Genomic DNA, 57671 nt, shown 5'->3' with positions numbered 1-57671 from the left:
GCCGCCGAAGGTGCCGCCCATGTCGAGTACGAAGTGCAGACTGACGTCGTCGCGGCCGATCCAGTCCTGCTGCGGTACCGGGTACGTGATCGTGAGGAGCCGTCCGCCCGGGCGGACGGCGCCTGCGACTCCGGCAAGATGGTCACTCGGCAGGGTCAGGTTGACGGCGACGTCTACGTCGGAGGGGTATTCGGATTCCCCGTATCCGATGGTGTCGTCAGCGCCGAGCGCTCGGAGGATGTCGGCGTCGGTGGCGGTCGCGGTGGCGATCACCCGCGCGTTCGCGGCGGCGAGCAGCGGAATCAGCGCGGTTCCGACGCCGCCGGTGGCGCCGACGACCAGGACGGTTTCGCCGGGTTGCACCTTGGCGGTGGCCATCAGTGCGCGTGCGGTCAGGCCGACGGTGGGCAGGGCGGCCGCCTGCTCGATGTCGAGGCCGGCCGGGCGATGCGCCAGGAACGGGGTGTCGGCCTCGAAGACCGCGTACTCGGCCAGCGAGCCGGTGCTCAGCGACGGCCGGGTCGCACCGGCCATCGCCCGCAGCGCCCGCGGCACGGCCTGACCGAAGATCTCGTCGCCCACCTGGTAGGCCGTCACGCCGGCGCCGACCTCGCTGACCGTGCCGGCGAAGTCGTTGCCGGGCACGTGCGGAAACCCCAGCGGTACGACGTCGCGGAAATCCCCGCTGGGCAGCCGGACGTCCGCCGGGTTGATCGAGGCGGCCGCGATCCGGACCTGGATCTGCCCCGGCCCGGGCTGGGGCACCGGCACATCGCCCACGGCGTATTGCTCGGGCGGCCCGTAGCCGGTCACGACAACTGCCTTCATGCGCTTCCCCCATAAACGGACCGACTGGTCATGTTATCGGTCGCGAAGCTAGCAATAAACGGACCGGGCGGTCAACTTGCTAGGGTGGCCGCGTGACCCCGACCCGCCCGTTGCGTGCCGACGCCGCCCGCAACCGACGGCTGCTACTGGCAGCCGCCGCCGATGAGTTCGCGGAGCGTGGCCTGGACGTCTCGGTCGCCGACATCGCCCGCCGGGCCGGTCTCGGCAAGGGCACCCTGTTCCGCCACTTCGCCACGAAGGACGACCTGCTCGCCGCGATCGTCCTCGATCGGATCGACGCGCTCAACGCCGTCGGCGAACAGTTGCTCGACGCGGCGGACCCGGGCGCCGCGCTGCTGGAGTTCCTCACCGTCGCCGCGGACCAACAACGGCAACGCGACCTGTCGTTCCTCCAGGAAGCCGGCGAACTGAACGCGGACGTCACCAGGGCCCGCGAGCGGATGTTCCGCTCCGTGCACAAGCTCGTCGATCGGGCTCGGGAACACGGCGCGGTGCGGGCCGACGTCACCGGCGCCGACGTCATCCTGCTGATGTGCGCGCCCAACTACGTCGCCAGCTACGCGCCGGACGCCTCGCCCGACCTGTGGCAGCGCTACCTTGCCATCATCTTCGACGGCCTACGCCCAGAAGGCGCCCACCCGCTGCCGCACCCGCCGCCGCCCGCTCTCTGACGCCGCCAAGCAGAGTCTGACCACTGATGCCCGCGGACATCTCTGGGGTTGTCCTCGACTGGCTGTGCGCGGCGTACCCCGGGGTTTCTCGAGGCGAGTGTCGGCCGTCTCGCCGATGACACCTCGATCGTCAGGCGATCCGGTGGGGACCCCGCCTGAGGCGTCCGGCCGTCCCGGGCGTGCTCTCCAGCCGGCTGTAACGTCCGTCCTCGTCACCTCTTGATCAGCCGTCCCTGCGGCCCGGCGCTACCGCCGTCCCGGCGGCCCGGCGCTACCGCCGTCCCGGCGGGCCGGCGTCACCGCCGACCCGGGCGGGGCGCATGGGTCGACGGGACGAACCGCATGGGAAACCGGTGCGCTCCGCATCTTGGGACCGTCCCGGAACCGGCCGAGACTGCAGTCATGAGAACGAACTTCCCGGCCGCCCCGGCGGGCCCGCCGGATGGAGCGCGAGCACGTGCCGGCCACGCCGACCGATGCCCCTCGCCGGCCTCTTCGCGATCCTCGTGCTCAGCTGCTGAATCCGCCGTCTCCGACCACTCAATTCCAAATCGACCTGGACAGCCGCCCAGCAAGATGCGAGCGCTGCTGAATCGCTGGCCCGCGGCGCTCGGGGTCGCGTTCGCGGTCTCGCGACTCGCCACCGACGACCCGCAGAGCCTCTCGGGCGTGCTACTGGTACTGATGTTGGCGACGACGGGCTACGTCGTGATAGCCGCATCCGTCCGACCTGGCTGGTCCTGGTCGATTGTCGGAGCGCTGGTGGTCCTGGTGCTGGCCACTCGACTCACCTCGACCGGGCCAGTCGTCGAGCTGGCGGTGATGGTCGTGATCATTGTCGCGGCGATCGTCACGGGCCTCATCCGCCGTACCTGGACGAGGTCCGACCTCTACCGATGGCAGCCCTATGCCGCTGTGGCATTCGTCGCGATCAGCCTCGGCGCACTCTGGCTCTCTCCGGAAGCCGGACGCGTGCTGATCGCGGCCGGACTCGTCGGGCATGCCCTGTGGGACCTCGCTCATTGGCGGCGCCACCAAGTCGTCTCGAGGTCGCTGTCCGAATGGTGTGGCGCACTCGACTTCACCCTCGGACTCGGTGTCCTCGTGCTGACTCTCTGGCCGGGTCTCGTTTAGCAGTGGGTCATCGCTACGGTTCGGAGGATATCGGCGAACCCTCACGGGTCCGGGCGGCCGGGCAGGTCTCACCGGGCGTAGCGCGACTGTTTGACCGCCAGGGCGAGCACGCGAGCAGGGTTCTGCCCGGGCGTCCACCTGACGACGCACCTGCGCCGGTACCGGCAACGGTTGGCCCGACGCGGGGTGCCGGTCACCGCCTTGTTCCTGACCGACGGCGGTGCGGACGCGCTGTGGCGGGACGTGTGCGCGGCCAGTGGGGTGACCCTGCTCGGCGCCGCGGACGAGCCCGCGTGGCCGGTTCTCCTCGGCGCCGACGGGTCGGCGAAGACCCGCTGGGTTGGTTGGTCGCGCCGGGTTGGCCTGGCTCGAGGTGTTCCCAGGGGTGCGCGAGCGTCGGTGGGCGGGCCCTAGACTTGCCGCTCGTGACGACACCCTTCGCTCCGGTCGAGGTGGCCTTCGGGTTGCTGCGGGAGGGCCGTATCGGCGACGCCGAGGACCTCATGACGCGCGAGTTGCAGGCCGCGACGGACGTATACGGTCCCGGCAGCCCGGAATGGGCCTCGGCCCAGTGTGACCTCGGCAGTGTGCTGCTCAACGCCGACCAACTCGACCGCGCGATCGAGTGCTTCCGCCGCGCCGCCTCCGCGCCGCCGCGCGATCACGAGTCCCGCAAGGACCAGTTGACCTACCGACTCAACCTCGGGTTGGCGTTGCGCATGGCCGGACGACTCGACGAGGCCGAGGCGGAGCTACGCCACGGCGTGCAGGAGCGGCTCGCCTTCTACGGACGGGAGCATGCCGGGTACGCGTTCGGCCTCGAACCGCTGGCGGACCTGCTGCGGCAGCGTGGCGACGTGGCAGGCGCCCGGCAGGTCGTCGAGGAGGCGGTGGCCAACCTGTGGCGCAACGGGCACGAGCGGGTGGCCTCCGCGTTGGCGCTGCGAGCGGCGATCGTGCACGCCGGTGGCACCCGCGAGCCGCTCTTCGTGGGCCTGCACCAACTGCCGGACGAGGTTGTCGAGCAGGTCGGGCAGGCCGTTGTCCGGATGCTGGACCACGACGACCCGGCGTCCAAGTCCCTGCTCACCGCCCTGGTCGCCGCCTTGGAGGAGCGGCTCGGCGTCGACCACCAGGCGACCCTCAACGCCCTGTCCGTGCTGGCGAACCTCGGGCGTGATCTCGGTGACCAGGCGGGGCGGGTCGACGCGATCGAGCGCGTGCTCGCGTCGTACGACCGGCAGGGCCGGCAGGACGAGGCGCTGATGGCAGCGCTCGGCTTGGCGATGGCTCAGGACGAAGCCGGCGACACCGAGGCGGCGCTGCGCACGTACGCGTCGGCGCACGCGAGGGCGGCGCGCATCGGTCGCCCGGAGCTGCTGAGTCAGGTGCTGCGCAACTGGGGTCTCGCGCTGAAGGAGGCCGGCCAGGTGGGCCCGGCGGAGCAACGGCTGAGCGAGGCGGTGACCCAGGCCCGCCGCGGCAGCGATCCTGACACCGTGGGGCGGGCCTGCATCGCCCTCGGCCTCTTCCTCCAGCACGAGGCACGGCTGTCGGAGGCCCGCACGGTCCTGGAGGAGGGCCTGGCAGTCATCGATCCCGTACACCGGGACGCGGTGATCGGCCGCAGCCACCTCGGCGCGGTCCTGGATGGCCGCACCTGCGGGTGCGGCGACATGGCGGGCACGATCGCCGACGCGTTCCGCGAGTTCGTCATCACCAGGATCCCCACGGATCTGCTCGAGCGCCTCGACGTGGCGATCGTCGACGGCGAGTTGAAGATCGGGGTCGGGCTGCGGCGAGAACCGGCCGAGTCCGAGCTCGAGCGGCTCAACGACGTCCTCCAGACCGCTCACGCGGAATTCCGCCGCCGGCTCAGCGAACCACGCTACGCCGGCTGACCGCTCGACTGCCGTTATTCCTGAGTCCTGTGACCCGGGGCCGCCGCGGTGCCCGGTGTCGGTCACCGGCTCGGTCCGCGGTCCCTCTCGGGAGGCGGTGAGCGGCTGTGAGTCCGTTGCATCGTGCCGGCTGAGCGGGACCGCCTTTCGCGGCCCCGCAAAACCGGTGGGCGGACCACGGCGGCCACTGCTACCTTGCCGGAGGCCGTGCCAGAGGGCGAGGAGGTGGTACCCGTGAACGTATCGACATGGGTGCTCCCCTCCGGGGTCACGGTCGGGCGATAGGTCGTCCGGGAGCGCCGTTCACGAGCACTCCCGAAAGGCACGACCGTGCGATTCACTTCCGAACAGCGCCTCGACGGCGGCGTCCTCGAGCGCGAATTCAGCCTCGGCGAGATCCCCGGCGTCCTGTGGACGCCCGAATCCGCATCCGCACCGGCGCCGCTGATCCTGGTCGGCCACCCCGGCGGACTGCGCAGGATGTACCCCCGGCTGGTGGCCCGGGCCCGGCACGCCGTGGCGGCGGGCTTCGCCGCGGCCACCATCGAACTCCCCGGCGGCGGCGACCGGCCCCGTTTCGCCGTCGCCGAGGAGGCCCGCGCCGACCTGCGCCGGGCACTGGAGGCCGGCGAACCGGTCCCCGACGAGGTCGTCGACCGGCTGGTCCGCCCGCTGGTCGACAAGGCGGTCCCGGAATGGCGGGCCGCCCTGGACGCCCTCCTCGCGCTGCCCGGGATCCGCGGCCCCGTCGGGTACTCGGGAGGCGTGATCGCCATCGGTCTCCGGCTGGCGGTGGTCGAGCCGCGCATCGCGGCCGCCCTGCTGTTCGCCGGCAGTTTCGTGCCCCGCGCCATGGTCGAGGAGGCCCGGCAGGTCACCATTCCGCTGCTGGTCCTGTTGCAGTGGGACGACGAGGGAAACGACCGGCAGCTGGCCCTGGACCTGTTCGACGCCTTCGGCTCCACCGAGAAGACGCTGCACGCCAACATGGGCGGGCACACCGGCGTCCCGCCCTTCGAGGGGGACGACGGGAACCGGTTCTTCGCCCGGCACCTGAGGTGAGTCCGGGCCGTCCGGCCGGCGGCAGCCGATAGGAGCTGTCGGCCAGGATGCCGCTCGTCGAGGATGCCGGCGGCTGTCGGCGAACGGTGCAGGTGAAGCTGGACAGCCGGGAGCGCGGCCGCCGGCAGCGGAAGCTCGTCGGCGTCCACGATGGGAGGTGCGCTCAGCCGCTTCCCGCGGAATGGCCCGCCGCATTCCCCTCCATCGTCGGATGTGCAAGGGTTGGCGGCGAGGCCGACAGCCGAACCGAGTGACCGAGTGGGGCGGATGGGATCCATTTATCGTGCGGCGAAGCTGACGGTGCCGGCGGACGTGGCGTGGGATTTCCTGGATCGCTACACACGCTCGGAGGTGCACGTCTTCTCAGCTTGTCAGAGCGAGCGCCAAGAGGGCGACTACCGCGTGGTCACGCTGGCCGACGGCAGCGAGATCTGGGAGCGCAACGTGACCGTCGATCCCGCGACCATGCGGGCCGTCTACACGATCCCCGGGTTCCCCGGGGCGGAGCACCACCAGGCCGAGATGCGGGTGCTGACGGACGGCGACGGCGTAGCCACTGTGGTCTGGACAACCGACCTTCTGCCGCACGAGTTGGTGGAAAGCCTCAGCGAGGCTTACGAGGCGATGTTCGGTGAACTGGTGGCGGCCATCAACGCGCACGGCGCACGGTCGGGCTAGGGCTCGAAGCTCCGTGCGCCATCCCGGTTGCCGGGGCTCGGCATCGGGCACAGGATGGTGTGATGGCCGACAAGCCTGCCAGCCTGCGGGTACTGACCCTGAACGTCCTTGCGCCGTTCTTCGCCGACTGGCCACGCCGTCGGGCGGTGCTCGTTGACGGGCTGCGCGAGCTGCGGCCGGACGTGGTGGCCCTGCAGGAGGTCGCCGGCGGCGGGGACGTGGACGAGGCCGCCGGCCTGCTCGGGCCGGACTATCACCTCGTACCGCACCCGGGGCGGTCGGCCGACGGGGTCGGCGCCGTGCTGGGCAGCCGGTGGCCGGTGCGTACAGTCGGTGTTGTCGACCTGCATGTCACCCCGCGCACCGCGGTGCTGCCATGGAGTGCCGCGGTCGTGGTGGAGGTCGCGGCGCCGCCGCCGCTGGGACCGGTGCTCATCGCCCATCACAAGCCCGCCTGGCAGTACGACGCCGAGTACGAGCGGGAACTGCAGGCGGTGCGGACGGCCCGGCACATCGAGGAACTCGTTGCCGAGCGGTCCGAACCGCTCGACCCGGACGGCCCGGGCACCGAACCGCACGTGGTGCTGCTGGGCGACTTCGACGCGACACCCGACGCCGCCAGCGTCCGCTTCTGGACCGGCCGGCAGTCGCTGGCTGGCGTCAGCGTCTGCTACCAGGACTGCTGGCAGGCGGTTCACCGCGCGGAGCCGGGGCACACCTTCTCGCCGGACAATCCGCTGGTGCGGGCCGGGCAGATGCCGCTGGACCGGGGGCGCCGAATCGACTACGTCCTGGTCCGGTGCGGCCCGCATGGGGCAACCCTCGACGTGCTGAACTGCCGGCGAGTGTTCGCTGAGCCGGTTGACGGGGTGTGGGCGAGTGACCATGTCGGGGTGCTCGTGGACCTCCGCCTTCCGCCGCACCCACCGGGCACCTGGGTGGACATCCCCTAGCGGTACGCGTCCAGTCAACCGATGAGCGGGCGACCAGGCGCGCGTCAGCCATGCCCGTCCGTCAGGGGAGGAGGCATCGTAGGCATCGTGAGTGATAGCTACATCCGTCTGATCCCTGACGACCAGCGGTGGCAGCCCACGGTCGAGGCCGCCGCCTCCGCCGCTGCTTATGTGGCGGAACTGTTCTACGGCCAGGGTGATGCGGTCGAGCGGGTGGAGGTCACGTTCTACGACCGGGTGACCCTGATCGACGCTGGCGAGTACACCACCCGGATCGCCTGCTCCCGATGCGAGGCGGACATCAGCTTGGACTGGCTGGGCGATGTGGTCAGGGAGAACGGCGGAGCGAGCTTCGACAGCCTGGACGTGCTGGTTCCGTGCTGCGGTGCCGCCGCCGAGTTGGACAGTTTGCACTACGAGGAGCCGATCCGGTTCGCGCGATTCGAGGTGAGTGCCATGAACCCGACTCGGGCGAGATCCGAACTCGACGGGACCGAGCTCGCCCGGGTGGCTCAGCTGCTCGGTCACCCGGTGGTGCAGGTGCTCGCCCACTACTGATCAGACTGCCGCGATGAGCTGCCGCCCGGATCGCCCGGGATCGGCTGCGCACTCCTGCCCCGGACACGTGCACGGCACGACAACCCGAGTGCGGGCGCGACCGGACTCGTGTTGACTTCGACGATGGATCGTCAACGGCTCAGCAGCATCGCGCACTCGCACCACCCGATCGCGGCCCCGATCTCCGGTGTCAACCTGAACCGACTCCTGCGCCGAGCGGGCCGCCAACCGGCGGCTCGTGTCCTCGACCTCGGCTGCGGAGAGGGAGCCTGGGCGCTGCAGGCCCTCGCTCACTACCCTGACGGGCACGCGGACGGCGTGGACGTCAGCCGGTACGCCCTCGAACGTGCCGCCGGCGCCGCCGCCGAACGCGGCCTCGCCGACCGGCTAACGCTGCACGAGCGCGACGCCCGCACGTACGTGCCCGACGGCGATTACGACCTGGTGCTGTGCGTCGGTTCGACACACGCGTTCGGTGGATTCGCCGGGACGCTGGAGCTGGCCGGTCGGCATGTGAACGCCGACGGCATCCTGCTGGTCGGTGAGGGGTTCTGGCAGGTCCCGCCGACTCCGGAGGCACTCGCGGCGCTCAGTGTGAAGCCGGCGGAATTCACCGACCTCGCCGGCCTGGTCGACGCTGCCGAGCAGGCCGGCTGGGCGCCGGTGTACGCCCATGTCAGCGACGCCGCCGAGTGGGACGACTACGAATGGTCGTGGGTCGGCTCGCTCACCGAGTGGGCGCTGGACAATCCCGGTCATCCGGACGCCGCCGAGGCACTCACCGTCGCCCGGGAGCACCGCGACCAGTGGTTGCGCGGGTACCGCGACGTTCTGGGCTTCGTGACGCTGGTGCTGCGCCGCAGCTGATCGTGGTGCGGGTTTACTCTCTTAGGCATTTCGGATCGGGGGGAAGCAGATTGGGAGCAGCAGGGGGCGGTGACCTGCGGGACATCCGCCACTTCTTGGCCGGGCTGACGTGAGCCAGACGCTGTCGTCGCGCGCCCTCGGGCGCGCTACGCTCGCCCGACAGTTCATGCTCCAGCGCGTGGCGATGCCCGCCGAAGAGGTGATCGTTCACCTGGTCGGCATGCAGGGCCAGGCGCCACAGGCTCCCTACGTGGGGCTGTGGAGCCGCATCGACGGCTTCGAGGCGCACGAACTGAGCCAGCTCCTGCTTGACCGGCGGGTGGTGCGCATCCCGGTGATGCGCAACACGATCCACCTTGTCACCGGCGACGACTGCCTGGCGATGCGCCCCTGGACGCAGCCCATCTTCGACCGTGATCTTCGCACCAACACCACCTTCGCGCCCGGCCTGCGCGACCTCGACCTCACCGCACTCGCGGACGCCGCCCGCGAGCTGGTCGAAGCCCAGCCGCGTACCGCCAAGGAGCTGGGGACGCTCCTCCAGCAACGGTGGCCGGACCGTCCAGCCAACTCCCTGGCGCACGGCGCCCGCAACCTGCTACCCCTGGTCCAGGTGCCCCCACGCGGGCTGTGGGGCAGGAGCGGGCAGCCGACCCTGACCACCGCCGACGCCTGGCTCGGCCGGCCGCTCACCGAGCCGGACCCGGCGATCCTGGTGCGCCGCTACCTCGCCGCGTTCGGGCCCGCCAGCGTCCAGGACGCGCAGACCTGGTCCGGCCTCACCCGCCTGCGGGAGGTCTTCGAGCGCCTGCCGCTGCGGCGGTTCCGGGACGAGGGCGGGCGCGAGCTCTTCGACCTGGAGGACGCGCCGCGGCCGGACCCTGACACGCCCGCGCCGGTGCGGTTCCTGGCCGAGTACGACAACCTGTTGCTGTCGCATGCCGACCGGACCCGGCTCGTGGGCGCCGAGTCGCTGCGCGCCATCGGCGCTTGGCGCGAACCGCCGCGGGGCGTGCTGGTCGACGGGTACGTCAAGGCCACCTGGAAGATCATCCGAGAACGCCAGGTGGCACGGCTGGTGGTCCAGCCGCTCGACCGGCTCGGCAAGCGGGACCGGGCCGAGTTGACCGCCGAGGGCGAGCGACTGCTCGCGTTCGCGGCCGCCGACGCGCACGGCAAGGAAGTGTCGTTCGCCGGGACCAGGGTGTGGGCCGCGGGTGCCTCGGCGGCATCGCGGATCCGGGCCTAGCTATCCGTTCACGTGGAACCCTCAGACCCGTGCGTCCGAGGGGCAGGCATCGGGTGAGTGTCTACCCGGTGTACAGAATGGCGTCGACCTCGATGTCGAAGCCGTCCAGCGCGACCGGCAGCGTCGTGCGGACCGGCAGGTTCCGCTCGCCGAAGAACTCTACGTAAATCTTGTTCATCTCGGCGAAGTGGGCGAAGTCGCGTAGGTAGACCCCGACGCGGACGGCCTGGGTCAGGTCGGCGCCGGCAGCCTCGGCGACGCGAGCGAGGTTGGTGAAGGCCGCCCGCGCCTGCTCCGCGAACGCGCCGCGCACCCACGTCCCGTCGGGCAGTACCGGGGTCGCGCCAGCCAGATACACATGGTCGCCCGCGACGACCGCCTGGGAGTACGGGCCCCCGGGCGGAGCGGCCTGGTCGGTGGTGATGACGCGCTTGGGCATGGTCAACCTCTCTCGTCCGTACCCGGAGACTCCTCCGGTCGCCGGGGAAACTGTTCGGACAGCCCGTCTGGTCCGACCAGAGGCGTGCTGAACAGCGCACGCAGCACGTCGGCCCGGTCGTCCAGGGCATGTCGCTGCGCGGTGGTGAGCGGAATCCACGGGCGCGGCGGCTCGGGCAGCCGCGGCGGCAGCAGGCGTCCGCCCAGGTACGTGGCCTCGTTGACCAGCCGCTGCTTGCCGACGCGGCGTTGCCCGTGGGCGTCGACCAGCTCGAACGGTCCCTCCGCCACCGAGAAGACGGCCAGGTCAGCGGGGGCACCCGGGCTGAGCGTGCCGGCGCCGCCGGGTAGGTTGAGCGCTCGCGCCGGGCGGATGGTCGCCGCTGCCACCACCTCCTCGAGGGGGAGGCCGACCGCCAGGAGCTTCGCCATCGTCGTCGGCAGGTCGAACACCGGCCCGTACAGACACCGGGCGTGCAGGTCCGACGATACGGTGTGCGGTGTCAGCCCCGACTCCAGTTGCGCTTCGAGCACGTCGAAGGCGAAGCCGCCGGAGCCGTGACCGAGATCGAACAACACCCCCCTGGCGTACGCGTCGCGCATCGCCGGGCTGACCAACTCCGGCCCCGCGGCGATGGCGCTGGCGCAGTGCGTGACGATGTCACCGGGGCGGAGAAGCGCGACGACGTCCGCGACAGCCGGCGGGGACGTACCAACGTGGACCATCACCGGGACGTCGCACGCCTCGGCGGCCATGATGCCCCGGCGCAGCGGCTCGACCCCGTTCCCGCCCACGGTCTCCCGGTCGATGCGAACCTTGATACCGGCCACCAGGTCCCGGTTGTCCCGCACCGCGGCGACGGCCAGGTCCACGTCGCAGTTGTGCAGGTCCCGGCACTCGCCCGTACGGCCGGTGAGCCCGAGCGCGGAGATGTTCAGCAGTACGGGCACCCGGACCTGCAGACGGCGCAGCGCGACCCGGAACGCGTCGAGCGAGTAGGCCCCCGCCGAGCCGGCGTCGACCCAGGTCGTGACGCCGGAGCACCACGCGACCGGATCCGGGTCGATGCCCCAGTAGGTGGCCTGGGTGGCCACGTGCGTGTGCAGGTCGATCAGGCCCGGGGTGACCACCTTGCCCCGTACGTCGACGACCTGCCGGGCACCATCGGCCGGCAGCGCCGGCTCGACGGCCGCGATTCGGCCGGCGCGGACCGCCACGTCGTACCGGCCGACGTGCCCGCCGCCGGCGTCGATGACGTGCCCGCCGGTGAGCAGCAGGTCGGCCAGTACCGGACGGCTCACTGGCGCCCACTGCTGATTGCCAGCCGGTACAGGCGGGTCGGGCGACCCTTGCGGTTGACCTGCGCGCTGCCCTCCGGAATGACCAGGCCGTGCTCGCCGAGCTTGCGGATCAGCCGGCGTCCGCTCGGGTCGGTGATCCCCAGTGCGGTGGCCAGGTCGCTGGGGGAGACGGACCTGCCGTTGAGGCTGCGCTCGATGGCGGTCAGCCGCGACAGGGTGGCGGGGCTGAGCCCCACGCTGCGGGCCAACTCCTCGACGTCGGCGCCGTGCTCGCGATAGGTGAAGGACAGGGGCGTGCCGCTCGGCCCCATCGGGCCGATGACGACGCCGCTGTCCTCGATGAGGTAGGCACCGGGCGCCACATCCTGCTCGGCGCGGGCGGCGGCCCGTTCGGCGAGGGTGACGCAGGTCCGCGCGGAGGCGCCGATGCCGAAGCCGGCGACGACGCGGACGCCGAGGGTCTCCTGTGCCTGCGCCAGCACGGGCAGGCTGGACCAGCTGTGCGTCACCGTCTCGAACAGGGCGCGATGGGCGAAGACCACCACGCCGCGGCGATCCCGGTCCTCGATCCAGCAGTCCGCGAACCCCGGGGTGTTGAGCAGCATGTTCATCAGGCCGACGCGAGCCCGGTCCAGGTTGGGGGAGAGGCGGTTGACGAGGAAGACCCCGGCGGCGAAGCGGAGCTTGTCTGCCTGCTTCGACCGGATCCGTAGGGCCAGTTCGTGCAGCTCGGCGCGGATGGTGGCGGGCCCCGGCAGGCCGCTCATCACCGGTACCCTGCCCGCGAACGCGCCCATGACGCCGGTGCGCACGCTGATGACGTACGTGCCGCCGGAGGTGCGCAGCGCGTCGCGGTGGAACTCGACGATCTCCTCGATGCGCTGCTCGGGGTCGAACGGCAGGCAGGAGATCTGGCTGCGGTCCAGCTCGAGCGCGTGGGTCACCTCGTCGACGGTTTCCAGGTCGAAGGTGTCGATACTCACCGGGGTGGCGGGCCAGCCCTCGGCGAGCGCACGGCACCAGGCGAGGGCCAGGTCGAGGCCGGCGGACCGGAGGACGGAGACCGGCAGGTCGGCGGGAAGAACGTCGCGGCACCGGGCGTATGGCACCGGCCCGAGCAGCAACCCGTCGACGTTGCGGCGGTCCAGCAGGGCACGTACCCGATCGCGGATCTCGCCCTCGTGCCCGTAGGTCACCCACTCCAACGTCACCCCGGCCAGGGTGCGGGCCGCAGCCTCGAACCGGCTGCGATGGCTCGCGTGGATCACGAGTCCGATCGCCATCGCCACGGGCCTCGCTCCTCAATACGATCAGGTTCGGAAGTAGCTCGCTGAAGGTCGTTCCAAGAGTGCGGCCTGGCGCCGCGATGGTCAAGCGCCACCGCGTCGCAGATGATCACCTCTCGGCCCGCCGATGATCACTCGCCGCCCGGACCCGGAAAGGCATCAGATGAACGTTGAGCCACAGATCGACTGGCGTACCAAGGGCTTCTGGTGGCCGGGACCGGCGGTGGACGCCGCGGACTTCGTCGCGGCCGGGCACCACCTGTTCGGTGGGGCGTTCACCTGGCCCACTCTCGTCGTGCGGCGCACCGCGATCGAGCACAACATCCGGACCCTCGCCGACTTCTGCGTACGGCACGGCCTCGCGTTCGCGCCGCACGTGAAGACCACCATGGCGCCCTCGCTCATCGCGGCCCAGGTGGCGGCCGGGGCCTGGGGTGTCACGGTGGCCACCGCCAATCAGGCCCTCGCCGCCCACGCGATGGGTCAGCGGCGTGTCGTCCTGGCCAGCCAGGTACTCGACCCGGCCCCGCTGCGGTGGGCGGCAGGAGAGGCGCAACGCGGCTTCGAACTCCTCTTCCAGGTCGACTCGACCACCGGCGTGGCGCTCGCCGCCGATGCGTTGCGCACAGCTCCCGGTGACCGGCCGCTACGGGTGCTGGTCGAGCTGGGATACCCGGGTGGACGTACCGGATGCCGCACCCTCGGCGACCTGGCCGACGTAGCCGCGGCGGTCGACGCCGCGCCCCGGCTGGACCTGGCCGGGATCGCCGCCTACGAGGGCGGACTGCCCGAACCCGCCGAGGTCGCCGCGTTCCTCGACCGGGTCCGGGTGGCCACCCGGGATCTCGGGCGCCGCGGCCCGTTGCCGGCGGAAGTGGTCGTCGCCGCGGGCGGCAGTGCCTACTTCGACATCGTCGCCGAGCGGCTCGCCGGCCAATGGTTGCCCGGGCATCACCTGACGACGGTCCTGCGCAGCGGCGCGTACGTCTCGCATGACGACGGCTTCTACCGGCTGCGCACACCATTCCGCCGCGTGCCGGACGAGGGCTTCCTCGATGCGGCGGTCGAGGTGTGGGCCCAGGTGCTGTCCACGCCGGAGGCTGGCCTGGCCATCGTCGGCATGGGCAAGCGGGACGTCCCGTGCGACGAAGGACCACCGGAACCGGCCTGGGTTCGGCGGCTGGACGGCACGCTGGTGCCCGCGCGCGGCCTTCAGGTGAGCAGACTCAACGACCATCACGGATTCGTGGCGACCGACGATGTGACGCCGCTGCGTCCCGGCGACCTCGTCGGCTTCGGCATCTCCCATCCGTGCACCGCCTTCGACAGGTGGCGGACGATCCCGGTCGTCGACGAGGACCGGACCGTCGTCGATGTGCTGCAGACCTACTTCTGAATCCACGAGGTCTTGACGACCGGCTGACGGCGGGCCCACGCTATGACCCTGCTGCTACGAACCATTTACGAACCTGGCCCGTTTAAGGAGCCACAGATGAACGTTCGATGGGCAAAGGCAGTTGCGGTGGTGGTGGCCGGTCTTCTGGCCGTCGGGTGCGCGCCCTCCACCGCTCCCTCGTCGACCGGCGGTGGCGACAAGACCACCGGAACCCTGCGGGTGTGGCTGTTCGACGAACCCAATCGCACACCGAAGGAGAGAGTGGTCAAGGAGGCGATCACCGAGTTCACCGCCGCGCGCCGGGACGTGACCGTCGATGTTCAGTACCTTGCGGTGCAGACTCGCAGCGAGCGGTTCAGGGGCGCGTTCAACGACCCGGCGAGCGCGCCGGACGTGGTGGAGTTCGGCAACACCGACCTGCCCGAGTACGTGGCGGCCGGCGGGCTGGCCGAGCTCGGCGCCGATGTCGACAGCTGGGCCGAGGGCAAGGATCTGGACCCGGATCTGCGGGCCAGTGCGACGATCGACGGGAAGCTCTACGGCGTGCCCTGGTACGTGGGGGTGCGCGCCCTCTACTACCGGACCGACCTCTTCGCCGAACTCGACCTGGCCCCGCCGGGCTCCCAGGAACAACTGGTCGCCGCAGCTCGCAAGATCCGGGCTGCGAAGCCGGACCTGTTCGGCCTCGCGGTCGGTGGCAAGTACACCTTCGGCGCCCTGCCGTTCATCTGGGACGCCGGGGGTGACGTGGCGACCAGGTCCGGCGACCACTACACCGCCGCCATCAACTCCCCCCAGTCGCGAGCGGGGATCAGGGCGTACACCGACCTGATCAAGCCGGACAACTGCCCGCCGCAGCAGTGCGCGGACCTCACCGGCGGTAAGACAGTCGAACTCTTCGCCAGCGGCAAGGCAGGCATGGCCATCCTCGGCAACTTCAACCGCGCCGCCGTGGAGGCCGGCGCGGCCAACGGCAGGTACGCGGTGCTGCCGCTGCCCGGGACGAAGCCGGGTTCGATCGCCCCCGCCTTCGCCGGCGGCAACAACCTCGGCATCATGAGGAACACCCAGCGCCGCACGCTCGCCGCCGACTTCCTGGAACTGCTCGCGAGCAAGAAGTACCAGCACGAGATGTACGACGCGATGGGCAACCTGCCGACGCTCACCTCGGCGCGTACCGAGCTGGCCGCCACGGAGCCGTTCCTCAAGCCTTTCCTCGACACCATCGCGGCCGGCACCCGCTTCGTACCGCTGCACCCGGCCTGGGGCAGGATCGACGCGCAGGCGGTGATCCCCACGATGCTGGAGAAGATCGTCACCGGCCAGGCGACCATCGAGCAGGCGACCGACGAAGCGGCGACCGCGATCAACGCCGCCCTGGCGCGATGAGTACGGCACCGACGGCGCTGGCGGAGCCGCGGTCGCGGGCCCGCCCCGCCACCGCGGACCGCCGTACCCGCCTCAGATGGGGCCGGCGCACCCCGCTGTGGCTGCTCCTCCCGGCAGCCGCGGTGATGCTGCCGCTGTTCGCCTACCCGATCTACCAGCTCGGCCTGCTGTCCGTCCTGGACTTCCGGCAGGCGCAGGTCAGTGGCGGTGAGCCGACCCGGTTCGTCGGCGCCGACAACTACCTCACGTTGCTGCGGGATGGGAAGTTCTGGTCCGTCCTGCTGGCCACTGTCGGGTTCGCCGCCGCCTGCGTGGCAGCGACATTGGCTGTCGGCGCCGCCCTGGCCATCCTGCTGACCCGGGTCAGCCGCTGGCCCGGGCGCGTCCTGTCATTCGCCGCGATGGCGGCCTGGGCCGCGCCGGCGATCACCGGCTCCACCGTCTGGATGTTCCTGTTCGACGCCAACCTGGGCCTGGTCAACCAGGTGCTCGGGCTGGACGGATACAACTGGACCTACCACCGGTACAGCACCTTCGCCCTGGTCGGCGCGGCAGTGGTGTGGCACTCGTTCCCGTTCGTCATGGTCACGCTGTACGCCGGAATCCGCGCCATCCCGGGTCAGGTGCTCGAGGCGGCGGCGCTGGACGGCGCGAGCCACTGGCGCTCCTTCCGGCAGATCGTGGTGCCGATGATCCGCCCGCTGCTGGTCATCGTGACCATCCAGTCGATCATCTGGGACTTCAAGGTCTTCACCCAGATCTACGTGATGACCAGCGGCGGCGGCATCGCGGGGCAGAACCTCACCCTCAACGTGTACGCGTACCAGCAGGCGTTCGCCGCCTCCGAGTACGGTCTGGGCTCGGCGATCGGCGTGGTCATGATGCTCATCCTGCTCCTGGTCACGCTGCTCTACCTGCGGGCGCTGCGGCGCGGGGGAGAGCCGCTGTGACGACCACGTCATGGTGGCGGCGAGCCGCCGACCTGACCGCGACCGTCGTCGCCCTGGTCACCGTCTTCCCGATCTACTGGATGCTGCTCTCCGCGCTGAAGCCGGCAGGGGAGATCCAGTCGCTGTCGCAGAAGCCGTGGACGCTTGCTCCGACGCTGGACAACTTTCGGCGGGTGCTGGGTGCGGAGGGCTTCGCGCGGTACCTCGCCAACAGTCTCCTGGTCGCGCTGGTCGTGGTGGTGCTGTCCGGGCTGGTGGCGTTCCTCGCCGCGGTGGCGCTCAGCCGGTTCCACTTCCGCTTCCGCAGCACGATCCTGGTCATGGTCCTGGTGGCGCAGATGGTGCCGATCGAGGCGTTGACGATCCCGCTGTTCTTCCTGGTCCGGGATGTTGGCACCGTCGTACCGCAGGTGGGACTCAACACGCTCGGCTCGCTCGTGCTGGTGCACCTGGCGTTCACGCTGCCGTTCGCGGTCTGGATGCTGCGTGGCTTCGTCGCCGCCATTCCCGAGGAGTTGGAGGAGGCCGCCATGCTCGACGGTGCCAGTCGCAGCACCGTGCTCTGGCGGATCCTCTTTCCGCTCGTCGCGCCCGGGCTCGCCGCCACCAGCGTCTTCTCCTTCATCGTTGCCTGGAACGACTTCCTCTTCGCGCGGACGTTCATCATCAGCGCGACCGACAACCAGACCCTGCCGATGGCGTTGCTGGTGTTCTTCAAGCCGGACGAGAACGACTGGGGCGGCATCATGGCCGCGTCGGTGCTCATGACGGTCCCGGTCCTCGTCTTCTTCACGCTGGTACAGAAGCGGCTGGTGTCCGGCCTGGGCGGGGCGGTGAAAGAGTGATCGTTCCCCGGCCCTCCGGTGTCGCACGACGGCCCGGCACGTTCCGGATCGACCCGGGCACCGGCCTGGCCGCACCACCCGAACTCGACCAGGTCGTGGCCGGACTGCGTGCCGCGCTCGGCCCGCCGACCGGTTGCTGGCTGCCGCCGCAGACGGACGCCGCCGTTCGGCTGCGGCTCGACCCGGCGCTTCCGGGGGAGGGATACCGGCTGAGCGTGGCACCGGACCGGCTGGATCTCGCCGGAGGTTCGCCCGCTGGCGTCTTCTACGGCACGCAGACGATCCGGCAGCTCCTCCCACCGGCGGCGCTGCGGCGCGCCCGGGTTGGCGACGGGCCGTGGGAACTGCCCTGCGTCGAGATGACGGACGCGCCCCGGTTCCCCTGGCGGGGCTGCCTGCTCGACGTCGCTCGGCACTTCCTGCCCAAGGCCGACGTGCTGCGCTTCGTGGATCTGCTCGCGCTGCACAAGTTCAACGTGCTGCACCTGCACCTGACCGACGACCAGGGCTGGCGGCTGGCCTCCGACAGGTATCCGCGCCTGACCGAGGTCGGGGCCTGGCGCGCGGAGAGCATGCGTGGCTCCCGCCAGCACGGCGCGTACGACGCTCGCCCGCACGGAGGCTTCTACACCCGGGACGACCTCCGGGAGATCGTCGCGTACGCGGCCGACCGCCACGTCAGTGTGGTACCCGAGGTCGACCTGCCGGGGCACACGCAGGCCGCGATCGCGGCGTACCCGTGGCTGGGCAACGGTGCCGGGGAACTACCCGTCTGGACCGGATGGGGCCGCTCGACCCACGTCCTCAACGTGTCCGACGCGGCCCTGCGGTTCTGCCGCGACATCCTCGACGAGGTGTGCGAGCTGTTCCCCAGCCCGATCGTCAGCATCGGGGGCGACGAGTGTCCGAAGGACGAGTGGCGGGCCAGCGCCCAGGCGCAGGCGCGGATGCGGCAGCTGGGACTGCCCGACGAAGACGCGTTGCAGAGCTGGTTTGTCGGGCAGCTCGCGGCACACCTGGCCGGTCGGGGCCGTCGGGTCTACGGCTGGGACGAGATCATGGAGGGTGGCGCCCCGGCCGGCGCGACGATCGCCGCCTGGCGAGGACCGCGGATGACCAGGCTTGCCGCGCGTGCCGGGCTGGACGTCGTCTCCTGCCCGGACATGTGGGCCTACCTGGACTATCGACAGTCCGAGCAGGAGGACGAGCCGATACCGGTCGGCACCGTCCTGTCGACGATGGACGTCTACGGGTTCGAGCCGATACCGGACGGGCTGACCGCGACCGAGGCGGCTCGGGTGATCGGCGCGCAATGCAATGTGTGGACCGAGCACATGGACTCGGCCCGGGTGGTGGACTACATGGCCTTCCCGAGGTTGTGCGCGTTCGCGGAGGTGGCCTGGGGCTTCCGTGACCGGGATCCCGCCGACTTCCGTGACCGGCTCGGTGCGCATCTCGCGCGGCTGGAAGCGCTGGGTGTCGAGTACCGCCCGCCGTCGGGGCCGCGGCCCTGGCAGACCCGCCCGGACGCCAAGGGATGGCCACGGACCGCCGCCGAGCGGCGGGCCCAGCTCGCCGCGCTGACCGCCAACCTGCAACCCGATCGATGAACCGGCGTCCGGCGCCAGCGGCTGGATCGAGCACCGACGCTCGGCCGAACAGTGACCGGATCCGGCACCGCGACGTTGCCACGGCCGTCGAGGAGCCCCCGATTAACTGTTGACAAACTTTACTATTAATTGCTTCCCTGGAGACATCGACGATCGTCAGATTGTCTGCGGCGGAACGTCGCGTTCGGCCGCCGGTTCCCAGAAGGAGCGGAGATGGGTCTGAAGAGAAAGATGGCGGTCCTGATGTCCGCCGTGGTGATCGCACCGCTGGTGGCGGCGATCATGCCGGCGGCTCCGGCCAGCGCCCACGGCTGGATCACGAATCCGCCCAGCAGGCAGGATCAGTGCGCCACCGGGGTCGTGCGCAACTGCGGTGGAATCCAGTACGAGCCGCAGAGCGTCGAGGCCCCCAAGGGCGCCCGCACCTGCAGCGGTGGCAGCGGCTTCACCATCCTCGACAACGACAACGCCGGCTGGCGCGTGACCAACATCGGCAGCACCGCGTCGTTCACCTGGCGAAACACCGCACCGCACCGCACGCTCAACTGGCAGTACTACGTAGACGGTCAACTGCACCAGACGATCAGCGGCAACGCGTCACAGCCGCCGTCGACGGTGACGCACACGCTGACCAACCTCCCCTCCGGGCGGCACAAGATCCTCAGCGTCTGGAACATCTACGACACCGCCAACGCGTTCTACGCCTGCGTCGACGTGAACGTCGGTGGCACGGGGGGCGATCCCACCACGCCGCCGCCCACCGACCCGACGACGCCGCCTCCCGGTGGTGACTGCGCGGCGGCCTGGAGCGCGTCGGCCGTCTACACCGGCGGCGCCAGCGTGTCGCACCAGCGCCGCAACTGGACCGCTCGCTGGTGGACCCAGGGCGAAGAGCCCGGCACGACCGGCCAGTGGGGCGTCTGGCAGGACAAGGGCGCCTGCTGAGCGAGTGCTGTCAGATGACGGCCGGGCCGGTCGGGTGCCGGCCCGGCCGTCCCCGTGCGCGACGACCTTGGGAAGGGGATGTGTCATGAGGTCGGCACCTTGGCTGGCGGCGGTATCGGCCGCGATCGCATTCGGCCTCGGGGGTTGCTCCTCGGCACCCGGCACGGATGCCGGAAGGGCCACCGTGCCGCCTGCTCCGCAGGGAGCACCGACAGGGCACCAGCACGGTGGCCACCACCACGGCGAGGGCCCCGGCGATCCCGGTCAGCCGGGCGGCCGGCTGGTCGTCTACGCGGACGAGCAGTTGCGGGAGACGTTCACCGTGTTGGCCGAGAAGTTCGAGGCCGCATATCCGGGCACGGACGTCCTGTTCGAGTTCGGCGCGAGCGACAACCACGCCCGGCGGGTCGTGGCCGGCGCCGAAGTGGACGTCTTCGCGTCCGGTGGGACGGCCGGCATGGCATCGGTCGTGGATCGCGGTGCTGCCCGTGGAGCGCCTACGGTGATCGCCCGCAATCCGCTCGTCATCGTCACCGCCGCGACGGCCGAAGGGGTGGACGACCTCACGGACCTTCGCCGCCCGGGGGCCCGAGTGGTGCTCTGCGCCCGTCACACCCGCTGCGGCGACACCGCCCGGAAGATCGCCGACGTACGCCCCACCATGGTGCGGCCCGACGGGACGGCCGCGGTGGCTGCGGTGCGGGCGGGGACTGCCGACGCGGCGCTGGTGTTCCGCACCGATATCGCCGGGGCCGGCACGGAGCTACGGACCATCGACTTTCCCCAGGGGGTCGAGCACGCCGACCTGTATGCGATCGTGCCGGTCGGCGCCGGCCGGAACCCGGTGGCCGCGGACGCCTTCGTCGCCTTCACCAGCTCGGCTCTGGCCAAGCGGGTGCTGTCAGACTCGGGGTTCACGCCGGCGTGATCGACGGCTCGGTATCGGGCGGCGGCGGGTGCCGCCTGGTCAGCGCCCGGGGGTGGCGTGCGCGTCGGGGGCGGCCGTGGGCCGCGGCCGGCGGTGGTGCGTGCGACCCGCCATGACCGCGTCCAGCGACCACCGGTCGGCACCCAGCACCGCGATCAGGAAGAAGGACCAGCAGAACATCGCGGCCAGCTCGCCGCCGTTGTTCAACGGCATCAGCGCCTCGGGTTGATGCACCGAGAAGTACGCGTATGCCATGGAGCCGGAGCAGATCAGCGCGGCGACGCGGGTGAACAGTCCGCCGAGGACGAGCAGGCCGCCGACCAGTTGGATCAGGGCTGCCCACCAGCCGGGCCACGCCGCGAACGGCAGGGCTTCGCCGGTGCCGCGAGCGCCGCCGAAGACGCCGAACAGCGAGGCTGCGCCGTGCGCCGCGAACAGCAGCGCCACCACCATGCGGTACGCCATCAGCGCGGCGACTCGCCAGCGGGTTGCGGACATCTCGGACCTCCTTGGCGGTTAGCTGGCTGTGGCGGTCGACGCGGCGCGGCGGGCCGCCGGTGGCCAGGGCGGCCAGCGCCGCCCTGCCTGATGTGGCCGTGACCGGCGTCCGACTCCCCGGACAGCTCACCCGTCGCGGGGGGTGACCCGGGGGTCGCCGTGGGAAGCAGACACCGCCGGGAACAGAGGACGCGGCCGATATATAGACATGCATCAATTACTTAAGAAACCTAACTGTAGGGCATCGAGCTGTGGCAGGGCAAGGGTCTGTGGCCGACGACCGCCTCGGCGAGCCTGGACCGGTCGGGCCGCCGCCCTCGTCGAAGGGGGCCGACACCACCAACGGAGCCGTCAGCCTCAAGCACCGACGGCAACCGCGTCCAGCAGGTCGTCCGCGACGCGTACGGGCTGACGAGGAAGTGAGAGCGACGCCCGTGCCGCGCCGGTGACCCGACCGACGCACCGGGGCAGTCCCCGGGCTACGCCAGTCGACGGCGACGCCCGGGGACTGTCCCCGCAACTCTCCCGCGCAGTCCTCAACCCCTCGCCGCCCGGCACACGCCGGCCAGCTCCGCTACGCCGAGCCACTCTGTCTGGACTGCCGTGCCGGCGGGATCGGGGCGTCGATCAGTGTGCGCCGGATCATGGGGGCGGACCTGGGGAGTTCTGGTAGAACTGTCGGGTGGTCGGAGTCGACGAACTGCCCGCTCTGATCGTCGCGACGTCGCTCGCCGACTCCATCGTGGACATCGCCGGGGACTCCGCGCGGTCGGTGATCCTGCACGGCTCCCTGTCGGCCGGCGGGTTCCACCCCGGCCGCAGCGACATCGATCTGCTCGCCGTCATCGACGGTCGTCTCGCCGATGCCCAGGCGGCAGCCCTCGAGCGTCTGGTTCGGCAGGCGGACGTGGGCAGCGCGGCGGGCATCGATCTGCACGTCGTGACCTCGGAGGTGGCCGCCGCGCCGACCCGGGCGCCCGCCATGGAGCTGCACCTCGGCCGATACGGCCCACCGCCCGAGGAGTTCGAGGTCGAACGTCGCCAGGCGGCGTCGGCGGACCTGCCGGCTGAACTGTCGATGGCGCGTGCGCACGGGCGTGCGCTCCGGGGTGCCGCCGCCCACGAGGTGCTCGCACCCGTCCCGGCCGACTGGATCGTTGACCGTGGCCGGCACTGGTTGCTGACCTGGCGGTCGCTCACCGACGACGCGGAGAGCGCCGCTTTCATGGTGCTGACCGCCTGCCGGATCTGGCGCTTCGCGGTGGAGAACGTGCACTGCTCCAAGGCGCAGGCCGCGGCATGGGCGCTCGACCGGGACCCCTCGCTCACGGCCGTCCGGCAGGCGGTCCGGCGGTACCAGCACGATCCCGCGACGGTGGTCGACGAGCAGGGCATTGCCGACGTGCTCGACACCGCTCTGCGCGAGACCGCACGAGTGCGGTGACGCGCCGATCCGGCACCGGCTGAATCGCCCGCCACGTTGGCGCCGGTGTCAGTCGATGACGAAGGGGATCGTCGCCGCCTGCGCGATGACGCTCGTCGAGGACCGCACCCCCGCCCGTTGGCACGTCACCTCTCACCCGCGGCGCCACGATCCTCCCGATCGGTCAGGCTCGTGACCCCGCCGCTGGTACGACGCGGGACCGGGCGCGCATCAGGTGGTGCAGCACCACCAGGGGAACCACGCCGGCCGGGTACCAGGCCAGATCGACGGGGTCGAACCGCACGCCCAGCGCCAGTCGCGCCACCAGGCTCCGCGCGGCCAGCTCGGCCGGCACCCCGGTCAGCTGCGCGCACTCGACCACCCAGCAGAACACGACGGCGATCGTCCCGGCCGGCACCGGCGCCATCCGCGGCCACAGGAACAGCACCCCGGCCCAGACCATCGACGCGTACAGCGCGGTGCCCGAGTGCTGCCGCAACGCCCCGTCGTCGACGACGCGGACCAGCAGTGCCAGGCCCAGGAACAGCAGCGCGGCTACCGGCATGAGCAGCCGCACTGTACGAGCCGTGATCGACATTCCCGCGATGGTAGCCACCCCACCGGCGGTGTGCTGGTCCGCCGGGATGCCGGTGCGCAGCGGGCTCCCGGCCACGGCCGGGAGCCCGGTGCTCCGCTGGTGGGATCAGTAGACGGTCACGCCGTACGCGTTGACCGCCTCGCGTACCGGCTGGTAGAAGGTGGTGCCGCCGGATCGGCAGTCGCCGCTGCCGCCGGAGGTGATGCCGAGCGCCTTCGAGCCGTCGTACAGGGCGCCGCCGGAGTCGCCGGGCTCGGCGCACACGTTGGTCTGGATCATGCCGCTCACCTTGCCGCCGCCCTGGCCCACGTAGCGGACCGAGACGTTGAGTGCGGTGACCGTCCCGCTGTGGGTGCCGGTGGTCGACCCGGTCCGCTTGACCGACTCCCCGACGTACGCGTCCGCGACGGCGAACCCGCCGGGGTGGCTCAGTGACGCGTTGTCATAGCGGACCAGCGCGTAGTCGTTGCCGGGGTAACTGGAGCCGACGGTCGCCCCGATGAGCGTGGTCTGGCTCGAGTTCGTGTACCAGGTGTTGGCCACGTCCCCGCAGTGCCCGGCGGTCAGGAAGTAGTAGGTGTTGCCGCTGACGACGTTGAAGCCGAGCGAGCAGCGGTAACCCCCACCGTAGATGGCGTCGCCGGCGGCCAGCAGCGGCCGGAAGACTCCGGAGGCGCGCTCGACCCGGACCGCACCGACCTTGTCGCCGGCGCTCTGCCTGATCTTCGCGATCTCGGCGCGGCTGACGGTGCTGTCGGCGGTCACGACCACGCGGCCGGACGCTGCGTCCACGTGCCAGGCGATGCCCTCGACGCCCGACCGGTCCACCGCGGCACTCACCTCGGCGAGCTGGCGGGCGCTGTAGTCCTGGGGGGACGCCGACGCGGCGGTCGGCTGGGTGAAGGCGGCGGCAGCGACCATGCCGACGGTCACGGCCAGCAGTTGGGCGGATCGGGCGATGGGGCTGCGGGCGGGAATCCTTGTGATCCTCACTGTCTCCTCCTGGGAGTGATGGGCCAGGCGGGTGATGGCCCTGGTGAGTCGACCGCCGGCGGGTGGCGGGCGGGAGGGGATGCCGTGCCACTGGTACCGGCCGTTTGCTGCTCGACCTGAACGGCCTGGGGGGTGGGGGTGAAGGCCATGCCGGGTCGTGGAGGCCGCACATCCGGCTTCCTCATCGATAGGCGTTCATCCATGGCGTGGCGTTACGTACGCCGCACTCCGCGTGTCGAAGACGGGCGGGTCCGGCCGCGGGCCGGTCGAGGGCGCGGGCCGAGCCCGCCTGCGGATAGGACGGCCCAGGGGAGCGCGGCCACCAGCGGGGCGGAGAACCGGGTCCGACCCGAGCCAGCCGGTACGGCAAGCGGCGGTTCGGACCGACAAGAGAGGTGTCGTCGGATCCCGTGCTGTTGCGCCTTACCGGAAACCGTCCGGAACCAGACCCCCGGTGAATCGCGAACCGGCGACCAGCGCTTTTCCGAAGTGGTTCGGCGGCGGGAGATTTCGAGCCACGGAGATTGCCCGGCTTCGCGGCCGCGTCTACGAATGGACCGGAGAGCCGTCCATCCTCAAGATTGTCTCAAGCTCTCCGGAAATTTGTGGCGGTCGAAGCGTCGCGGCCGAAAGATCGTGTCAAACATCGAGCGATGGTCCGGTCGCCGGCCGGCCCGGGCTCGAATCGCCGGCCGTGGCGTGGGCGCAGGTCCATCCTCGGCCACACAGGAGGAGGCACAATGATCGGAAAGGTCACCAAGGCCGTGGTGGCGGCGGGCGTCGCGGTCGGCATGGCGGTCGTCGCCACCCCGGGCGCTGCCTCCGCGGCGAACAACGGGTACGCGTGGGCGGCCTGGGCCGTTCCCGGCGCCAGCATCAACGGTGGGGTCGCCAAGCTCTACGCGGACGGCGAGATCCTCCGGCTGGAGGACTTCCAGGCCGACGGCTGGGGCACGCGGGCTCAGATCCAGAAGCTCATGCCCGACAGCAGCGGCGTCCTGCACTGGGTCAACCACAGCAGCCCCTGCTTCGACGACACCAGCACGAGCAACACCAGCGGGGGCATGACCGTGTGCAACTACAACACCGCCGAGAACATCCCGATCCGGGTGCACGTGTGGGCGTCGCGCGACGGCGTGTACAAGTACCACAACTACAGCCCGTCGATCCGGAGCTGACCGAGCCCGCACAAGGGACGCCTCGCCAGCGGTGCGCCGGCGGGGCCGTCCCGCTGCGCGACCAGCTCGCGCTCGGCGGCGGCTGCCGTTCGCCGCCGGGTGCTGGTCCCCAACACCACCCCCGGCTGAGGTGCGATCTCGGACTCCGCTAGTTGTTGGAGAACCGCCACAGGTAGTCGAGCGGCATGGTGGCGTAGTTCTGCAGAATGCCGGCATTCACCTTCTTCTCACCGGCCTCGCTCCAGTCGAAGTTGCACCTGGCCCAGGAGCCGGCCCCATGCGTGTTGCGGCAGTACCGGTACGCCACCCCCCGTTCGCTGTCGATGCGCGCCACCGCCGACCGGCCGTCGGCGTCGTTGTCCTTCACGTACACGTAATCGCCGTTGTAGTCGACGCAGACGATCGTGGCGCCGTAGGACGCCGATGCGCCGGTGCACACGCCCTCCGCAAGCGAGACCCTGACGCCGGTCTGACACGACGCGTACGAGCCTTCGCAGCCGACGAAGTAGAGGTCACCACTGGCCATGCTCGGGGTGGGGGCGGCGAACACGGCGACGGCCGTCATCGCCAGGGCGGCAAGCCCGCCCCGGATCCCTCGGTCGACGGCGAGCCGGGGCCGGATGAGTCTCATCAGGACCAGCATGGAACGAAGCATCGACATGTCCTCCTGCCGCACGTGGCGCAACGACGGCGCAGATCCTTCCATCGACGGATGCCGCCGATCATCGACGTCGACCAACCTTGAAGAAATCTTGAGCAACGGTCGAGTCAGCCGCACCCGCAGGATCGGCGGGTTCCGCAGGAGGAACGCGGTTGTGCTGGGCGGGCACGTGCGCGCGACTCCGCCGCCGCTCGCCGCCGACTCGGCGCTCAGCGGGGCCGGCGCGCCGGCCGGCATCGATGCCGGCCTGGCGGCCCACTGGCGCAGCGTCTCGGCCGGCAGCTTGGATCCGGTCGCTTTCCGCTCGGCGCGACCAGCGACGAGGCCCCGGGCCGCCAGGGCGCTGGCGGATCCGGGGCTTCGGTGCCGATGGCCGACCGGCGGGCGTGCCGCCGGGCGGACGCCGGGCACTGTGGGACGACGGCCGGCGCTTATTCGGTGAAGGTCTTCCCGGGCCATCCGGAGGGCGCGCAGCGGGACATGTCAGTGCCGGCCGAGCTGTTCACCAGGGACACCATGTGTCACCGGCGAATGCTGGAGTGCTTGTCCCCTGCACGACGGCAGGAACGGCCAGCGCGGCTGCGGCACGAATGGGCCAGCTTTCGACAATGTCATCCACCGCTCCGGCTGAACCGCTCCCCAGCGGTCAAGTCGTTGAAGAATAGGAGGCGTATTTAAATACGTACAACGGCCTTGGGATCTTCTTGAGCTAGATTTGAGCTTCCGAAATCGGGGCGGCGTGACGGAACCGGCTCCGTTGGCGATGTGGCCGGGCCGTCACGCGACGGATGCCCGTCGGAGGGCTCGCCGCCTCGTGATCCGTCGGTGACCGTGCATCGATCGGCACGAGGTGGCAACGAAACCGGGGGAGTGACATGACCGCCGTCCGGGAGTTCCGGATCGACATCCCGCAGGCCGCGCTCGACGACCTGGTCGACCGGCTGCGCCGTACCCGATGGCCGGCCGAGCTGCCCGGCGTCGGTTGGAGCCGCGGTGTGCCGCTCGGCTATCTGCGGGACCTGGTGGCGCACTGGCTGCACGCGTACGACTGGCGGGTCTGGGAGGCGAAGCTCAACGAGTTCTCGCAGTACACCACCGAGATCGAGGGTCAGCTGCTGCACTTCGCGCACGTCCGGTCGCCCGAGCCCGACGCGCTACCGCTGATCCTCACCCACGGCTGGCCCGGTTCGGTCGTCGAGTTCCTCCGCGTCATCGGTCCGCTGACCGATCCGGCCCGGCACGGCGGGGACCCGGCGGACGCGTTCCACGTGGTGGCGCCCTCGCTGCCCGGCTTCGGTTTCTCCACCCCGCTGTCCAGGCCGGGCTGGAACCACGACCGTATCGCCCGGGCCTGGATCACCCTGATGGACCGGCTCGGCTACGAGCGCTACGGCGCACAGGGCAGCGACACCGGATTCCTCGTCTCGCCCCGGCTCGGCCAGCACGCTCCGGACCGGGTCGTCGGGGTGCACATCCACGGCGGGCTGGAGATACCCCGCCCCGACCAGCTCGCCACGGTGACGCTGACCGCGGCGGAACAGGCCCGGCTGGCCGCCGCCGAACAGCTTCGGCAGCACGCCGGCGGCTACGCCGACATCCAGGCCACCCGGCCACAGACGCTGGGGTACGCGCTGACCGACTCACCGGTCGGCCAGCTCGCCTGGATCCTGGACAAGGTGCGGGACTGGACCGACCCGGCACACGCGGTGCCGGACGAGGCGATCGACCGGGACGTCCTGCTCACCGACGTGTCGCTCTACTGGCTGACCGGCACCGCGGCGAGCTCGGCCCAGCTCTACTACGAGGTACGCGCCCAGCCGCCCCGGCCGGCGGTCTCCTCCGGGGTGCCGACCGGGATCGCTGTCTTCCCGACCGACCCGGTGCTCCGCCGGCTCGCCGAGCGGGAACACCACCTCGTGCACTGGGCGGAGTACGACCGCGGGGGCCACTTCGCCGCGCTGGAGGTCCCAGACGTTCTCGTCACCGACATCCGGACCTTCTTCCGTCCACTGCGGCCGGACCCTGGTCGGCGCAGTGGTGACGCGCGCGACTGACCCTTGAGCTCAACCTCGCTTCAGGTTCTAGCTTGCGAAGCATGATGACCGAGAACTCCGCCAACCGAGCCGGGCTGAGGGAGTGGATCGGCTTGGCTGTCCTGGTGCTGCCGACGCTGCTCCTGTCCGTCGACGTGTCAGTACTCCATCTGGCGGTTCCGATGCTGAGCGCGGACCTGCGACCGAGCAGTACCGAGCTGTTGTGGATCAACGACAGCTACGGCTTCCTGATCGCCGGTTTCCTGCTCACCATGGGAGCCCTCGGCGACCGCTACGGCCGCAAGCGGCTGCTGCTCGTCGGGGCGGCGGCCTTCGGCGCCGCGTCGACCCTCGCCGCCTACGCGCCCACCGCGGAACTGCTGATCCTGGCACGAGCGCTGCTCGGCATCGCCGGCGCGACGCTGATGCCGTCGACGCTCTCGCTGATCCGCACCATGTTCCACGACCCGGCCCAGCGCACGGTGGCGATCAGCGTCTGGATGACCGGCTTCACCGGCGGCATGCTGGCCGGTCCGCTGATCGGTGGCCTGTTGCTGGAGCACTACTGGTGGGGGTCGGTGTTCCTGCTGGCCGTGCCGGTGATGGCCGTACTGCTGCTCGTCGGGCCCTGGCTGCTGCCGGAACACCGGGACCAGGCCACCGGACGGATCGACCCGACCAGCGTGCTCGTCTCGCTCGCCGGCATCCTCGCCCTGGTCTACGGGTTCAAGCAGCTGGCCGCCGAAGGTGTCAGCGGGTGGCCGGCACTGGCCCTGCTGGCCGGTCTCGCCCTGATCGCGGTGTTCGTACGGCGGCAGCGAACCCTGGCCGAACCGCTGCTCGACCTCCGCCTCTTCGCCGACCGGCGGTTCAGTGTGTCGTTGGGCACCCTCGCGCTCGTCATCCTGGTCGGGCCCGGCCTGGGGCTGCTGAGCGCCCAGTACCTCCAACTGGTGCTCGGGCTGACACCGCTGCGCGCCGGGCTGTGGATGCTGCCGCAGACGGTGGCGGTCGTCGTCGGGTTCCTGATGGCACCGGCGTTGGCCCGCCGCCTCGGCCCCGGTACCGTCGCGGCGGCCGGCCTGGTGATCTCGGCTGGTGGTTTGTGGGTGATCACGCTCGCTGGCACCGACTCCGGGCCGGGCGCCCTGGCCGCGGGACTCGCGGTGTTCTTCCTCGGCGCCTCACCGCTGCTGGTCCTCGGCACCGACCTCGTCGTCGGGGCCGCGCCGCCGGAGCAGGCTGGCGCCGCCTCGGCTGTGTCGGAGACCGCTCAGGAACTCGGCGGAGCCCTCGGTCTGGCCGTGTTCGGCAGCATCGCGAACGTGGTGTACCGGCACCACCTCAGCGTTCCACCGGAGACGCCACCGGAGGTCGCCGCGTCGGCTCGGGACACCCTCGGCGCGGCGGTGGACTCGGCGGCCCACCTGCCCGACGGCCTGGCCGAGGCGATCCTCACCACGGCGAAGGGCGCGTTCACCAGTGGTCTGCACACCGCCGCCGTGGCCGGCAGCGTGCTGCTCCTGCTGGCGGCCGTCCTGTCCGCCACCCTGCTCCGCAGGGCGGCACCGGCCACCGCGGAGCAGCCGGCGGAGCCGGTCGCCCAGCAGGCGTGAGGCCGGCTGACCGGCTCGGCCCGGGTCGAGCGGGTGGCGTGGAGCCGCCTCGGCGAGGTGGGGTTCGCCGAGGCGGCTCGGGTGGGTGCGGAGGTGGGTTGGGGTCAGCTGGTGGGGGTCACGCTCGCTTGTTGAACGTGGCACGCGCCCACAGGTATCCGACGAGGGCGATGGCGGTGCACCAGGCGACGGCGATGATGGTGTCGGTGGTCGAGGGTGTGCTGTTGAGCAGTCCGCGGAGGGTTTCGATGATCGGTGTGAAGGGCTGGTACTCGGCGAATTCGCGCAGGCCGGGGCCCATCTTGTCGGCGGGGACGATGGCGCTGCTGAAGAAGGGCAGCATGACCAGGGGCACGGCGGCCAGGCCGGCGGTTTCCACGGATTTGGCGGCGAGTCCGAGGGCGACGGTGAGCCAGGCGGCGGCGAAGCCGAGCAGCACGATGATGCCGAGCACGCCGAGCCAGTCGAGCAGACTCGCCGAGGGGTCGAATCCGAGGAGGAAGGCCACCGCGATCAGGGCGGCGATGGCGACCAGGTTGGTCAGCACGGTCGCGACGACGTGGCCGGTGAGCACCGCGCCGCGGGAGACGTGCATGACTTTGAACCGGTTGATGATGCCTTTGGTCATGTCGGAGTTCACCGCGGTGGCGGTGGCGCCGAGGCCGTAGCAGACGGCCAGCAGCATCAGCCCGGGTGTGGCGTAGTCGATGTAGTCGACCCCGACGCTGAAGGCGTCGCCGAACATGTACACGAACATCAGCATGATCACGATCGGCATCAGGACCGCGTTGAACACCGAGGTCGGGTTCCGGGTGATGTGCGTGAAGTTGCGACGCAGCATGACCATCGCGTGGGACGTGCTCATTTCGCGGTCACCTCCGTGGTGCGGCCCGTGAGGGCGAGGAAAACATCGTCGAGGTCGGGGGTGTGCACGGAGAACTCCTCCGCGCGCAGGTGGTACTCGTCGAGCCGGTCCAGCAGCGCCCGCAGCGACGCCGTCCCGCCGTCGCTGGGCACCCGCACGGTCAACGCCTCCTCGTCGCGCGCGGCGTCGGGGAAGATCCGGCCGGCCGCGTCGAGGTCCGCGGCGGTGGCCAACCGCAGCCGCACGTGCGTTCCCGGGATCTGGCGCTTGAGCTCGTCGGGCGTGCCCTGGGCGACCAGCCGCCCCTGGTCCAGCACCGCGACCCGGTGGGCGAGCTGGTCGGCTTCCTCCAGGTACTGGGTGGTGAGGAAGACGCTCACCCCGTCGGCCACCAGATCCCGGATGATCGACCACATGGTCCGGCGGCTACGCGGGTCCAGCCCGGTCGTCGGCTCGTCCAGGAAGATGATCCGCGGGTTGCCGACCAACGTCATCGCCAGGTCGAGCTTGCGGCGCATACCACCGGAGTACGTCGACGCGGGCTTACCCGCCGACTCGGTCAACTCGAACCGCTCCAACAACTCCGCCACGACCCGCTTACCGTCCCGGGCCGGCACCCGACCCAGGTCCACCATCAACTGCAGGTTCTCCCGCCCGGTCAACAACTCGTCCACCGCCGCGAACTGACCAGTCACCCCGATCACCGACCGCACCGCCCTCGCCTCGGTCGCCACATCGTGACCCGCCACCCGCACCGACCCACCGTCAGCCCGCACCAACGTCGTCAACACATTCACCGTCGTCGTCTTACCCGCCCCATTCGGACCCAGCAGAGAGAAGATCGTGCCCGCCTCGACCCGCAGATCGACGCCGTCGAGCACCACCCTGTCCCCGAACGCCTTCCGCAAACCGGAAACCTCAATCACTGACGTCGTCATGCCACCGACCCCCCGTTGTCGACGACGGTCGCGCGGGGCGTGGCCGAAGCGGCGCCGAGCGCTCCGATGATCTTGCGAGTCATCTCGGCCACGGTGGGGCTGGGCCCGCCCGGCTGCGTCCGGGTGGCCGCTTCGAGGGCGACGAGGACGGTGTTGTGGAAGTTGTCGGCCTCGGCCGGAGCCTGCTTCCTGAGCAGGCTCATGGCCGCCGTCAGGGCCGGCAGCACGTGGTCGGCGAGGTCGGCGACGGTCTTGCCGTTCAGGTTGACGCCGGTGCGCTTCTCGGCGAGGACGTGCCCGATCGGGCCGGTCGCGGAGGCCAGGGCGATGGAGCCGGCGGTGGCGATCTTGTGAGGTGAGCCGGACGCACCGGCGGCGGCCAGCAGGGTGACGGCGCCGTACGCGGCGGTCCGCATGGTCAGCTTGTCCTGATCGGAAAACGTGACGGACACGTTTCGTGCTCCTTTGAATATGGTCCGAAATTCGGTAAGCGCGGGATGTGGTCCTGGCCGGACCGGCCAGGACCCGACCCCGCGGGAGGGGCGACATCGGCTCGACCGCCGGGGCCGATCGGGACGTTGTGGGCGGTGGGCGGGCGTACGGCGCCGCAGGACAACGGCGTCCTCGATGGCGCGGCCGAACCGGGTTCAGAAGTCGTCGGTGAGCCGCCGCGAATCCGTGGCGGACCATCGGTTCTGTCATGTGCTGTAGTCCCTCTAGGTATGTCGCGAGGACGAATAGCATCCACCACGATCGATCTATTGCGGTGAACGACTCGACCGGGTCGGCGAGTACTGAGTCAGTCCGTCTGTGGGGCAATCGACTCGGTGAGCCGGGTCGCCACGGTGTGCCCGCGGCTCAGATCCGAGGGCCGAGAAAGTAGCCGCCGGTAGCGTCCAACACGTCGCCGGTGACCCAGCGGGCATCGTCGGAAGCCAGGAAGGCGACCACCGCCGCGATGTCCGCCGGCAGGCCGACCCGGTTGAGGGCGTTGGCCGCGCCCAGCCGAGCCTCCACCTCCGGCGTGGCCACCATCCAGCCTGACGACTCGGTCACGGTCGCCGCGGGGGCCACGGCGTTGACGGTGATGCCGCGAGTGCCGACCTCCTGCGCCAGGCTGCGGCACAGCGCATTGATCGCGCCCTTGGTCATGGCGTAAACCAACTCGGGCAGGGCGACCCGGGTCGCCGCCGAGGAGAGGTTGATGATGCGCCCGCCGGCGGCCATCATCGGCAGAGCCCGTTGGATGATGAAGAACGGCGCCTTGACGTTGACCGCGAACAGCCGGTCGAACGTCTCGGTGGTGGTCTCCGCCAGCGATCCGGCCGAGGCCAGGGCGGCATTGTTGACCAGGACGTCCAACGGCCGTCCCGCCAGGCCGTACTTCAGGCCCGCGAAGAGGGTGTCCACGTCACCCGGCGTGCCCAGCTCGGCGCGGATGGCGAACGCCCGCCCGCCGGCTTGCTCGATCTCGCCCACTGTCCGCCTGGCCGCCTCGTCGTTGCTGCCGTAGTGCACCGCGACCAGGGCGCCCTCAACGGCCAGCCGCAGTGCGACCGCCCTGCCGATGCCGCGCGAGGCACCGGTCACCAGGGCGGTCTTGCCGTTCAGAGCGGTCATGTCTCACTCCTTGGATCAGATCGACTGCACGGAACGCTAGGTCCGGCCGCGGCGGAAGGAATGAGTAAGGTGACTCACGATTTCGTCGTAGGTATGAGGGACATGATGTTGCAGGGGCGGGCGGAGGAGATCGAAGCCGTCGAGGCTCTCCTCGCCGGCGCGCGATCCGGCGTCAGCGGTGTCCTGGTGATCAAGGGCGAGCCCGGTGTGGGGAAGTCCGCGCTCCTGGAGCACGCGGTGTACGCCGCCGACGGGGCCAGCGTGCTGCGCGGAGCCGGCGTGGAGACCGAGGTCGAGCTGCCCTTCGCGGCCCTGCACCTACTGTTGCGCCCCGCTCTCGATCGGCTCGACGCCCTGCCCGCACCACAGGCCGCGGCCTTGCGCGGCGCGTTCGGCCTGGCGCCGATGGCGACGGCGGACAGGTTCCTCGTCGGGCTGGCCACGCTCAGCCTGTTGTCGGAGCTGGCCGAGGAACGACCGCTGCTGGTTGTCGTCGACGACGCCCAATGGCTCGACCAGGCGTCGGCTTCCGCCCTGGTGTTCGCGTCGCGGCGGTTGCGGTCCGAGGGTGTCGCCCTGCTGGTCGCCGCGCGTGACGATCAGGACGCCTTCCCCACCGCCGGCCTGCCGGAGCTGCACCTGGGCGGGTTGGCGCGCGACGACGCCGAGCGCCTGCTCGGCGACGGGCTTCCCGCCCAGCTGCGAGAACAGGTCCTCAAGGAGGCCGACGGCAACCCGCTGGCACTCATCGAGCTGTCCGAGGCCGCCCGCGGGGGAGAGCTCGAGATGGCCGGGCCCCTCCCGCTCACCCGCCGGCTCCTGAGTGCTTTCGCCGGCCAGATCCAGCGGTTGGCCGAACCCACCAGGAGGATGCTCGCGGTGGCGGCCGCCGAGGACACCGGCGCGCTGGGGATCGTGCTGGCCGCGTCCGGCGCGCTGGGTATCCCCGCCGAAGCGCTGGAGCCGGCGGAGCTGGCCGGGCTCGTCCGGGTCACCGGCGGTGTCGTGCGCTTCCGCCACCCGCTGCTGCGTTCGGCCGCCTACCAGAATCTGCCCTCCGCACAGCGGCGCGCGATCCACCAGGCACTGGCCGAAGCCGTGAGCGGCGACCGGCGGGCCTGGCACCTGGCCCTGGCGGCGACCGGGCCGGACGAACAGGTCGCCGAGAGCCTCGAACAGTCGGCCGAGCGGTCGGGCGCCCGCCTCGGTTACGCGGCCATGGCGACGGCCTACGAGCGCTCCGCACAGCTCAGCGCCGAGCGGAGTCACATGGCCCGGCGGTTGGCCGCGGCGGCGGTGGCGGCCAAGGAAGCGGGCCAGCCCAGTCGTGCGGCGGACCTGAGCGAGCGTGCCACACACCTGACCGACGACCCGGTCACCCTCGCCCGGCTCTGCGAGGTTCGAGCGGCGGTGGCGTTCGACGAGGGGTCGCCGCGGCGAGCGGCTCGCTTCCTCCTCGACGGGGCGGCTCACATCTCCGACGCCGATCCCCGGACTGCCGCTCGTCTGCTCATGGCCGCCTCCCACAACGTCTGGTCCGCCGCCGATCCCGCGCTGGCCGCGGAGGCGTCGCGGCTGCTCGACGGGCTCGCGCTGCCCCGGGAGGACAGCCTCGTCAGACTCACCCGCGGACTCGGGCTCACCTACGGCGGCGATCTCGAGGCCGGGTACCCGCTGCTGAGCGAATTCCTCGAGCAGGCGTCGTCGTCCCACGTCGCGGGGCAGTTGGTGGCCGCCAACGTGGCCTTCGTCGCCGGCCGCCTCGACCAGGCCGTTGAGCTGTGCACCTCCCTGGCCGCCGGTTGTCGCGCCGAGGGTCGCATCCGGTTGCTCCCGTTCGCCCTGAACCATCTCGCGTACACCCAGGTCGTGACCGGGCACCACCGGGACGCGCGGGACAACGCCGCGGAGGGGTTGCAGATCGCGTTGGACACCGGCCAGGCTCACCCCGCCGCTGGCCTGCGCGGCCAGCTCGCCTGGCTCGCCGCCGTGGAAGGAGACGAGGAGCGCTGCCGCCCCCTGGCCGAGGCCGGCGTCGAGTTCGCGGTCAGCCACCGGGCCCCGGCCGTGGGCCTGCTTCCGGTATGGGCGCTGGCCATGCTCGACCTCACGCAGGGACGCGATCAGGCCGCGCTCGACCGCCTCCAGGCGCGCCCCGGCGGCTCATCGCACTTCGGCACCCGGATCGTTGTCGACGAGGTCGAGGCCGCGGTACGGCTCGGCACACCGGAACGCGTGCGGGAGTCGATGGCGCTGGCCGAACGCTGGACGGCGCTGTCGGGCGAGGTATGGGCGCGCGCCCTGCTCGCGCGCTGCCACGGCCTGCTGAACGACTCCGAGGAGCACTTCACCCGGGCACTGGAACTGCATCGACTGATGCCGCAACCCTACGAGCAGGCCAGGACGCGGCTGGCCTACGGCGAGTGGCTGCGCCGTCGCCGCCGTAAGGCGGAGGCCCGCCCGCACCTGCGCGAAGCCCACGAGGCCTTCGACCGCCTGGGCGCCCGACCCTGGGCCGAGCGGGCGGCCGCCGAACTGCGCGCCGCCGGCGAGGCGACGCTCACCCGGCGCCGCGTCGACCCCGGCACCGCGCTGACCGCCCAGGAGCTTCAGGTCGTACGGCTGGCCGCGACGGGAGCCACCAACCGCGACATCGCCGCGCATCTCCTGCTCAGTCCGCGCACCATCGGCCAGCACCTGTACAAGGCTTTCCCGAAGCTGGGCATCTCGTCCCGGACCGAACTGGCCCGGCTGGATCTCGACCGGTTGTAGGGCCCCGAGCCGGGATCCTGAGCGAAAACCACCCGAGCGGCTCGACCCGCAGGTGGGGCTCGATTCCGCCCGCGTCCAGATTCGCCAGGCGCGCTGCGAGAACGCGCGGGGGCGCTCGGCGATGCCGGTTGCCGGTGCCGCGTACCGTCGGGCGCATGGAGCTGTTCGCCCCGTTCACCGGCACGCTCTTCCTGCCCGACAAGGAGTTCCTCCGCGACGGCACCCCCGTGCTGCTGCCGGACGGGCGGTCGGTCGCCGGCATCCGGTGGCACACCTGGACCCAGCGCTTCGAGATCACCGATCCGGCCGGGACGGTCGTCGCGGAGTGCCGTGCCGAGGGCATCCTCCGGCGGCGCTTCCGGGTCACCACGCCGGACCTGCGTCCGCTGCTCGACCTGTCGCCGGGCATGTGGCGGCCGTTCAACGGCGCCCAGGTCACCGTCGGCGGTACCCGCCCGCTGACGGTCCGGCAGCTGAGCATCTGGTCCGATCGCCAGTTCGAGTTCGCGCAGCCGGACGGCCCGACCATCGGGCGGATCCTCCCGACGACCGGCACGTTCACCCTGCGCCCCGACTCGTACGCCTTCGAGATCATCCGGCCGTATCTGTCGGCGCTGGAGGCGATCGCGGTGGCGCAGACGCTGCGCCTCGTCGCCCGGAGCCAGCGGGCCGCCGCCAGCAGCTGATGCTGTCCTTCGCGACCACCACGAACAGGTCGGATTCCACCCTCGTCGCCGCGCGCCGAAGACCCGCGACGGCGGTCGTCATGGCGACCGCCGGGCGGCCACCGGGCATGGTCAGAGCCCGGCCGCGGCGTCGTACCGGCGGCGCAGGTCGGCCATCTCCGGTTCGGCCAGCGCTTCCTTGAGCGCCAGCTCCGCGTACCGCTCCGGGAACATCTCCCGCAGCCGGTCGACGAACATGACGTCGGCGGTCGCCTCGACCACCTGGATGCCCGGGGGCTCTTTGGACATGTCCATGATCACCGGGCCGGCCAGTTTGACCGCCCAGTCCCAGGGGCGCTTCTGCTCGGCGACCCCGCAGAGGTGGAAGCCGTAGACCGTCCGTACGTCGGCGAGCGCGGTGACCTCGGCCGGCTCGTAGCCGTAGACGCGGACACCGCAGATCACCGTCGGCCTCGCCTGCTCCGCGCCGGCCGACTGCTGGGCGTTGTGTCCAGCGTGGTTGTGTTGGCCCGGGTCGGCCTGTTCGAGCGTCGTCCGCATCCGGGTCATGATCTGCGTCTGCAGATCCGGCGGCTCCGCCTCGGAGCCGGCCGATCCGGTCACCACGACCGCGCCGGCGGTCACCGCCAGGATCAACCCCACCCACACGAAGCGGTTCCGGTACCACCGCGCGAAACTCTCCCGGGAAGTCATGACTGCTTCTCACCTCGTCGCCGGTTCTGGTGCGTTGGCAGACCGCATCGGACACCCCGGCGGGTCCGAGGCCGAGCGCGTCGGCCGTCGCGGGGACACGGACCGGGGGATACGTACGGCGGGGGACACCTGCCCGGGAGGTGCGCCCGTCGTCGTGGTGATGGCCCGGCGGTGCGGCGCGCGAGCGTCTGCCAGAGCGGCGCGCTGCCGGCACTGCGATGCTCCCGTGCTGGCCGTTCTCAGCGCGGTTGCCCCCGCGCTGCGGCGATGCGAGCCATTCCAGCACGGTGGGGCCCCCTCCGGCAACATCGACGACCCTCGACGTGGTTCCGGCTCGCCGATCCGCCGGCACCGGTGGGGGACCGTCATCGCCGGGTTTCGGCAAATTCATCGAGAAGCGTTGATATACGGACGGGTAGCTGTAAAGCTCGTTGGTGGAAGCGCTCCCATGACGGATCCAGCCGAAGAACGGAGGAGCACCATGCGTTCACGCAGGCCCGATCAATCCGGCGGGCGATCCCGGTCGGCCGCGCGCCGGCCCCTTCGAGCAGTTGTCCTGCTGCTCGCCATGATGGTCGGCATGCTGCCCTGGGCCGGGGCAGCCCAGGCCCACGGCACCATCATCAACCCGGCATCTCGTGCCTACAAGTGCTGGCAGACCTGGGGAAACAACCACACGAACCCGGCGATGCAGCAGCAGGACCCGATGTGCTGGCGGGCGTTCCAGGCCAACCCCGACACCATGTGGAACTGGATGAGCGCGCTGCGGGACGGCCTCGGCGGGAACTTCCAGGGCCGCACCCCCGACGGACAGCTGTGCAGCAACGCTCTGTCCAGGAACGACAGCCTGAACCAGCCCGGACCGTGGAAGACGACCAACGTCAGCCGCAACTTCACGATCCAGCTGTACGACCAGGCCAGCCACGGTGCTGACTATTTCCGCGTCTACGTCAGCAAGAACGGGTTCAACCCGGCCACCCAGCGCCTCGGTTGGGGGAACCTCGACTTCATCACGCAGACGGGACGGTACGCTCCCGCGCAGAACATCTCGTTCAACGTCTCGACCTCCGGATACACCGGACACCACATCGTCTTCGTCATCTGGCAGGCGTCGCACCTCGACCAGGCCTACATGTGGTGCAGCGACGTGAACTTCGTCTGATCAGCGAGACCGAACACCGCGGCACCGCTCCGGCCCGGGACGACGTCCCGGGCCGGAGTGGCGCCGGCAGCCCGCTGCGGCGTCCGCGTGGGGACCATCACCGACGTTCCGCGTCGGGTCGGCGACAAGTGGACGGTGCCGGTGGCGGTGCTGCCCGAGCGCCCGCCCTCCTGCCTGCCTCGCGGCGTGACGCTCAGCGGACGGCTCCGCCGCGCGCCCGGCAGGTGTCGCGGACGTGCCAGAAGTCGCGCAGGTAGTCGTCGTGCATGGCGCGTCCCATGATCCGCAGCAGGGTCTCGTCGGCCTGCCGCAGCGCCGAGACGGCGTAGTTGTGGCTGCCGGTGAAGACCCGCGGCACGATGTCGTCGTCGTACGCGCCGTCGATCAGCATGTACTTGTTGTGGGTCCGGATGTCCAGCCCCGGGCCGACGTTGAAGTTGCACCTGGTGAGCTGGATGGTGCTGCCCAGCGCGTTGAGCACCGCGGTGTTCGCCTCGGTGTAGACGACGTCGACCCAGCAACCGGCGTTGCGCAGTGCGGTGAGCCGCTTGGCCACCTCGGGTCGGGTGAACGAGTACATGTTGACCCGGATGTCGGTCTGCCGGCGGGTGCCCGCGTCGTCGTAGCTGCACGAGGTCACCGCGTTCAGGATGCTGACCACGGTGTCGGTGGCGGGGTCGGAGACCGGCTGGCCGGACCGTTCCCGGCGGGGGAAGAAGTGCGCCTTGTAGGTGCTGCCGGTCGGCGTCACCCAGTAGTAGTCGTTGTCGCCGGTCGAGCTGTACCGGTGGGAGCGCAGGTCCGCGAAGTACGTCCGGTAGGCGGCGTAGGTGGTGGCGTCGCTGAACGTCACCCCGTTGTTGTACGCCTCGTTCGCGTCCCACCAGGTCAGGTTCGCCGAGCCCTGGAAGACCACGTTGGGCACGGTGGCCCCGGTGTCCAGCACGACCTTCGAGGCGGTCAGGAACTTGTTGTGGTTGTACGCCGTCACCGTCGAGTCGGTGTACTGGATCGCCCGGGTGCCGATGCAGCCACGGTCCTGGCTGGGAAACCGGTCCGCGCAGTGCACGATGTAGGAGCCGGCGGTGTCGGTCGAGCCGAGGACCGGTTGCAGCCGCTGGAACGGGCGCCCGGTCGCCGAGGACTGGTCGACAATGATCTTCACCCGTACGCCCCGTTGGTGCGCCCGGATGAGGCGGCCGGGGATGTCCGGGGTGCTGGCCGAGTCGGTCACGTCCGAGAACGAGAAGTGGAACCACGACATCTGGATCTCCTCGCCCACCGGAACCCGGTCGATGATCCGGGCCAGCTGCATGAAGATCGCGTTCTGCTCGGCGACCGAGCCGAGCGGCCGGCTGAACACCGGTTTGTTCAGCACCGGGTCGGGCTCGGCGGCGCTGGCCGGGGTGGGGAGCAGGGCGGGGACGCCGGCGGTGGCGAGGACGGTCACGAAGACCACTGCCGATCGGGCGGCGAATCGTGAAACAAATTGACAGATAGGCATGCCTGGATGGTGCCACCGGTCCTGGCCGGCGGGCTACCCCTCGACGTACCGGCCCGCAAGTCGTGACCGGTCCGCAGGCTGCGCGCGGGGGAGGTGCCGTGCGCAGCCTGCGGATGTTCGACGGGGTGGCTGACGTCATCCGCATCGGGCGGATCGAGACGGTCACCGCCGGCAGGCGGCCGGGGTGTTCGGCCGCCGAGCGCCCACCGCGACCCAGGGTTCGGTGATCGTGCCGGTCGCCTGGCTCACGTACGCCGGTCACGTGCTGGCCGGTGGCGGTGTCGCGTTCGCCTTCCCGGTCGCGCTCGACCTCGCCGGCGAGGTCGGCCGGTGCAGCGACGGCACCGGCGGTGAGCGGGAGATCGGCTTCGTCACCACCATCGCGTACTCCGGCTTCCTCATCGGCCCACCGATGATCGGGGGTGTCGCGGAGGCGACCGACCTGTCGTTCGCCGTCGGCTTCGTCGGTGCCGTCGCCATGCTGATCGCACCGGTCGTACTCGCCTCGGCGGCCGCGCGCCGCCGGGAGGAGACGCGCCGGCGCACGGAAGCGGAACCGCCGCGCGACCCCGCCCCGGCCCGGGTGGGTGGGTGGTAGCGCCGCACCGGACGGCGTGGGGCCCGCCGCCCCGCCCGGTACCACGGCGCCCGGCCCGGCCCCGGGGGCCGTGCGATTCGTCCGGTGCGGACTGTCGTGGTTCATAAACAGTTTTGACGTGACGAATCGTCGCGAGCTGTTAACCGCTCTGCCATGGCGTTCCCGACTGCTCCTAGGTTCGGCGGCACCCCTGAGCGGCCGGCGCCATCGGGACCTGGCCGTGCAGCAGGGATCTCTGGGAGGAGAGAGAACCTATGCGGCAGAGAGTCCTCGGCACCGCGGTCGTCGTCGCGATCGCCATCGTCCTGGGCACCGGAGGCCAGGCGAGCGCCGCCCCCACCGGCCCCGAAGCGCCCGTCCGGTACGCCGACAGCCCCAACGCGGTCCCGGGCCGCTACATCGTCGTCCTCGACGACGACGCCCTCACCGCGACCGCTGTCGGCAGCAAGGCGCGGGACCTCAGCAACCGCTACGGCGGGCAGACCCGGCACCTGTACACCGCCGGCCTGCGCGGCTTCGCCGCCACGATGTCCGGCCAGCAGGCCCGGCGGCTGGCCGCCGACCCGGCCGTCGCCGCCGTCGAGGCGGTGCAGCGCATCGGCGTGGCGGACACCCAGAACAACCCGCCGAACTGGGGTGACGACCGCATCGACCAGCGGAACCTGCCGCTGAACCAGGCGTACACCTACCCGGCCAACCCCGGTCAGGGCGCGACGGTCTACGTGCTGGACACCGGCATCAACGCCAACCACGTCGACTTCACCGGCCGGGTCCGGCAGGGCACCGACATGGTCGACAACGACAGCACCCCCACCGACTGCCACGGGCACGGCACGCACGTGGCCGGCACCGCGGTGGGCACCAGCTACGGCGTGGCCAAGAAGGCCAGCGTGGTGGCGGTGCGGGTGCTGAACTGCCAGGGCAGCGGCACCAACGACGACCTGATCGCCGGTATCGACTGGGTGCGTGCCAACGCCCAGAAGCCGGCCGTGGTCAACTACAGCATCGGCTGCCAGAGCCGGTGCACCAGCCAGGCCATGGACAGCGCGGTGTCCAGCCTGATCGCGTCCGGGGTGCAGTTCGTCCAGGCGGCGGGCAACTCCTCCGACAACGCCTGCTACTACAGCCCGCAGGCCGTCGCGGCGGCGGTCACCGTCGGCAACACCACCAACTCCGACGCCCGCAACAGCAGCAGCAACTACGGCTCCTGCCTGGACATCTTCGCCCCCGGTACGAGCATCGTGTCGGCGTCGCACTCCAGCAACACCGGCCGGGCGACGATGACCGGCACCTCGATGGCCTCTCCGCACACGGCCGGCGCCGCCGCCGTCTACCTGGGCCTCAACCCCGGCGCGACGCCCGCCCAGGTCCGGGACGCGCTGGTGAACAACGCCACCACCGGCACCGTGACCAGCCCGGGCAGCGGATCGCCGAACCGGCTGCTGTACACCGCGTTCATGAACGGCGGCAGCAACCCGGACGACCCGTCGGTCACCGACCCGGGTGACCAGAGCACCGCCGTCGGGCAGCAGGTGAACCTCCAGATGCGGGCCTCCGGCGGCACGACGCCGTACACCTGGAGCGCCTCCGGCCTGCCCGCGGGCCTGTCGATCAGCTCGTCCACCGGTGTGATCAGCGGCAGCCCGACCACGGCCGGCAGCTCCAACGTGACGGTGACCGTGACCGACGCCGCGTCGAGGACCGCGACGGCCGACTTCACCTGGACCGTGACCTCCGGTGGCGGCGACTGCACCCCGGTGCAGGTGGTGGCCAACTCCAGCCTGGAGAACGGCAGCACGCCGTGGTCCGCCAACTCCGGCGTGATCGGCGCCTGGTCCGGCTACGGGTACCCGGGCCACACCGGCACCCGCAGCGCCTGGCTCGGCGGCCAGGGCCAGGCGCACACCGACTACCTGTCCCAGTCGGTCGCGATCCCGGCCGCGTGCACCAGCGCCGTGCTGCGCTACTGGGTACGGATCACGACCGCCGAGAACGACGGCCAGGTCTGGGACCGGCTGACGGTCACCATGGGCAGCACGACCGTCGCCACCGCGACCAACCTCGACGCCAACTCCGCCTACGTCGAGAGGGTCGTCGACGTCAGCCAGTTCCGCGGGCAGACGGTGACCCTGCGGTTCAACGGCGTCGAGGACTGGTCGCTGCAGACCAGCTTCGTCATCGACGACGTGACCATCAACGCCTCCTGACCAGGAGCGCACGGCGGCCGGCCGGGCACCGCGCGAGGCGCCCGGCCGGCTACTCCCATTCCCAGCGCATACCGACGATGCCCGGCGGGACGTCCGCCGCCACCACGTGCGCGCCGTGCGTCGAGCCGATCCACACCTCCCGTACGCCCTGGGCGGGCGCGTGGAGGCCGCGCCGCTCGAAGCGGTAGCAGCGCGCCGGCACCGCGTCGCGGTCGAACTGCACCTGCAACACGTACTCGCCGACCGGCACGGAGAAGCCGTGGTAGTAGTTGTCAGTGGCGACCGTCGAGCCGCTCTCGAACTCGTACTCGATGACGGCGGTGTCGCCCTGCGACAGCATCCGGTCGAAGATGATCTCCGCGGCCAGCAGACCCGTCTGCGGGTCGGAGCGCACCCGCCCCACCCGGCAGTTCCGAAGGGGATGCACACCGACCGGCGCGCCGATGTCGTCGGTGCGGAAGATCCCGACGGTACGCGAGACGCGGTCGACGTTGGCCCGCAGCACCTGCCGGCAGGTCAGCCCCCGCTCCTGCCGCTTCGGCCCGACGCGGTAGAGGTCGTGGAGGCTGATCCGGGTCAGCTCGTGGTACATCCACCGGTCGAGTTCGCTCATGATCTTCGAGACGCTGGCGCCGTTCTCGAAGAGCCGGTCGATCGCGATGGTGCCGGCCGGCTGGTTGAGCCAACGGCCGCGTGGACGCCGCGGTCCCAGCTGGGCGATCAGGGACTCGGCGGGCAGCGACAGGATCTGCTCCATCAGCCGCACCGCCTTCATCGACTCGGGCCGCTCGGGGCGGCTGCGTCCCCGCCGCCAGTAGCTCAGCGTCGCGAGGCTGACGCTCACCCCCGCGGCCGAGAGCCGCTCCTGGATCTCCTCCGGCCGGATGCCCCGGTCCTCGATGGCCAGGTGCAGCGCGGCGGAGAACGGGCCGGTACGCAGGGCGTGCGCCAGGTCGCGGCCGAGCGGTGCAGATCGAGCCTTCTCCATGAAGGCTGAGTATCACCACGGCATCGCCCGGACGCCACCCACGCACCGGAGCGCCGCCGACGACACCGGGGTCAGGCCCAGCCGCACCCGGTCATCGCACTAGTCGCCGGCGCTCTTCCGCGCCTCGAAGAGCTCGCCGAGACCGAGCGTGAGGCCGGCGGCCTCGGCGGCCGCGCAGGAGGCGAACTGCTGAGCCAGCACCTCGCAGTACGTCGGGCGGGCCTCGGCGTGCCGGGCGCGGCCGGCGTCGGTCAGGTAGACGTTGATGCCCCGACGGTCGACCTCGCAGAGCTTGCGCTCGATGAGGCCCTGCTTCTCCAGGCGGCCGATGAGGCGGGAGAGGGCGCTCTGGGTGATCGGGACGACGTCCGCGATGTCCTGGACCCGCGGCTTCATCTCCTCGGTGCACTCCGACAGCTGGTCCAGGACCTCGAACTCGTGGCAGCTCAGGCCGTGCTGCTCTTCGAGGGCCTGCTCCAGGGCGTTCCAGATGCGGACTCGGCGAGCCGTGAGCTCCCGCCACTGGTCGACGAGGGACTGGGGGCCCCGGGCGCCGGTGGTCTCCATGACCGTGAGGCTAGCACATGCGATTGCACTAGATTCCCAGACATTAAGTCTAGACGCATGAAATGCGTCCTCATTTTGTTCTTGCGCATTAGATGCACGTGCACCTAGTGTCCTGAGGCGTGAGCCACGAGGAAGCCTTCGCGCTGTGCCCGCCCCAGAGATCCCACCCGTCGTCGCCGTCCCGGTCTCTCGGCCCGGTCGGGTCGGCCACTGAGGAGCGCCTGACCGACCGTGCTGCCGCGGCGCCGCTGCCGCCGACCCGGGATCGCTCCGCCGAGGCGCCGCCGACCGGGGACGCGGCGATCTGGTCCCGCAACTTCCGGTACTACTTCGCCGCCCGCAGCGCGGGCCTGCTCAGCTGGGCCATGCTGCCGGTCGCGGTCTCGGCCGGTCTGCTCACCGGCGGGTACGGCCTGGACACCGCCGGCTACGCGATGGCTTTCCTGGTGGGCCCGTTCGCCGGGTTGGTGCTGTTCGGCGGAGTGTTCGCCGACCGGTTCACCGCCCGTCGGATGATGATCGTCGCCGATCTGGTCAACCTCGCCGCCCATGTGCTGCTCGCCCTCCTGTTCATCCACGGCATCGGCCACCTCTGGCAGCTGTACGCGCTGCTGACCGTGGCCGGCGCCGCCAACGCGATGTTCCAGCCGGGCACCTCCTCGACCGTCCCGCTGGTGGCCCGGGACGTGCAGGGTGCCAACGGGGTGCTGCGTACCTCCGAGGCACTCACCGGGCTGGGTGGCCCGGCGCTGGCCGGCACCCTGGTCGGGCTCGGGGCCACCGGCTGGGTGATGGTGATGTCCGCCGTCGCATACGCGACCAGCGCGGTCTGCCTGTCGGCCCTCCGGCTCGGGTCGGTGCCCGCCCCGCCGGCCGGCGGGAGCCTGTGGCGCAACCTGGCGGTCGGCTGGCGGGAGTTCCGCGCCCGGAGCTGGCTCTGGGGCGTGATCGTGATCTGGATGTTCTTCGCGGTGCTCTCCTGGGGGCCGCAGCTGTCGGTGGCCGCCGGGGTCATCGTGCCCGAGCACGGCGCGACCGCCTTCGGTCTGCTCACCTGCGCGTTGGGCGCGGGCACGGTGGCCGGTGGTCTGCTGGCGATCCGCTATCGGCCCGGACGGCCGCTGGCCGCGGGAGCTGTGGCGATACTGACCTACCCGCTCTATCCGCTCGGCATCGTGCTCGGCTGGCCGGTCTGGCAGCTCGCCGCCGCCCAGGTCGCGGTCGGGGCCGGGATCGGCGTCTGGGGCGTCATGTGGGCCACCAGTGTGCAGACCCAGGTGCCGGGGGAGGTGCTCAACCGCGTCCACGCCTACGAGGTCGCCGGCTCCGTCGGCATGTACCCGATCGGCAGCGCGCTGGCCGGCCCCGCCGTGGCGGCGTTCGGCACCGACGGGGTGCTCCTGGTGGGCGTCGTGGTCGCCCTCCTCACCGCCGTCGCGCTGCTGGCCGCCCGCCCGATCCGCACCCTGGCCCGGATCCCGGCCCGCGCCTGAGCGGTGTCGACGTCACCAGGAGATGTCTCCGGCGGGCCGTTTCTCACCTCGGTCACCGCTCTCGGCCCGGTCGTCCTCCGGGAGGTGGCGCACCGGCGTACGAACGGGATGGACCGGATTCCCGCCTCGGGTCGTGGCGGCCGGTGGGTGGGGGTTCGACCATACTGGTCCGCCATGGACCTGGACGAGTACCAACGTGGCGCCCTGCGTACCGCCGCTCCACGGGACAGGCGGAACGAGCTGCTCCACCTGGTGCTCGGGCTGGTCGGCGAGTCGGGCGAGATCGCCGAGAAGTTCAAGAAGTGGGTCCGCGACCTCGACAGCGACGAGTCGCTGATCGACCGGGCCGACATCGCCAAGGAACTCGGTGACGTGCTCTGGTACCTGGCGGTGCTCGCCGACTACCTCGACCTGTCGCTGGACGACATCGCGACGGCCAACCTGGCCAAGCTGGCCAGCCGCCAGGACCGTGGCGTGCTGGGCGGCAGCGGCGACAACCGCTGATCTCGCAGCGAGGCGCTACGTCGCGTCGAGGGGCCGTCAGCTCATCTCGACGGCGTACGCCTCCTCGCGGACATCGGCGTCCGGGTGCCGGCGGAGTCCGATCAGCAGGTCCCGCCACGGAGCCGGCCAACCGAAGCTGGCCCCGTGGCGGACCAGCGCCACCGCGAACAGCCCGCCGGCGAGATCGCCGCGTCCGGCCAGTCGGGCGACGGTGCCGGCGAGGAGCGCCGGGTCGGGCCACTCGCGGAGGCCGCCCAGGCGGGCGCCGACACGTTCGGCGGTGCGGAGGGCCAGGACGGGCCGGCCCGCGCACAGCCCGGCGACCTCGTCCAGGTTGTCCAGCCGGCCGAGGTCGACCAGCAACCCCGTGGCCGTGCCGGCGTACGCGGGGTGGCCGGCGAGCCACCGCGCCGATCCGATCAGCACGCTCTGGTCGGTGCCGGCCGGCCGGCTCCGGGACCGGACGACCGCGCCGCGGGCGAGGAGGTCGATGCGGCGTCGGGCGGGCCGGTCGACCCTCGGGTCTCCGGGATGATCGTCGTCCGCGTCGCGGTCCACGAGCCGGGCCAGCGCGTCACCGAACACCCCGTCGCCGCCGGCCTTCAGCAGGTTGGCGACCTCGATGTGCACCATCGTCTCGTCCAGGTCGGTGAGCCGGTCCACGACCAGTTCGGTGATGCCGGTCAGCCATGGCGACCATTCCCCGAGCTGGGCGAACGCGGCGCGCCGGATCTCCCGGTCGGCGGCATGGCACGCCGCGACGATGAGCGCGCCGAAGCGTGGGCGGTGCCGTTCCGGGATCGTGTACGGGTACGTGCCGAGAACCGCACGCCGCTCCTCCCGGCTGCCGTCGACAGCGGTCCGCACGATGGTCCAGCTCGCCTCGGTCCCGAGCCGCTGCCGGGCGGCCGAGACGATGGCCGCCCGCACGTCGCGGTGCGTGTCCGGGTGGCGGTACGCGTCGAGCAGCGTCGCCATCACTCGCGGCGGCCCGTAGCGGGCCAGCAACCGGACCGCCTCCTTCCGGCTGGTGATCTTCGCGGGACCGGTCACCACCTCGCCGAGCAGGGCGGCCAGCCGGGACGGCGGGACGTGCCGGGCAGCCCGGCCGGCCGCGTACAGCGCGACCCGCGCCCGGTCCTCGTTGGCGTACCGCAGCAGCACCGGAAGCGCCGCGTCCGGTCGGTCCGTCCAGACCAGCGCGCCCAGCGCCGCCTCGACGACCGGCACCTCGGGGGCGTCCAGGTGGCGCACCACCAGGTCGCGGCCCGCGCCGGGGACGCCGGCGGCGGCCCGGATCGCCGCCACTCGCCGCCACACCCCCTGCTCGGTGTCGGCGACGATCTGCTCCTGTAGCTCCACGAAGCGGGCCTGCTGGCGGGGCAGCCAGCGCTCGGGGTGCGACGCCCGGACCGGCACCCATCGCGTCCCCGCCTCGACGAACCGGCCGCGCGGGCCGCTGTCGAGCACCTGGTCGAGCAGGTCGGTGCGGGACGCGCAGACGGTCGCCCACACCTCGTGGATCGTCACCGCCGACGGGTCGACCGTGAGCACCTCGGCGACCCGCTCCGAGCGCGTACGCGGGTCGTCGAGCCAGAGCCCGATCGCCGTCCGAGCCACCGACGGCAGCGTGCCCGGCCCGATCGCCCGACGCAACAGGTCCTGCAACCGCGGCAGCCGTCGGGCCCGCCTGCCGAGCGCGTGGGTGAGCGCGAAGAGCGGACCGTACCGCCCGCGGGCGATCCCGGCCTCGACCCAGCCGCGCAGCCGATCGAAGACCATCGCCTCCTGCCCCCGGCGCAGGACGGTGTCGAAGCGGCGCAGGACCGGCACGCTGGCTGCGGTGCTCACCAGGTCGATCGTCAGCAGCGCCCACTCGCACAGCCGCGGTACGGCCACGTGGTGCCGCAGGACGTCGGCGGCGAGCGTGCTCAGCGCTGTCGTGGTCGCGGCGGAGGCGTCACGGGCGTCGACCGCGTCGGTGGTCAGCTGGGTGAGCCCGGCCGCCGTGTCCGCGGCGAGCAGCGGTGCCGCCGCCGCCAGCGCGGTGAGGGCGGCCGCGCGTACCGGGTCCTGCTCGTTGCGCAGCCGGCCGAGCCGCACGATCACCTCGGCCACCGCCCGCGGGTCGCGGGAGCGGCGGGCGGCCGCCACCAGCAGCGCGTAGCCGTGCGCCCGCTCGTCGGCGTCACCCGAGCGCAACGCGGCGTCCAGCGCCGCGCACGCGTCCGGCCAGGCCAGGTACGCACTCCAGCGGCGCACCTCGGCCTCCCGCTCGCGGATCCTCGGCAGGTCCAGCACCCGGGTCGCCTCGCGGATCCGCACCGCGGCCGGCAGCACCTCCATGACCTCGGCGGCCGGAACCAGCGCTGCCGTGTCGACCTCGGTCAGAGCCCGGTCGTACAGCTCCCCACGTCGGCTCGGCGCGACGGCGTCGAGCAGCGCCGCCAACGCGCTGCTCTGTTCACGCAACCGGCTGGCCAGCGGCGCCAGCTCGGCGGTGGGCAGGGCGGCGAGGCGACGCAGCAGAGCCGGCGGCAGCGTGTTCCGGTGCAGCCAGGCCGCGCGGCCCGGCGTGGTGAGTAGCCGGACCACGCGGCTCGCGTCATGTGCCGCGAGCCGCCCGTACGCGTCCAGCGGGCCGGGCAGCGACTCCTCGGAGGCGTACCGGTCGAGCAGGTCGAGCGCCTGCGCCGGGTCACACCGCAACACCGCACCGGCGGCGCGAGCCCAGATCCGCCCGCGCAGCTCGGGCGGGGCCTCGGCCAGCCGCTCGCGGATCCGGTCCAGCAACGGGTCGGCGTGTCGCCGGACCAGCCGCTCAAGGTCGAGCGCGTGCTCCAGGTCGGGCAGCAACGCCCGTACGGTGTCCGCGCCGCAGGCCGGCAGCAGCGCGGCGGCCTCCTCGTCGCCGAACTGGGTGCGTACCTCGGTGATCAACGCGTCGGCGACAGCCGGCGCATACCGACGGCGCAGGGCCCGGTAGACCCGCCGCCGCTCCACCGCCGGCCGGTCGGTCAGATCGCCGACCGCGATGCCGGTGCGCAGCGCCGCGGTGAGCGCGGCGCCCCTGATCGACGGTTGCGGGTCGCGCGTCGCGGCGACGATACCGTCGGCGTCCCGGGCCACCATCGCGGCGACCAGCGCGAGCTGTCGCTGGTAGGGGCCCTGCTCGCGGAGGTCGGCGCAGACCTGGGCACGGGTGGGCGCGGTCCGCGCCCATTCCGCGAGGCGGTTCATCCGGCGGCGGTACGGCAGCGAATCGAGCGACGTCAGCAGGGCACGGGTGGCGGCGAGCACGGCGTACATTGTGCCCGCGAGCGGAGCCGATCCCGATCACGGCTCAGCGACGCCTCCCGCCGTCACCGGCGGGTCACCCCGGGGGTCGGCGACCGGCAGCGTCGGCGCCGCCAGCGGTCCCGAGCCCGGCACCGTCGTCCCCGCCCTGCAACGACTCCCGCACGTGCCTGCGGGCATGATGGATCCGGGACTTCAGCGTGCCGACCGGGATGCCCAGCTGCCCGGCGATCTCCTGGTAGTCGAGCTGACACACGTCACGGAGCACGAGTGGGGGCACCAACTCCGGCCGGTGGGCCTCCAGTTTCTCCAGCGCGTCCAGGAAGTCCAGGCGGGAGCCGGCGATGACGCTGGTCGTCCGGGGATCGGCGATCTCGACCGGCAGCGTCGCCCTCGACTGCTCGACCGACCGGCGCCGCAGCGAGCGGTAGGTCTGCCGGGCGCAGTTGGCGACCAGGGTGTGCAACCAGGTCGAGAACAAGGACCGGCCCTCGAACCGGGCGATGTGCCGCGCCACCTGCACCAGTGCGTCCTGCGCCGCCTCCTCCGCGTCCTGCCGGCACGGCAGAAACCGTCCGCACTGTTCGAGCACCCTCGGGCCGATCGCCAGGAGCAGGTGGTCGAGCGCGGTGCTGTCGCCGGCCGCCGCGCGCCGCGCCAGTTCTTCGGTGTCCGATCCGTGCCCCACCGGTGCCCCCGTTTCCTGTGCTCACCGGTCTCCCGGCCGTCGGATAATACGGTCGTGTCCATCCCGCCCCAGGTCGGCCGGTACCGCGTCGTCCGGCCCGTCGGTGCCGGCGCGTTCGCCACCGTCTGGCTGGCGTACGACGACGACCTGCGCGCACCGGTGGCGGTCAAGGTGCTCGCCGACAACTGGTCGCAGCGAGCCGACATCCGGGCGCGCTTCCGGCAGGAAGCCCGGTTCATGCGGCAGGTCGACTCCGACCACCTGGTCCGGGTGCTGGACATCGGCGAGCTGCCGGACGGCCGGCCGTACCTGGTGATGACGTACGCCGGTGGCGGCACGCTCGCCGACCGCCTGGCCGAGGGCCCGATGCCGGTGCACGCGGCCCTGCGCACCGCCGCGGACATCGCCCGGGCCGTGGCCGTCCTGCACGGCAGCGGGTTGCTGCACCGCGATCTCAAGCCCTCGAACGTCCTGTTCGACACCACCTCGACCGGGGAACGGGTGCTGGTCGCCGATCTGGGGCTGACCAAGACGCTCGCGCACGCCTCCGGCTTCACGCTGGTGGCCGGCACCCCCGGATACATGGCGCCCGAGCAGCTCGTGCCCGGTGGCGGGCTGGACGAGCGCTCCGACGTGTACGCGATCGGCGCGCTGACCCACCACATGCTGACCGGGCTGCCGCCCGGGCAGGCGGCGGTGCCGACGCCGCGCATACCCACCGCCGTCGAGCGTGCCGTGCGCCGGGCTCTGCACCGGGATCCGGCCCGCCGCTGGCCATCCGCGGCCGCGTACGCCACCGCCCTGGAGGATCTCCTCGGCGCGCAGCGGGTCCCGGCCCGCCCGCCGCTGCGGCGCACCCGCCGGTCGCTCGCCGCCGTCGGCCTCGTCGCCGCGTCGCTGCTCTTGACCGGATCGAGCACCGTCTCCCCGGCACCGCCCGGCTGGACGCGGGTGGCCGACGCGACCGGGACCATCTCGCTCGCCGTACCCGACGGCTGGGCCAGGCAACTGCGCGACGGCGGCTGGAACCCCGCCGCGATCGATCTTCCCGACGGACGCGGTCCCGGGCTTCTCGTCGGGCCGGACCTCGCCCGGTGGCCCGATGTGGACAGCGCCACACCGGGCGTCTTCGCCGGGGTGAGTCGCTCCCTCGCCGGCGGGGGAGCCGAGCCGGCGTTCCCCGCTCACGACGGCTGCACCGACGAGGCGGACCGCGCGGTCACGGTCGGTGCCCTGAGCGGCCGCGTCCGGCGTTGGACGCGGTGCGGCGGCACCGCGACGTCCTTCAGCGAGGTCACGCTTGCCGCACCCGGCGGCTCCGTCGGGGTGTACGTCCAGATCAAGCAGACCGGTGGGGCCGATCGCACCGACGAGATCCTCGGCACGCTGCGGGTGAAGGGTTCGACGACGGCGCACGGCTAGAACCGTTCCCAGTTCCCGCTGCCGTCGGCCTTGCGCCACCGGCGGGTCTCGGTGCCACCGTCGAGCCGGCGGACGGTTGCCTCCACGATGCCGCCGGGCAGCACCCGGTACGAGGTGAACGTCATCATCCGGTCGCCGGCCGCGCTGGGTGGGTCTCCCTTGATGACCGGCCAGGCGTAGCGTCCCCGACCGCCGTCGGAGAGCTGGACCGGGACGAGGGCCTGCTGCCGTGCCGCGCCAGGGTTGCCGAGCTCGACCAGGACCAGGGCGTCCTCCGTCGACGGCGCGTTCGCCGGCTCCTCGACCACGAACTCGGCGTACACCGGCCGGGCGCCGCCCGGCAGGATCCGGCACGGCACGTCCGCCCCGTTGGAACCGTTGCGGAAGGTCACGGTGCGGTCGGATTCGCCGCAGAAGGCCAGGTTGCGGATGGCCGCGTTGGGCCAGTCGGTCCGCCGGATCTCGCTCACCGGACGGCTCGGTCGGGAACTGCCGCTCGACGAAGGGCCCGGTCGGGACCCGCCGGTCGCCGTGGCACCCGGCCCGGGGCTGCCGCTGGCCGGAGCGTTCGGTGCGGCAGGGGCGGTCGGGCTCGTGCTGCGAGCGGGGGAGCCGGCGGGTGCCGCCTCGGCGCCGGAGCGGTCGACCCTCGACGTACAGCCGGTGGCCAGGGCGAGGGTGAGCGCCACCCCGATGATCGGTGCGCCACGCATGGGACGCTCCTTCCTCCAGAAGGTCTGTCACATGCTTGGATGCACCGTTGCGAGCAGTGGTTCACGAGGCACCCGCAGTCATCGGTGCGGCACCACGCGCGTGAGACGTCACGGGCAGGGCTGTGGGCGTACCCCGTCAAGCCGCGGGACGAAGGCTGGCGGAGCGGACCGGGCGCCGGCGGGCAGTGGACATCGGAGCGCGGTTACCCGGCAGGGTGCTCGGCGCCGGGCCGGGGCTCCAGGACCACCACCGCGGTCTCCGACGACCGCAGTGCCGCGTGAGCGTCGAGGTTCGTCTCGATGTCGCGCCAGCGGGCCCACAGCCGGGACCGCTCGTCGCCGGTTGCGGCGCGGCCACGTACCAACCGCTGCCCGTCCACCAGGTCGACTGTCGCATCCGGATGTGCCTGCAGGTTGAGCCACCAGGCGGGCTCACCCTCACCCCAGCCGTTCATCGCCAGCGAGTACAGATTCGGCCCGTCCTCCAGGTACGCGATGATGACGCTGCGTCGCTGGCCGGTGCGGCGCCCGGTGGTGGTCAGCCGCAAGGTGCCCCAGCGGTCGGCGCGGGGCCGCCAGAGCCCGACCCGGCTGCCGGTGACCCGGTACAGACCCCGGTGCACCGACCAGGCCAGCCGGATGAACCAGCGCGGCGGGAGCTTCGGTTTCTCCGCCCGACTCTCGTCCGACATGACCACCTCCCCGGGCTACCAGCGATGGTACGAACAGGACGGCACCCGCGGCATCGGGTGAACCGCCAGCGCTGAGCGGCCCGCCGGTGCGGCGCTGCCTCCTCGCGTCCCCCGTCGCCGGGCCTCGGCAGGTCCGACGACCGGACCGGCGCGCTACCTTCTCGGCCGCCCGGACGGTCAGCGGGCCGGCTGCCGTGGTGGAGCCCGGTGGTGCTGCTCGTCGCGGTGCTGCCGCCGGTGAACCTGGATCCGCTGCCGCTGGCCGGGCTGCTGATGCTGGTGGCGCTGCTGCCGCTGCGGCGCCCGCTCGGAAAGGTGTCGGTGGGCTGAGGCCGCCGGGCGTCAGCGACCCCGGCGGGCGTTGAGCCGGGCGGCCTGCCGGGTCAGGTGGTCCCGCTCGGCGAGGTTGGGGGCCATCCGGGCGGCCTCCGCGTAGAGCCGGGCGGCCGTCGCCAGGTCGCCGTCGCGTTCGTGCAGGTACGCCGCCACCGCGGCGTAGCGGGGCAGGGAGTCGTCCAGCCCGGCGAGCGCCGCCAGGCCGGCGCGCGGTCCGTCGGCCTCGCCGACGGCCACCGCGCGGTTGAGCCGCACGACCGGGCTGTCGGTCAGGCGGGCGAGTTCGTCGTACCACTCGACGATCTGCACCCAGTCGGTCTCGCCGGCGGTGGGCGCGTCGGCGTGCAGTGCCGCGATGGCGGCCTGGGCCTGGAACTCGCCCAGCCGGTCACGGGCGAGGGCCGCCTGCAGGATCTCGATGCCCTCGGCGATCAACGTGGTGTCCCACCGGCCGCGGTCCTGCTCGGCCAGCGGTACCAGGGCGCCGTCCGGAGCGGTCCGGGCCGCGCGGCGGGCGTGGTGCAGCAGCATGAGCGCGAGCAGCCCCGCCACCTCGGGGTGGTCGATCGCGGCCGCGAGCTGCCGGGTGAGCCGGATGGCCTCGGCGGCCAGGTCGACGTCGCCCGAGTAGCCCTCGTTGAAGACCAGGTAGAGCACGCGCAGCACGGTGGCGACGTCGCCGGGCTGGTCGAAGCGCACGCCGGAGACGGTGCGCTTGGCCCGGCTGATGCGCTGCGCCATGGTCGCCTCGGGTACCAGGTAGGCCTGGGCGATCTGGCGGGTGGTCAGCCCGCCGACGGCGCGCAGCGTGAGCGCGACCGCGGACGACGGCGTCAGCGACGGGTGGGCGCACAGGAAGTAGAGCTGGAGCGTGTCGTCGACCGCGGGCACCGGCCCGGGTGGCGGCTCCTCGTCGACGAGGTCCTCCCGCCGGCGGCGGGCGGCGTCGGCCCGGGTCGCGTCGAGGAACCGGCGCCAGGCCACCGTGACCAGCCAGCCCTTCGGGTCGCGCGGCGGGTCGGCCGGCCAGACGCGGATCGCCTCCACCAGAGCGTCCTGCACGGCGTCCTCGGCCGCCGCGAAGTCGGCTCCGCGGCGGACGAGGACGGCGAGCACGCCCGGCGTGAGGCTCCGGAGCAGGGCCTCGTCCATCAGGTCACTCCGTGATGGTGGGCGGCTCGGTCAGGAACGGGCGCAGCTCGAGCCACTCGTGGATCGGCTTCCCGCCCGCCCCCGGGGCGGCCGACAACTCCCCGGCCAGCTCGACGGCGCGCTCGTAGCTGTCCACGTCGATCACCATCCAGCCGGCGATGAGGTCCTTGGTCTCGGCGAACGGGCCGTCGGTGACCGGCGGCCGCCCCTCACCGTCGTACCGGACGAACGTCCCCTCGGGGGCGAGCGCCTGGCCGTCGACGAACTCGCCGGTCTCCTCGAGCCGGGCCGCGAACTCGTTCATGTACCGCACGTGCGCCGAGATCTCCTCCGGCGTCCACTGGGCCATCGGCACGTCGTTGACCGCGGCCGGAGCGCCCCGGTAGTGCTTGAGCAGCAGGTACTTGGCCATGGTGGTTCTCCTCGATGCGGGTGACCCATTCTGGTCACGTTCACTCCGGGGACGGAGCCCGCCGCCCGTTCTCGACATGGCCGGCAGAACTTTTTCGCTCCGGCCGCCCCCTCGGCGACAGGCGTACCGGCCGGGCTTTGTCGTATGATGTACCGTACGCTGTACGGCAAATTGGCCGGGTGGACCTTGACGGCCCACCCGCGTGGGGAGGTGCGGTGCGATCCGGACGGCTCGCGGTCGTCTTCGAGCCGGGGGATCCGCCCCGGATCGGTGTGGTCAGCTTCTACGATCCGACCGGCGCGGGGCTGTCGGCGGAGTTCGACGGGCTGGGGGAGGGCGGCGAACTGCCCCTCGCCCTGCCCGGACCGGGTCCCGTCGTCACCCGGACGGTTCCGGTGCGCACCGTCCCGGTCGGTGCCGCGGTCCGGCATCTCGCCGCGCTCCGGGACGCGGAGGCACTGACGCCCGCCACCGCATTCTGGTCGGCGGTGGCGGTGACCGGGCTGCACCTCGCCGCCCGAGGGCGGCTGCTGCCCGGGGTCTCCCCGGCCGGCTACGACGCCTGGCGGGCCGGCCCGTTCGACGTGGCGGACGTGGCGCGGATCCGGGCCCTGGCGGCGGCGATGCCGCCCGAGGCCCGTGCGGTGCCGCTCGATCCCGCCGCCGAGCGGCTCGTGTTGCCCGACCCGGAAGGGCTGGTCCGGGCGTTCCTCGACGCCGTCGCCGACACCCTGCCGCGCACCCCGGCGGCGCCCTGGCTGACCGGTGACCCGCGTTTCACCAGCGCGAACCCCGAGCCCAGCGACGACCTGCGGGACTGGGCGCGAGAGGTCTCCGAGGGCGTGGACACCGGCCTCCGGGTGGCGTTGCGGCTGGAGCTCCAGGAGCACGGCGACACCCCCGCACTCACGGCCGTGGTGCGGCTGCGCAGCCTCGCCGACCCCACCCTGGTCAGCGACGCGGCGGCGCTGTGGGAGGGCGACGAGCACGGCCTCGGCGAGCGGGCCACCTTCGAGGCGATGCTCGCCGTCCGGCGGGCCGCCGCGGTGTGGCCGCCGCTGGGACGGCTGCTCGACGACGCCGCGCCGGTCGCGCTGGAACTGCTCGACGAGGACCTCGTCGACCTGCTGGGCGGCGCCGAGGCGCGGCTCGCCGCTGCCGGCATCGACCTCCAGTGGCCGCCGCGGCTCTCCCGCGACCTGTACGCCCGGGTGCTCGTCAGCGCCCCGCCCGGGCCGCCCGCCGAGGTGGCGGCGCACCTGCGCGGCGCCCCGCCGGTGCCGCTCAGCTGGCAGCTCACCCTGGCCGGCGAGCTGCTCACCGAGGCGGAGATGGACCTGGTCGCCAAGTCGGCGCCGATCGTCCGGCTGCGGGACCGGTGGATCGCGGTCGGGCCGGAGCTGGCCGGCAAGGCCCGCGACCGGCAGCTGCCGCCGCTGGCGGCGTACGACGCGCTGGCCGCGACCCTGATCGGCAGCACGGTGGTCGAGGGCGAGCGGGTCGAGGTGGTGGCCGAGGGTTGGCTGGGCGCACTGTGCGAGCGGATCGCCGAGCCCGCCGGCGGGCGCGAACCGCTGGGGCCGCCGGCCGGCCTGCACGGCGCCCTGCGCGATTACCAGCTGCGCGGGCTGCGGTGGCTGGAGCGGATGACCTCGCTCGGCTTCGGCGGCTGCCTCGCCGACGACATGGGCCTCGGCAAGACCGTCACGGTCATCGCCCTGCACCTGCGTCGCCAGGCCGATCCGGCGACCGCCGGGCCGACCCTCGTGGTCTGCCCCGCCTCGGTGCTCGGCAACTGGGAACGCGAGATCCACCGGTTCGCCCCGGGCGTGCCGGTCCACCGCTTCCACGGCACCGCGCGCACGCTGGACCCGGCGACCGACGGTGTCGTGCTCACCAGCTACGGCACCGCGCGGCTCGACGCCAACCTGCTCGCCGGGCCGCGGTGGGGCCTGGTGGTCGCCGACGAGGCGCAGTACGTGAAGAACCGGCTGAGCGACACCGCGAAGGCGCTCCGCCGGATCCCCGCCCGCGCGCGGGTCGCGCTCACCGGCACTCCCGTGGAGAACAACCTCTCCGAGCTGTGGGCCATCCTCGACTGGACCACCCCCGGCCTGCTCGGCGACATCGGCGCCTTCCGCGCCCGATGGGCCCGCCCGATCGAGGTGGACCGGGACGCCGCGGCCGTTGCGCGGCTGTTCCGGCTGGCCCGCCCGTTCCTGCTGCGGCGGCGCAAGGCCGACCCGGGCGTCGCCCCGGAACTGCCGCCGAAGACGGTCACCGACCACCTGGTCTCCCTCACCGGCGAGCAGGCCACCCTGTACCGGGCGGTGGTCGCCGAGGTCATGGCC

Annotated in this window: 52 protein-coding genes (2 of these 52 running past the window's edge); 30 read left to right on the top strand and 22 right to left on the bottom strand. The window is 71.8% G+C overall.

Annotated elements, in window-relative coordinates; translation table 11 throughout:
• Positions 1-828: the 5' portion of an NADP-dependent oxidoreductase gene (locus tag Q3W71_RS16460; protein WP_302920211.1), read on the bottom strand. It extends 141 nt beyond the left edge of the window; only the first 828 of its 969 coding nucleotides appear in the window; its start codon is at positions 826-828; the stop codon falls past the left edge of the window.
• A gap of 92 nt (positions 829-920) precedes the next feature.
• Here Q3W71_RS16460 and Q3W71_RS16455 point away from each other — a divergent pair, with 92 nt between their 5' ends.
• The 9 genes from Q3W71_RS16455 to Q3W71_RS16415 all read left to right on the top strand — a co-directional run bounded on the left by Q3W71_RS16455 (position 921) and on the right by Q3W71_RS16415 (position 9922).
• Complete coding sequence (locus Q3W71_RS16455) at positions 921-1520, top strand: TetR/AcrR family transcriptional regulator (RefSeq protein WP_302920210.1); 600 nt, start codon at positions 921-923, stop codon at positions 1518-1520.
• 576 nt (positions 1521-2096) lie between these two features.
• Positions 2097-2654, top strand: coding sequence for a hypothetical protein (locus tag Q3W71_RS16450; protein ID WP_302920209.1), 558 nt, complete (start codon positions 2097-2099; stop codon positions 2652-2654).
• Between the two features lie 425 nt (positions 2655-3079).
• Entirely contained in the window at positions 3080-4555 is a 1476-nt protein-coding gene (locus Q3W71_RS16445) for a hypothetical protein (protein ID WP_302920208.1), read from the top strand.
• Positions 4556-4885: 330 nt separating this feature from the next.
• Complete coding sequence (locus Q3W71_RS16440; protein WP_302920207.1) at positions 4886-5617, top strand: alpha/beta hydrolase; 732 nt, start codon at positions 4886-4888, stop codon at positions 5615-5617.
• Between the two features lie 267 nt (positions 5618-5884).
• Positions 5885-6295, top strand: coding sequence for an SRPBCC family protein (locus Q3W71_RS16435; RefSeq protein ID WP_302920206.1), 411 nt, complete (start codon positions 5885-5887; stop codon positions 6293-6295).
• Positions 6296-6357: 62 nt separating this feature from the next.
• Complete coding sequence (locus tag Q3W71_RS16430) at positions 6358-7248, top strand: endonuclease/exonuclease/phosphatase family protein (RefSeq protein ID WP_302920205.1); 891 nt, start codon at positions 6358-6360, stop codon at positions 7246-7248.
• Positions 7249-7335: 87 nt separating this feature from the next.
• Complete coding sequence (locus Q3W71_RS16425) at positions 7336-7806, top strand: hypothetical protein (RefSeq protein WP_302920204.1); 471 nt, start codon at positions 7336-7338, stop codon at positions 7804-7806.
• 123 nt (positions 7807-7929) lie between these two features.
• Positions 7930-8673, top strand: a complete 744-nt coding sequence (locus Q3W71_RS16420; protein WP_302920203.1) for a cyclopropane-fatty-acyl-phospholipid synthase family protein — start codon at positions 7930-7932, stop codon at positions 8671-8673.
• A gap of 166 nt (positions 8674-8839) precedes the next feature.
• Positions 8840-9922, top strand: a complete 1083-nt coding sequence (locus Q3W71_RS16415; protein ID WP_302920202.1) for a winged helix DNA-binding domain-containing protein — start codon at positions 8840-8842, stop codon at positions 9920-9922.
• Between the two features lie 61 nt (positions 9923-9983).
• On the opposite strand, the gene Q3W71_RS16410 is transcribed toward Q3W71_RS16415, so the two are convergent.
• The 3 genes from Q3W71_RS16410 to Q3W71_RS16400 are packed head-to-tail and all read right to left on the bottom strand — an operon-like array spanning position 9984 to position 12945.
• A complete protein-coding gene (locus Q3W71_RS16410; protein WP_302920201.1) occupies positions 9984-10361 on the bottom strand; it encodes a RidA family protein in 378 nt (125 codons plus the stop codon).
• 2 nt (positions 10362-10363) lie between these two features.
• Positions 10364-11662 (bottom strand): amidohydrolase/deacetylase family metallohydrolase, encoded by a 1299-nt coding sequence (locus tag Q3W71_RS16405; protein ID WP_302920200.1) that lies wholly within the window; start codon positions 11660-11662, stop codon positions 10364-10366.
• Positions 11659-12945, bottom strand: a complete 1287-nt coding sequence (locus Q3W71_RS16400) for a helix-turn-helix domain-containing protein (protein ID WP_302920199.1) — start codon at positions 12943-12945, stop codon at positions 11659-11661. The genes Q3W71_RS16405 and Q3W71_RS16400 overlap by 4 nt, the downstream gene beginning before the upstream one ends.
• A 166-nt stretch (positions 12946-13111) precedes the next feature.
• Here Q3W71_RS16400 and Q3W71_RS16395 point away from each other — a divergent pair, with 166 nt between their 5' ends.
• The 7 genes from Q3W71_RS16395 (at position 13112) to modA (ending at position 21011) form a co-directional block, all read left to right on the top strand.
• Complete coding sequence (locus Q3W71_RS16395) at positions 13112-14344, top strand: alanine racemase (protein ID WP_302920198.1); 1233 nt, start codon at positions 13112-13114, stop codon at positions 14342-14344.
• A gap of 96 nt (positions 14345-14440) precedes the next feature.
• Entirely contained in the window at positions 14441-15733 is a 1293-nt protein-coding gene (locus Q3W71_RS16390; protein WP_302920197.1) for an extracellular solute-binding protein, read from the top strand.
• Positions 15730-16683, top strand: a complete 954-nt coding sequence (locus Q3W71_RS16385; protein WP_302920196.1) for a carbohydrate ABC transporter permease — start codon at positions 15730-15732, stop codon at positions 16681-16683. The genes Q3W71_RS16390 and Q3W71_RS16385 overlap by 4 nt, the downstream gene beginning before the upstream one ends.
• Positions 16680-17528 carry a carbohydrate ABC transporter permease gene (locus Q3W71_RS16380; protein ID WP_302920195.1) on the top strand — a complete coding sequence of 283 codons (849 nt, stop codon included), beginning with the start codon at positions 16680-16682 and terminating at the stop codon, positions 17526-17528. Before Q3W71_RS16385 ends, Q3W71_RS16380 begins: the two co-directional genes overlap by 4 nt.
• Positions 17525-19138 (top strand): beta-N-acetylhexosaminidase, encoded by a 1614-nt coding sequence (locus Q3W71_RS16375; RefSeq protein WP_302920194.1) that lies wholly within the window; start codon positions 17525-17527, stop codon positions 19136-19138. Before Q3W71_RS16380 ends, Q3W71_RS16375 begins: the two co-directional genes overlap by 4 nt.
• Positions 19139-19351: 213 nt before the next feature.
• Positions 19352-20083 carry a lytic polysaccharide monooxygenase gene (locus Q3W71_RS16370; RefSeq protein ID WP_302920193.1) on the top strand — a complete coding sequence of 244 codons (732 nt, stop codon included), beginning with the start codon at positions 19352-19354 and terminating at the stop codon, positions 20081-20083.
• Between the two features lie 85 nt (positions 20084-20168).
• On the top strand, positions 20169-21011 hold the full coding sequence (gene modA, locus Q3W71_RS16365) for a molybdate ABC transporter substrate-binding protein (protein ID WP_302920192.1): 843 nt from the start codon (positions 20169-20171) through the stop codon (positions 21009-21011).
• Between the two features lie 39 nt (positions 21012-21050).
• Here modA and Q3W71_RS16360 read toward each other — a convergent pair whose 3' ends face one another.
• Positions 21051-21509 (bottom strand): DoxX family protein, encoded by a 459-nt coding sequence (locus Q3W71_RS16360; RefSeq protein ID WP_302920191.1) that lies wholly within the window; start codon positions 21507-21509, stop codon positions 21051-21053.
• 682 nt (positions 21510-22191) lie between these two features.
• On the opposite strand from Q3W71_RS16360, the gene Q3W71_RS16355 reads away from it, so the two are divergent.
• Entirely contained in the window at positions 22192-22953 is a 762-nt protein-coding gene (locus Q3W71_RS16355) for an aminoglycoside adenylyltransferase domain-containing protein (protein WP_302920190.1), read from the top strand.
• Between the two features lie 163 nt (positions 22954-23116).
• Here Q3W71_RS16355 and Q3W71_RS16350 read toward each other — a convergent pair whose 3' ends face one another.
• Both Q3W71_RS16350 and Q3W71_RS16345 read right to left on the bottom strand, forming a co-directional pair.
• Positions 23117-23530 (bottom strand): DUF2809 domain-containing protein, encoded by a 414-nt coding sequence (locus Q3W71_RS16350; protein WP_302920189.1) that lies wholly within the window; start codon positions 23528-23530, stop codon positions 23117-23119.
• A 105-nt stretch (positions 23531-23635) separates the two neighbouring features.
• Entirely contained in the window at positions 23636-24523 is an 888-nt protein-coding gene (locus Q3W71_RS16345; protein ID WP_302920188.1) for a S1 family peptidase, read from the bottom strand.
• A gap of 740 nt (positions 24524-25263) precedes the next feature.
• On the opposite strand from Q3W71_RS16345, the gene Q3W71_RS16340 reads away from it, so the two are divergent.
• Positions 25264-25701, top strand: a complete 438-nt coding sequence (locus Q3W71_RS16340) for a hypothetical protein (RefSeq protein WP_302920187.1) — start codon at positions 25264-25266, stop codon at positions 25699-25701.
• Positions 25702-25849: 148 nt separating this feature from the next.
• On the opposite strand, the gene Q3W71_RS16335 is transcribed toward Q3W71_RS16340, so the two are convergent.
• On the bottom strand, positions 25850-26773 hold the full coding sequence (locus Q3W71_RS16335) for a hypothetical protein (RefSeq protein WP_302920186.1): 924 nt from the start codon (positions 26771-26773) through the stop codon (positions 25850-25852).
• 464 nt (positions 26774-27237) lie between these two features.
• Here Q3W71_RS16335 and Q3W71_RS16330 point away from each other — a divergent pair, with 464 nt between their 5' ends.
• Both Q3W71_RS16330 and Q3W71_RS16325 read left to right on the top strand, forming a co-directional pair.
• The gene (locus tag Q3W71_RS16330; protein ID WP_302920185.1) at positions 27238-28416 is read left to right on the top strand and encodes an epoxide hydrolase family protein; all 1179 of its coding nucleotides are present in this window, start codon (positions 27238-27240) and stop codon (positions 28414-28416) included.
• Between the two features lie 41 nt (positions 28417-28457).
• Positions 28458-30011, top strand: coding sequence for an MFS transporter (locus Q3W71_RS16325; RefSeq protein ID WP_302920184.1), 1554 nt, complete (start codon positions 28458-28460; stop codon positions 30009-30011).
• A gap of 118 nt (positions 30012-30129) precedes the next feature.
• Here Q3W71_RS16325 and Q3W71_RS16320 read toward each other — a convergent pair whose 3' ends face one another.
• The 4 genes from Q3W71_RS16320 to Q3W71_RS16305 form a co-directional block, all read right to left on the bottom strand.
• Positions 30130-30876, bottom strand: a complete 747-nt coding sequence (locus Q3W71_RS16320) for an ABC transporter permease (RefSeq protein WP_302920183.1) — start codon at positions 30874-30876, stop codon at positions 30130-30132.
• Complete coding sequence (locus Q3W71_RS16315) at positions 30873-31814, bottom strand: ATP-binding cassette domain-containing protein (RefSeq protein WP_302920182.1); 942 nt, start codon at positions 31812-31814, stop codon at positions 30873-30875. Before Q3W71_RS16315 ends, Q3W71_RS16320 begins: the two co-directional genes overlap by 4 nt.
• Positions 31811-32266: a hypothetical protein gene (locus tag Q3W71_RS16310; protein ID WP_302920181.1), complete on the bottom strand. Its 456-nt coding sequence runs from the start codon at positions 32264-32266 to the stop codon at positions 31811-31813. Before Q3W71_RS16310 ends, Q3W71_RS16315 begins: the two co-directional genes overlap by 4 nt.
• 406 nt (positions 32267-32672) lie before the next feature.
• The gene (locus tag Q3W71_RS16305) at positions 32673-33434 is read right to left on the bottom strand and encodes an SDR family oxidoreductase (protein WP_302920180.1); all 762 of its coding nucleotides are present in this window, start codon (positions 33432-33434) and stop codon (positions 32673-32675) included.
• A gap of 93 nt (positions 33435-33527) precedes the next feature.
• Here Q3W71_RS16305 and Q3W71_RS16300 point away from each other — a divergent pair, with 93 nt between their 5' ends.
• Positions 33528-36206 carry an AAA family ATPase gene (locus tag Q3W71_RS16300; RefSeq protein ID WP_302920179.1) on the top strand — a complete coding sequence of 893 codons (2679 nt, stop codon included), beginning with the start codon at positions 33528-33530 and terminating at the stop codon, positions 36204-36206.
• 155 nt (positions 36207-36361) lie between these two features.
• Positions 36362-36892, top strand: a complete 531-nt coding sequence (locus tag Q3W71_RS16295; RefSeq protein ID WP_302920178.1) for a hypothetical protein — start codon at positions 36362-36364, stop codon at positions 36890-36892.
• A gap of 111 nt (positions 36893-37003) precedes the next feature.
• On the opposite strand, the gene Q3W71_RS16290 is transcribed toward Q3W71_RS16295, so the two are convergent.
• Complete coding sequence (locus Q3W71_RS16290) at positions 37004-37585, bottom strand: hypothetical protein (RefSeq protein WP_302920177.1); 582 nt, start codon at positions 37583-37585, stop codon at positions 37004-37006.
• Between the two features lie 481 nt (positions 37586-38066).
• Between Q3W71_RS16290 and Q3W71_RS16285 the strand changes: the two genes are divergently transcribed.
• Positions 38067-38747 carry a lytic polysaccharide monooxygenase gene (locus tag Q3W71_RS16285; RefSeq protein WP_302920176.1) on the top strand — a complete coding sequence of 227 codons (681 nt, stop codon included), beginning with the start codon at positions 38067-38069 and terminating at the stop codon, positions 38745-38747.
• Positions 38748-38940: 193 nt separating this feature from the next.
• On the opposite strand, the gene Q3W71_RS16280 is transcribed toward Q3W71_RS16285, so the two are convergent.
• A complete protein-coding gene (locus tag Q3W71_RS16280; protein WP_302920175.1) occupies positions 38941-40197 on the bottom strand; it encodes a phospholipase D-like domain-containing protein in 1257 nt (418 codons plus the stop codon).
• Positions 40198-40435: 238 nt separating this feature from the next.
• On the opposite strand from Q3W71_RS16280, the gene Q3W71_RS16275 reads away from it, so the two are divergent.
• Positions 40436-40849 carry a hypothetical protein gene (locus Q3W71_RS16275; RefSeq protein WP_302920174.1) on the top strand — a complete coding sequence of 138 codons (414 nt, stop codon included), beginning with the start codon at positions 40436-40438 and terminating at the stop codon, positions 40847-40849.
• A gap of 254 nt (positions 40850-41103) precedes the next feature.
• The gene (locus Q3W71_RS16270; protein WP_302920173.1) at positions 41104-43056 is read left to right on the top strand and encodes a S8 family serine peptidase; all 1953 of its coding nucleotides are present in this window, start codon (positions 41104-41106) and stop codon (positions 43054-43056) included.
• Between the two features lie 49 nt (positions 43057-43105).
• Here the strand turns inward: Q3W71_RS16270 and Q3W71_RS16265 are convergent, their stop codons facing one another.
• Together Q3W71_RS16265 and Q3W71_RS16260 are read right to left on the bottom strand one after the other, a co-directional pair.
• A complete protein-coding gene (locus Q3W71_RS16265) occupies positions 43106-44044 on the bottom strand; it encodes a hypothetical protein (protein WP_302920172.1) in 939 nt (312 codons plus the stop codon).
• A gap of 99 nt (positions 44045-44143) precedes the next feature.
• On the bottom strand, positions 44144-44611 hold the full coding sequence (locus Q3W71_RS16260; protein ID WP_302920171.1) for a MarR family winged helix-turn-helix transcriptional regulator: 468 nt from the start codon (positions 44609-44611) through the stop codon (positions 44144-44146).
• 119 nt (positions 44612-44730) lie between these two features.
• Between Q3W71_RS16260 and Q3W71_RS16255 the strand changes: the two genes are divergently transcribed.
• Positions 44731-46104, top strand: a complete 1374-nt coding sequence (locus Q3W71_RS16255) for an MFS transporter (protein WP_302920170.1) — start codon at positions 44731-44733, stop codon at positions 46102-46104.
• 174 nt (positions 46105-46278) lie between these two features.
• On the top strand, positions 46279-46608 hold the full coding sequence (locus Q3W71_RS16250) for a nucleoside triphosphate pyrophosphohydrolase family protein (protein WP_302920169.1): 330 nt from the start codon (positions 46279-46281) through the stop codon (positions 46606-46608).
• Between the two features lie 36 nt (positions 46609-46644).
• On the opposite strand, the gene Q3W71_RS16245 is transcribed toward Q3W71_RS16250, so the two are convergent.
• Both Q3W71_RS16245 and Q3W71_RS16240 read right to left on the bottom strand, forming a co-directional pair.
• The gene (locus tag Q3W71_RS16245) at positions 46645-49917 is read right to left on the bottom strand and encodes a hypothetical protein (RefSeq protein ID WP_302920168.1); all 3273 of its coding nucleotides are present in this window, start codon (positions 49915-49917) and stop codon (positions 46645-46647) included.
• Positions 49918-49981: 64 nt separating this feature from the next.
• Positions 49982-50593: an RNA polymerase sigma factor gene (locus tag Q3W71_RS16240; protein ID WP_302920167.1), complete on the bottom strand. Its 612-nt coding sequence runs from the start codon at positions 50591-50593 to the stop codon at positions 49982-49984.
• Positions 50594-50647: 54 nt separating this feature from the next.
• Between Q3W71_RS16240 and Q3W71_RS16235 the strand changes: the two genes are divergently transcribed.
• Positions 50648-52015, top strand: coding sequence for a serine/threonine-protein kinase (locus Q3W71_RS16235; RefSeq protein WP_302920166.1), 1368 nt, complete (start codon positions 50648-50650; stop codon positions 52013-52015).
• On the opposite strand, the gene Q3W71_RS16230 is transcribed toward Q3W71_RS16235, so the two are convergent.
• Positions 52012-52485 carry a hypothetical protein gene (locus Q3W71_RS16230; protein ID WP_302920165.1) on the bottom strand — a complete coding sequence of 158 codons (474 nt, stop codon included), beginning with the start codon at positions 52483-52485 and terminating at the stop codon, positions 52012-52014. The two genes, Q3W71_RS16235 and Q3W71_RS16230, sit on opposite strands and share 4 nt — an antisense overlap.
• A 446-nt stretch (positions 52486-52931) precedes the next feature.
• Entirely contained in the window at positions 52932-53420 is a 489-nt protein-coding gene (locus tag Q3W71_RS16225; RefSeq protein ID WP_302920164.1) for a nitroreductase/quinone reductase family protein, read from the bottom strand.
• A 207-nt stretch (positions 53421-53627) separates the two neighbouring features.
• On the opposite strand from Q3W71_RS16225, the gene Q3W71_RS16220 reads away from it, so the two are divergent.
• Complete coding sequence (locus Q3W71_RS16220; RefSeq protein WP_302920163.1) at positions 53628-53750, top strand: hypothetical protein; 123 nt, start codon at positions 53628-53630, stop codon at positions 53748-53750.
• Between the two features lie 12 nt (positions 53751-53762).
• Here the strand turns inward: Q3W71_RS16220 and Q3W71_RS16215 are convergent, their stop codons facing one another.
• Complete coding sequence (locus tag Q3W71_RS16215) at positions 53763-54908, bottom strand: RNA polymerase sigma factor (protein WP_302920162.1); 1146 nt, start codon at positions 54906-54908, stop codon at positions 53763-53765.
• A gap of 4 nt (positions 54909-54912) precedes the next feature.
• Complete coding sequence (locus Q3W71_RS16210) at positions 54913-55320, bottom strand: YciI family protein (RefSeq protein ID WP_302920161.1); 408 nt, start codon at positions 55318-55320, stop codon at positions 54913-54915.
• 215 nt (positions 55321-55535) lie between these two features.
• On the opposite strand from Q3W71_RS16210, the gene Q3W71_RS16205 reads away from it, so the two are divergent.
• Positions 55536-57671, top strand: the 5' portion of a protein-coding gene (locus Q3W71_RS16205; RefSeq protein ID WP_302920160.1) for a DEAD/DEAH box helicase. The gene runs 654 nt beyond the window's last position; 2136 of the gene's 2790 nt are visible here — the first part of the coding sequence; its start codon is at positions 55536-55538; the stop codon falls past the right edge of the window.

It is taken from the genome of Micromonospora sp. C28SCA-DRY-2 (assembly GCF_030519475.1).
GTDB lineage: Bacteria > Actinomycetota > Actinomycetes > Mycobacteriales > Micromonosporaceae > Micromonospora.
Note: the sequence above shows the minus strand (reverse complement) of the source record. Positions and strands in the feature narration are given on the sequence as shown.

Coding starts and splice junctions, on each gene's coding strand:
- Q3W71_RS16370 (WP_302920193.1), top strand. CDS start 19,352: ATGGGTCTGAAGAGAAAGATGGCGGTCCTGATGTCCGCCGTGGTGATC.
- Q3W71_RS16285 (WP_302920176.1), top strand. CDS start 38,067: ATGCGTTCACGCAGGCCCGATCAATCCGGCGGGCGATCCCGGTCGGCC.
- Q3W71_RS16215 (WP_302920162.1), bottom strand. CDS start 54,908: ATGGACGAGGCCCTGCTCCGGAGCCTCACGCCGGGCGTGCTCGCCGTC.
- Q3W71_RS16385 (WP_302920196.1), top strand. CDS start 15,730: ATGAGTACGGCACCGACGGCGCTGGCGGAGCCGCGGTCGCGGGCCCGC.
- Q3W71_RS16340 (WP_302920187.1), top strand. CDS start 25,264: ATGATCGGAAAGGTCACCAAGGCCGTGGTGGCGGCGGGCGTCGCGGTC.
- Q3W71_RS16225 (WP_302920164.1), bottom strand. CDS start 53,420: ATGTCGGACGAGAGTCGGGCGGAGAAACCGAAGCTCCCGCCGCGCTGG.
- Q3W71_RS16290 (WP_302920177.1), bottom strand. CDS start 37,585: ATGACTTCCCGGGAGAGTTTCGCGCGGTGGTACCGGAACCGCTTCGTG.
- Q3W71_RS16410 (WP_302920201.1), bottom strand. CDS start 10,361: ATGCCCAAGCGCGTCATCACCACCGACCAGGCCGCTCCGCCCGGGGGC.
- Q3W71_RS16350 (WP_302920189.1), bottom strand. CDS start 23,530: ATGTCGATCACGGCTCGTACAGTGCGGCTGCTCATGCCGGTAGCCGCG.
- Q3W71_RS16420 (WP_302920203.1), top strand. CDS start 7,930: ATGGATCGTCAACGGCTCAGCAGCATCGCGCACTCGCACCACCCGATC.
- Q3W71_RS16320 (WP_302920183.1), bottom strand. CDS start 30,876: ATGAGCACGTCCCACGCGATGGTCATGCTGCGTCGCAACTTCACGCAC.
- Q3W71_RS16305 (WP_302920180.1), bottom strand. CDS start 33,434: ATGACCGCTCTGAACGGCAAGACCGCCCTGGTGACCGGTGCCTCGCGC.
- Q3W71_RS16400 (WP_302920199.1), bottom strand. CDS start 12,945: ATGGCGATCGGACTCGTGATCCACGCGAGCCATCGCAGCCGGTTCGAG.
- Q3W71_RS16265 (WP_302920172.1), bottom strand. CDS start 44,044: ATGGAGAAGGCTCGATCTGCACCGCTCGGCCGCGACCTGGCGCACGCC.
- Q3W71_RS16260 (WP_302920171.1), bottom strand. CDS start 44,611: ATGGAGACCACCGGCGCCCGGGGCCCCCAGTCCCTCGTCGACCAGTGG.
- Q3W71_RS16435 (WP_302920206.1), top strand. CDS start 5,885: ATGGGATCCATTTATCGTGCGGCGAAGCTGACGGTGCCGGCGGACGTG.
- Q3W71_RS16450 (WP_302920209.1), top strand. CDS start 2,097: ATGCGAGCGCTGCTGAATCGCTGGCCCGCGGCGCTCGGGGTCGCGTTC.
- Q3W71_RS16330 (WP_302920185.1), top strand. CDS start 27,238: ATGACCGCCGTCCGGGAGTTCCGGATCGACATCCCGCAGGCCGCGCTC.
- Q3W71_RS16315 (WP_302920182.1), bottom strand. CDS start 31,814: ATGACGACGTCAGTGATTGAGGTTTCCGGTTTGCGGAAGGCGTTCGGG.
- Q3W71_RS16250 (WP_302920169.1), top strand. CDS start 46,279: ATGGACCTGGACGAGTACCAACGTGGCGCCCTGCGTACCGCCGCTCCA.
- Q3W71_RS16395 (WP_302920198.1), top strand. CDS start 13,112: ATGAACGTTGAGCCACAGATCGACTGGCGTACCAAGGGCTTCTGGTGG.
- Q3W71_RS16390 (WP_302920197.1), top strand. CDS start 14,441: ATGAACGTTCGATGGGCAAAGGCAGTTGCGGTGGTGGTGGCCGGTCTT.
- Q3W71_RS16300 (WP_302920179.1), top strand. CDS start 33,528: ATGAGGGACATGATGTTGCAGGGGCGGGCGGAGGAGATCGAAGCCGTC.
- Q3W71_RS16430 (WP_302920205.1), top strand. CDS start 6,358: ATGGCCGACAAGCCTGCCAGCCTGCGGGTACTGACCCTGAACGTCCTT.
- modA (WP_302920192.1), top strand. CDS start 20,169: ATGAGGTCGGCACCTTGGCTGGCGGCGGTATCGGCCGCGATCGCATTC.
- Q3W71_RS16415 (WP_302920202.1), top strand. CDS start 8,840: ATGCTCCAGCGCGTGGCGATGCCCGCCGAAGAGGTGATCGTTCACCTG.
- Q3W71_RS16325 (WP_302920184.1), top strand. CDS start 28,458: ATGATGACCGAGAACTCCGCCAACCGAGCCGGGCTGAGGGAGTGGATC.
- Q3W71_RS16360 (WP_302920191.1), bottom strand. CDS start 21,509: ATGTCCGCAACCCGCTGGCGAGTCGCCGCGCTGATGGCGTACCGCATG.
- Q3W71_RS16270 (WP_302920173.1), top strand. CDS start 41,104: ATGCGGCAGAGAGTCCTCGGCACCGCGGTCGTCGTCGCGATCGCCATC.
- Q3W71_RS16295 (WP_302920178.1), top strand. CDS start 36,362: ATGGAGCTGTTCGCCCCGTTCACCGGCACGCTCTTCCTGCCCGACAAG.
- Q3W71_RS16245 (WP_302920168.1), bottom strand. CDS start 49,917: ATGTACGCCGTGCTCGCCGCCACCCGTGCCCTGCTGACGTCGCTCGAT.
- Q3W71_RS16210 (WP_302920161.1), bottom strand. CDS start 55,320: ATGGCCAAGTACCTGCTGCTCAAGCACTACCGGGGCGCTCCGGCCGCG.